61 protein-coding genes and 2 pseudogenes (1 of these 63 running past the window's edge) are annotated in these 57,671 nt (G+C 41.8%); 25 read left to right on the top strand and 38 right to left on the bottom strand.

Going from position 1 to position 57,671, the window contains the following annotated elements; translation table 11 throughout:
* On the top strand, nt 1-802 hold the 3' end of the coding sequence (locus Q9L42_RS20415; protein ID WP_349432799.1) for a Tn3 family transposase. Its footprint begins 2,123 nt before the window's first position; only the last 802 of its 2,925 coding nucleotides appear in the window; its start codon lies off the left edge, out of view; its stop codon occupies nt 800-802.
* Nucleotides 803-928: 126 nt separating this feature from the next.
* Here Q9L42_RS20415 and Q9L42_RS20410 read toward each other — a convergent pair whose 3' ends face one another.
* Both Q9L42_RS20410 and Q9L42_RS20405 read right to left on the bottom strand, forming a co-directional pair.
* Nucleotides 929-1,591, bottom strand: coding sequence for a nitroreductase (locus tag Q9L42_RS20410; protein WP_349432798.1), 663 nt, complete (start codon nt 1,589-1,591; stop codon nt 929-931).
* A 10-nt stretch (nt 1,592-1,601) separates the two neighbouring features.
* The gene (locus tag Q9L42_RS20405; protein WP_349432797.1) at nt 1,602-2,561 is read right to left on the bottom strand and encodes a DUF2380 domain-containing protein; all 960 of its coding nucleotides are present in this window, start codon (nt 2,559-2,561) and stop codon (nt 1,602-1,604) included.
* Nucleotides 2,562-2,830: 269 nt separating this feature from the next.
* On the opposite strand from Q9L42_RS20405, the gene Q9L42_RS20400 reads away from it, so the two are divergent.
* From Q9L42_RS20400 to Q9L42_RS20370, 7 genes are all read left to right on the top strand, one after another.
* The gene (locus Q9L42_RS20400) at nt 2,831-4,207 is read left to right on the top strand and encodes a sensor histidine kinase (RefSeq protein ID WP_349432796.1); all 1,377 of its coding nucleotides are present in this window, start codon (nt 2,831-2,833) and stop codon (nt 4,205-4,207) included.
* Nucleotides 4,204-4,863 carry a response regulator transcription factor gene (locus tag Q9L42_RS20395; RefSeq protein WP_349432795.1) on the top strand — a complete coding sequence of 220 codons (660 nt, stop codon included), beginning with the start codon at nt 4,204-4,206 and terminating at the stop codon, nt 4,861-4,863. Before Q9L42_RS20400 ends, Q9L42_RS20395 begins: the two co-directional genes overlap by 4 nt.
* The gene (locus tag Q9L42_RS20390) at nt 4,835-5,068 is read left to right on the top strand and encodes a hypothetical protein (protein WP_349432794.1); all 234 of its coding nucleotides are present in this window, start codon (nt 4,835-4,837) and stop codon (nt 5,066-5,068) included. The genes Q9L42_RS20395 and Q9L42_RS20390 overlap by 29 nt, the downstream gene beginning before the upstream one ends.
* 68 nt (nt 5,069-5,136) lie before the next feature.
* A complete protein-coding gene (locus Q9L42_RS20385; RefSeq protein WP_349432793.1) occupies nt 5,137-5,781 on the top strand; it encodes a hypothetical protein in 645 nt (214 codons plus the stop codon).
* 12 nt (nt 5,782-5,793) lie between these two features.
* A complete protein-coding gene (locus Q9L42_RS20380; protein ID WP_305910512.1) occupies nt 5,794-6,105 on the top strand; it encodes a hypothetical protein in 312 nt (103 codons plus the stop codon).
* 91 nt (nt 6,106-6,196) lie between these two features.
* The gene (locus Q9L42_RS20375) at nt 6,197-7,264 is read left to right on the top strand and encodes a hypothetical protein (protein ID WP_305910511.1); all 1,068 of its coding nucleotides are present in this window, start codon (nt 6,197-6,199) and stop codon (nt 7,262-7,264) included.
* 74 nt (nt 7,265-7,338) lie between these two features.
* The gene (locus tag Q9L42_RS20370; RefSeq protein WP_349432792.1) at nt 7,339-9,135 is read left to right on the top strand and encodes a phosphoadenosine phosphosulfate reductase family protein; all 1,797 of its coding nucleotides are present in this window, start codon (nt 7,339-7,341) and stop codon (nt 9,133-9,135) included.
* 98 nt (nt 9,136-9,233) lie between these two features.
* On the opposite strand, the gene Q9L42_RS20365 is transcribed toward Q9L42_RS20370, so the two are convergent.
* The 20 genes and pseudogenes from Q9L42_RS20365 to Q9L42_RS20280 all read right to left on the bottom strand — a co-directional run bounded on the left by Q9L42_RS20365 (nt 9,234) and on the right by Q9L42_RS20280 (nt 20,969).
* Nucleotides 9,234-9,884 carry a hypothetical protein gene (locus Q9L42_RS20365; protein ID WP_305910508.1) on the bottom strand — a complete coding sequence of 217 codons (651 nt, stop codon included), beginning with the start codon at nt 9,882-9,884 and terminating at the stop codon, nt 9,234-9,236.
* A 697-nt stretch (nt 9,885-10,581) separates the two neighbouring features.
* Nucleotides 10,582-10,869, bottom strand: a complete 288-nt coding sequence (locus tag Q9L42_RS20360; RefSeq protein ID WP_305910507.1) for a hypothetical protein — start codon at nt 10,867-10,869, stop codon at nt 10,582-10,584.
* Nucleotides 10,870-10,995: 126 nt separating this feature from the next.
* Nucleotides 10,996-11,175, bottom strand: a complete 180-nt coding sequence (locus Q9L42_RS20355; protein ID WP_305910506.1) for a hypothetical protein — start codon at nt 11,173-11,175, stop codon at nt 10,996-10,998.
* Nucleotides 11,176-11,421: 246 nt separating this feature from the next.
* Nucleotides 11,422-11,763, bottom strand: a pseudogene (locus tag Q9L42_RS21605) (zinc ribbon domain-containing protein).
* Nucleotides 11,764-11,833: 70 nt separating this feature from the next.
* Nucleotides 11,834-12,070: a hypothetical protein gene (locus Q9L42_RS20345; RefSeq protein ID WP_305910504.1), complete on the bottom strand. Its 237-nt coding sequence runs from the start codon at nt 12,068-12,070 to the stop codon at nt 11,834-11,836.
* Nucleotides 12,071-12,149: 79 nt separating this feature from the next.
* On the bottom strand, nt 12,150-12,242 hold the full coding sequence (locus tag Q9L42_RS21600) for a helix-turn-helix domain-containing protein (RefSeq protein ID WP_432648913.1): 93 nt from the start codon (nt 12,240-12,242) through the stop codon (nt 12,150-12,152).
* 286 nt (nt 12,243-12,528) lie between these two features.
* Complete coding sequence (locus Q9L42_RS20340; protein ID WP_305910503.1) at nt 12,529-13,443, bottom strand: recombination-associated protein RdgC; 915 nt, start codon at nt 13,441-13,443, stop codon at nt 12,529-12,531.
* Between the two features lie 87 nt (nt 13,444-13,530).
* On the bottom strand, nt 13,531-14,052 hold the full coding sequence (locus Q9L42_RS20335) for a DUF5710 domain-containing protein (RefSeq protein ID WP_305910502.1): 522 nt from the start codon (nt 14,050-14,052) through the stop codon (nt 13,531-13,533).
* A 12-nt stretch (nt 14,053-14,064) separates the two neighbouring features.
* Nucleotides 14,065-14,268, bottom strand: a complete 204-nt coding sequence (locus tag Q9L42_RS20330; RefSeq protein ID WP_305910501.1) for a hypothetical protein — start codon at nt 14,266-14,268, stop codon at nt 14,065-14,067.
* 26 nt (nt 14,269-14,294) lie between these two features.
* Entirely contained in the window at nt 14,295-14,543 is a 249-nt protein-coding gene (locus Q9L42_RS20325; RefSeq protein ID WP_349432790.1) for a hypothetical protein, read from the bottom strand.
* A 51-nt stretch (nt 14,544-14,594) separates the two neighbouring features.
* The gene (locus Q9L42_RS20320) at nt 14,595-14,912 is read right to left on the bottom strand and encodes a MarR family transcriptional regulator (protein ID WP_305910500.1); all 318 of its coding nucleotides are present in this window, start codon (nt 14,910-14,912) and stop codon (nt 14,595-14,597) included.
* A 10-nt stretch (nt 14,913-14,922) separates the two neighbouring features.
* Entirely contained in the window at nt 14,923-15,156 is a 234-nt protein-coding gene (locus Q9L42_RS21595; protein WP_432648912.1) for a DUF7220 family protein, read from the bottom strand.
* A gap of 3 nt (nt 15,157-15,159) precedes the next feature.
* Entirely contained in the window at nt 15,160-16,233 is a 1,074-nt protein-coding gene (locus tag Q9L42_RS20315) for a DUF5131 family protein (protein ID WP_305910499.1), read from the bottom strand.
* A gap of 302 nt (nt 16,234-16,535) precedes the next feature.
* Complete coding sequence (locus Q9L42_RS20310) at nt 16,536-17,393, bottom strand: DUF4326 domain-containing protein (RefSeq protein WP_305910498.1); 858 nt, start codon at nt 17,391-17,393, stop codon at nt 16,536-16,538.
* A gap of 31 nt (nt 17,394-17,424) precedes the next feature.
* Nucleotides 17,425-17,634, bottom strand: coding sequence for a hypothetical protein (locus tag Q9L42_RS20305; protein ID WP_349432789.1), 210 nt, complete (start codon nt 17,632-17,634; stop codon nt 17,425-17,427).
* Between the two features lie 198 nt (nt 17,635-17,832).
* The gene (locus tag Q9L42_RS20300; protein WP_305910496.1) at nt 17,833-18,141 is read right to left on the bottom strand and encodes an HU family DNA-binding protein; all 309 of its coding nucleotides are present in this window, start codon (nt 18,139-18,141) and stop codon (nt 17,833-17,835) included.
* Nucleotides 18,142-18,277: 136 nt separating this feature from the next.
* A complete protein-coding gene (locus tag Q9L42_RS20295) occupies nt 18,278-18,697 on the bottom strand; it encodes a hypothetical protein (RefSeq protein ID WP_349432788.1) in 420 nt (139 codons plus the stop codon).
* Between the two features lie 169 nt (nt 18,698-18,866).
* Entirely contained in the window at nt 18,867-19,754 is an 888-nt protein-coding gene (locus Q9L42_RS20290; protein WP_305910494.1) for a hypothetical protein, read from the bottom strand.
* A gap of 214 nt (nt 19,755-19,968) precedes the next feature.
* Nucleotides 19,969-20,487 (bottom strand): IS630 family transposase, encoded by a 519-nt coding sequence (locus tag Q9L42_RS20285; RefSeq protein ID WP_349432785.1) that lies wholly within the window; start codon nt 20,485-20,487, stop codon nt 19,969-19,971.
* Nucleotides 20,484-20,969 (bottom strand): helix-turn-helix domain-containing protein, encoded by a 486-nt coding sequence (locus Q9L42_RS20280; protein WP_349432786.1) that lies wholly within the window; start codon nt 20,967-20,969, stop codon nt 20,484-20,486. The genes Q9L42_RS20285 and Q9L42_RS20280 overlap by 4 nt, the downstream gene beginning before the upstream one ends.
* 225 nt (nt 20,970-21,194) lie before the next feature.
* Between Q9L42_RS20280 and Q9L42_RS20275 the strand changes: the two genes are divergently transcribed.
* The 3 genes from Q9L42_RS20275 to Q9L42_RS20265 all read left to right on the top strand — a co-directional run bounded on the left by Q9L42_RS20275 (nt 21,195) and on the right by Q9L42_RS20265 (nt 24,107).
* Nucleotides 21,195-21,611, top strand: a complete 417-nt coding sequence (locus Q9L42_RS20275; protein ID WP_349432787.1) for a nuclear transport factor 2 family protein — start codon at nt 21,195-21,197, stop codon at nt 21,609-21,611.
* A 968-nt stretch (nt 21,612-22,579) separates the two neighbouring features.
* Nucleotides 22,580-23,125 carry a hypothetical protein gene (locus Q9L42_RS20270; RefSeq protein ID WP_305910493.1) on the top strand — a complete coding sequence of 182 codons (546 nt, stop codon included), beginning with the start codon at nt 22,580-22,582 and terminating at the stop codon, nt 23,123-23,125.
* A 349-nt stretch (nt 23,126-23,474) separates the two neighbouring features.
* Nucleotides 23,475-24,107, top strand: a complete 633-nt coding sequence (locus tag Q9L42_RS20265) for a hypothetical protein (protein WP_305910492.1) — start codon at nt 23,475-23,477, stop codon at nt 24,105-24,107.
* Between the two features lie 45 nt (nt 24,108-24,152).
* Here the strand turns inward: Q9L42_RS20265 and Q9L42_RS20260 are convergent, their stop codons facing one another.
* Nucleotides 24,153-24,956 carry a hypothetical protein gene (locus Q9L42_RS20260; RefSeq protein ID WP_305910491.1) on the bottom strand — a complete coding sequence of 268 codons (804 nt, stop codon included), beginning with the start codon at nt 24,954-24,956 and terminating at the stop codon, nt 24,153-24,155.
* Nucleotides 24,957-25,288: 332 nt separating this feature from the next.
* Between Q9L42_RS20260 and Q9L42_RS20255 the strand changes: the two genes are divergently transcribed.
* The 5 genes from Q9L42_RS20255 (at nt 25,289) to Q9L42_RS20235 (ending at nt 31,228) form a co-directional block, all read left to right on the top strand.
* Nucleotides 25,289-25,774 carry a helix-turn-helix domain-containing protein gene (locus Q9L42_RS20255; protein ID WP_349432786.1) on the top strand — a complete coding sequence of 162 codons (486 nt, stop codon included), beginning with the start codon at nt 25,289-25,291 and terminating at the stop codon, nt 25,772-25,774.
* On the top strand, nt 25,771-26,289 hold the full coding sequence (locus Q9L42_RS20250; protein WP_349432785.1) for an IS630 family transposase: 519 nt from the start codon (nt 25,771-25,773) through the stop codon (nt 26,287-26,289). The genes Q9L42_RS20255 and Q9L42_RS20250 overlap by 4 nt, the downstream gene beginning before the upstream one ends.
* 492 nt (nt 26,290-26,781) lie before the next feature.
* Nucleotides 26,782-29,751, top strand: coding sequence for a hypothetical protein (locus Q9L42_RS20245; protein WP_349432784.1), 2,970 nt, complete (start codon nt 26,782-26,784; stop codon nt 29,749-29,751).
* Complete coding sequence (locus Q9L42_RS20240; RefSeq protein ID WP_305910487.1) at nt 29,748-30,644, top strand: hypothetical protein; 897 nt, start codon at nt 29,748-29,750, stop codon at nt 30,642-30,644. The genes Q9L42_RS20245 and Q9L42_RS20240 overlap by 4 nt, the downstream gene beginning before the upstream one ends.
* 320 nt (nt 30,645-30,964) lie before the next feature.
* Nucleotides 30,965-31,228: a hypothetical protein gene (locus Q9L42_RS20235; protein WP_349432783.1), complete on the top strand. Its 264-nt coding sequence runs from the start codon at nt 30,965-30,967 to the stop codon at nt 31,226-31,228.
* Nucleotides 31,229-31,302: 74 nt separating this feature from the next.
* Here Q9L42_RS20235 and Q9L42_RS20230 read toward each other — a convergent pair whose 3' ends face one another.
* From Q9L42_RS20230 to Q9L42_RS21585, 8 genes and pseudogenes are all read right to left on the bottom strand, one after another.
* On the bottom strand, nt 31,303-31,506 hold the full coding sequence (locus Q9L42_RS20230; protein WP_349432782.1) for a zinc ribbon domain-containing protein: 204 nt from the start codon (nt 31,504-31,506) through the stop codon (nt 31,303-31,305).
* 55 nt (nt 31,507-31,561) lie between these two features.
* A pseudogene (locus Q9L42_RS20225) lies at nt 31,562-32,202 on the bottom strand (GSU2403 family nucleotidyltransferase fold protein).
* A gap of 81 nt (nt 32,203-32,283) precedes the next feature.
* Nucleotides 32,284-32,850 carry a hypothetical protein gene (locus Q9L42_RS20220; RefSeq protein WP_305910485.1) on the bottom strand — a complete coding sequence of 189 codons (567 nt, stop codon included), beginning with the start codon at nt 32,848-32,850 and terminating at the stop codon, nt 32,284-32,286.
* Nucleotides 32,851-32,974: 124 nt separating this feature from the next.
* Nucleotides 32,975-33,121 carry a helix-turn-helix domain-containing protein gene (locus tag Q9L42_RS21590; protein ID WP_432648908.1) on the bottom strand — a complete coding sequence of 49 codons (147 nt, stop codon included), beginning with the start codon at nt 33,119-33,121 and terminating at the stop codon, nt 32,975-32,977.
* 8 nt (nt 33,122-33,129) lie between these two features.
* Entirely contained in the window at nt 33,130-34,605 is a 1,476-nt protein-coding gene (locus Q9L42_RS20215) for a hypothetical protein (RefSeq protein ID WP_349432781.1), read from the bottom strand.
* Between the two features lie 85 nt (nt 34,606-34,690).
* The gene (locus Q9L42_RS20210) at nt 34,691-34,939 is read right to left on the bottom strand and encodes a hypothetical protein (RefSeq protein ID WP_305910483.1); all 249 of its coding nucleotides are present in this window, start codon (nt 34,937-34,939) and stop codon (nt 34,691-34,693) included.
* 108 nt (nt 34,940-35,047) lie between these two features.
* Nucleotides 35,048-35,998 (bottom strand): RepB family plasmid replication initiator protein, encoded by a 951-nt coding sequence (locus tag Q9L42_RS20205; protein WP_349432780.1) that lies wholly within the window; start codon nt 35,996-35,998, stop codon nt 35,048-35,050.
* 71 nt (nt 35,999-36,069) lie between these two features.
* The gene (locus Q9L42_RS21585) at nt 36,070-36,273 is read right to left on the bottom strand and encodes a hypothetical protein (protein WP_432648911.1); all 204 of its coding nucleotides are present in this window, start codon (nt 36,271-36,273) and stop codon (nt 36,070-36,072) included.
* Between the two features lie 224 nt (nt 36,274-36,497).
* Here Q9L42_RS21585 and Q9L42_RS21580 point away from each other — a divergent pair, with 224 nt between their 5' ends.
* Both Q9L42_RS21580 and Q9L42_RS20200 read left to right on the top strand, forming a co-directional pair.
* The gene (locus Q9L42_RS21580; RefSeq protein ID WP_305910594.1) at nt 36,498-36,767 is read left to right on the top strand and encodes a transposase; all 270 of its coding nucleotides are present in this window, start codon (nt 36,498-36,500) and stop codon (nt 36,765-36,767) included.
* A gap of 374 nt (nt 36,768-37,141) precedes the next feature.
* Entirely contained in the window at nt 37,142-37,891 is a 750-nt protein-coding gene (locus Q9L42_RS20200) for an IS5 family transposase (RefSeq protein ID WP_305906342.1), read from the top strand.
* Between the two features lie 77 nt (nt 37,892-37,968).
* Here the strand turns inward: Q9L42_RS20200 and Q9L42_RS20195 are convergent, their stop codons facing one another.
* The 6 genes from Q9L42_RS20195 to Q9L42_RS20170 all read right to left on the bottom strand — a co-directional run bounded on the left by Q9L42_RS20195 (nt 37,969) and on the right by Q9L42_RS20170 (nt 46,572).
* A complete protein-coding gene (locus Q9L42_RS20195) occupies nt 37,969-38,349 on the bottom strand; it encodes a hypothetical protein (protein ID WP_305910481.1) in 381 nt (126 codons plus the stop codon).
* Nucleotides 38,350-38,467: 118 nt separating this feature from the next.
* The gene (locus tag Q9L42_RS20190) at nt 38,468-39,928 is read right to left on the bottom strand and encodes a hypothetical protein (RefSeq protein WP_305910480.1); all 1,461 of its coding nucleotides are present in this window, start codon (nt 39,926-39,928) and stop codon (nt 38,468-38,470) included.
* Between the two features lie 84 nt (nt 39,929-40,012).
* Nucleotides 40,013-43,498 carry a DNA polymerase III subunit alpha gene (gene dnaE / locus Q9L42_RS20185; protein ID WP_349432779.1) on the bottom strand — a complete coding sequence of 1,162 codons (3,486 nt, stop codon included), beginning with the start codon at nt 43,496-43,498 and terminating at the stop codon, nt 40,013-40,015.
* A gap of 760 nt (nt 43,499-44,258) precedes the next feature.
* Nucleotides 44,259-44,588, bottom strand: a complete 330-nt coding sequence (locus tag Q9L42_RS20180; protein ID WP_305910478.1) for a hypothetical protein — start codon at nt 44,586-44,588, stop codon at nt 44,259-44,261.
* Nucleotides 44,579-45,232 carry an AAA family ATPase gene (locus Q9L42_RS20175; RefSeq protein ID WP_349432778.1) on the bottom strand — a complete coding sequence of 218 codons (654 nt, stop codon included), beginning with the start codon at nt 45,230-45,232 and terminating at the stop codon, nt 44,579-44,581. The genes Q9L42_RS20180 and Q9L42_RS20175 overlap by 10 nt, the downstream gene beginning before the upstream one ends.
* Nucleotides 45,233-45,645: 413 nt before the next feature.
* Entirely contained in the window at nt 45,646-46,572 is a 927-nt protein-coding gene (locus Q9L42_RS20170) for a hypothetical protein (protein ID WP_305910477.1), read from the bottom strand.
* Nucleotides 46,573-46,707: 135 nt separating this feature from the next.
* Here Q9L42_RS20170 and Q9L42_RS20165 point away from each other — a divergent pair, with 135 nt between their 5' ends.
* Genes Q9L42_RS20165 through Q9L42_RS20155 form a run of 3 tightly spaced genes read left to right on the top strand, consistent with a single transcriptional unit; the run spans nt 46,708 to nt 51,215 of the window.
* The gene (locus Q9L42_RS20165) at nt 46,708-48,744 is read left to right on the top strand and encodes an HsdM family class I SAM-dependent methyltransferase (protein ID WP_305910476.1); all 2,037 of its coding nucleotides are present in this window, start codon (nt 46,708-46,710) and stop codon (nt 48,742-48,744) included.
* 59 nt (nt 48,745-48,803) lie between these two features.
* Complete coding sequence (locus tag Q9L42_RS20160) at nt 48,804-49,844, top strand: restriction endonuclease subunit S (protein ID WP_349432867.1); 1,041 nt, start codon at nt 48,804-48,806, stop codon at nt 49,842-49,844.
* A gap of 9 nt (nt 49,845-49,853) precedes the next feature.
* Nucleotides 49,854-51,215: an ISL3 family transposase gene (locus Q9L42_RS20155; RefSeq protein ID WP_305910475.1), complete on the top strand. Its 1,362-nt coding sequence runs from the start codon at nt 49,854-49,856 to the stop codon at nt 51,213-51,215.
* Nucleotides 51,216-51,402: 187 nt separating this feature from the next.
* Here the strand turns inward: Q9L42_RS20155 and Q9L42_RS20150 are convergent, their stop codons facing one another.
* Nucleotides 51,403-52,686: a replication initiation protein gene (locus Q9L42_RS20150; protein ID WP_349432777.1), complete on the bottom strand. Its 1,284-nt coding sequence runs from the start codon at nt 52,684-52,686 to the stop codon at nt 51,403-51,405.
* Nucleotides 52,687-52,896: 210 nt separating this feature from the next.
* Between Q9L42_RS20150 and Q9L42_RS20145 the strand changes: the two genes are divergently transcribed.
* The 4 genes from Q9L42_RS20145 (at nt 52,897) to Q9L42_RS20130 (ending at nt 56,534) form a co-directional block, all read left to right on the top strand.
* Nucleotides 52,897-53,343, top strand: coding sequence for a hypothetical protein (locus Q9L42_RS20145; protein ID WP_305910473.1), 447 nt, complete (start codon nt 52,897-52,899; stop codon nt 53,341-53,343).
* Nucleotides 53,344-54,221: 878 nt separating this feature from the next.
* Nucleotides 54,222-55,103 carry a ParA family protein gene (locus Q9L42_RS20140; RefSeq protein WP_305910472.1) on the top strand — a complete coding sequence of 294 codons (882 nt, stop codon included), beginning with the start codon at nt 54,222-54,224 and terminating at the stop codon, nt 55,101-55,103.
* A 4-nt stretch (nt 55,104-55,107) separates the two neighbouring features.
* Nucleotides 55,108-56,073: a ParB/RepB/Spo0J family partition protein gene (locus Q9L42_RS20135; RefSeq protein ID WP_305910471.1), complete on the top strand. Its 966-nt coding sequence runs from the start codon at nt 55,108-55,110 to the stop codon at nt 56,071-56,073.
* Entirely contained in the window at nt 56,070-56,534 is a 465-nt protein-coding gene (locus Q9L42_RS20130) for a hypothetical protein (protein WP_305910470.1), read from the top strand. The genes Q9L42_RS20135 and Q9L42_RS20130 overlap by 4 nt, the downstream gene beginning before the upstream one ends.
* Nucleotides 56,535-57,671 lie beyond the last annotated feature (1,137 nt).

Here is a 57,671-nt window from a genome sequence, read left to right as displayed (position 1 = left end):
GATCGGAATATATACCCATGTGTCCGACCAATATGCCGTGTACAGCACCAAGGCTATATCCTGTAGCCCCAGAGAAGCGTTGTACGTCTTGGATGGCTTACTGGAAAACAACTCTATCCTGAAAATCCGGGAGCACACGACGGACACCCACGGCTATACCGAAATCGTGTTCGCCTTGTGCTACCTGCTGGGTTATTACTTCATGCCCAGAATTCGCGACCTAAAAGATCAACAGCTCTACAAAGTAGATCGAAACGTTAATCACGGCATCTTCAACCCCTTGCTTAACAAAACAGCCGATATTGATATTGTCGAAGAGCAGTGGGAAGCGATGATCCATGTTGCCCAATCTCTGAAGGAGCGAACGGCTCCGGCGCATGTAATTGTCCAGCGCCTAACCAACAGTTTTCCGGCAGACCGGCTTTCGAGGGCTTTTACCAATCTGGGGCGGATCATTAAAACTGAATATATCCTGCGGTATGTCACGGACAAGCCCCTTCGCCGAACCGTGCAATTACAACTCAACAAAGGGGAATACCGGCATAAGTTGCCACGATGGGTTTTCTTTGCCAACCAAGGTGAATTTACCACCGGTGATTACGAAGAGATCATGAACAAGGCAAGTTGCCTGAGCTTGGTGTCAAATGCGATCTTGTACTGGAATACGTCCAGAATTAGCGATATCGTCGAAGGATTGAGAAACCAAGGGGAACTAGTGGACGACGAAACACTGGCTCATATTTCCCTATTGCCGTACAAGCACGTACTTCCGAACGGAACTTATTTTATTGAAGAAGAGTGAGTGTATATTCTTGATCAAACCTGGCACTTTTTTCAATTCCAAAGCAGCCGCTGGAAATGATGTTTACTGACCGGAAGCAGTCGGCCCTGACGGCCTCGACGGTCGAATGACTAAAGCTAAATACATTTAAAAGAAACGGGAAAACGTGTCAATTTCCTCGCGCGTCGTTCGATAGTTATTTACAGGGGCATGATGATCTTCATAGCCCATTGCCATACCGCAAATGAGAATAACCTTGTCAGGATACCCCAGTGTTTCTTTGATGATCTTCGGATATTCAGCCAATGCCGCTTGCGGGCAAGTTGCCAACCCTTCTTCAATGGCTGCCAGCATGACTGATTGCAAAAACATGCCATAATCCAAAAATGAGCCTGTTGCCATATCGGAATCCATAAAGAAAAGAAGCATGATAGGCGCATCAAATGCCCTGTAATTTGCAACCCATTGCTCTATCTGTTTTTCTTTGTCATCTCGACTGATTTCGAGTGCGGTATAAAGCTGGAGGCCGCAAGCCTTACGTCTTGTCTTATAAGGCTCATGCCATTCACACGGATAATATTGATAATCCATTTTCTCTTTTATGCCGCTTCGATATGCATTTTCCAAACGTTGCTCCAAGAGTGTCTTTTTTTCACCCATAACCACGGCAACTTGCCAAGGCTGGGTATTTACACCGGAAGGAGCCTGTTTGGCGGCATTTAAAATACGTTTTATTTTCTCTACCTCGACAGTTTTGTTTAGAAAAGCACGCGTGGATTTACGCTTTGCTAAAGCTTCCGAGACTTTCATAGACTACCTTTTACTTCTGAGAGTCCTCGGCTAAGTGGGCATCAACGGGATCTTCGAATGCAATGAAAAGGACGCACGGCCCGGAGTCGGTGCATGAAGCCTTGTGCGGAGCTTTAATCGGCCCGTATGCGTAAGTGCCGGGCTTGAGAACTGACGGGCTGTGTCCAGTATATTCGATGCGAAGTTCTCCAGAAACAAGGACCATGCGTTCAGCTGAAGAGTGCCAATGGGTCGGAATAGCGTAGTTCGCCGGCACCTTGAGGAACACGTCCGCGTTGGGTTTGGCAAGGTCGCCGTGAAGGACGGCGATCTCGCACCCTTTTGGAAAGAGTGGTGGGCATGAACCCCACTTGAGCTGTGCATCGCCAAAGGCAAGGGTGTGCGGCTTCTCGGATGGTGCTTCTGCCGCTGCAGAGGTATCGGAGAGACCGACTTTCCTAGACGGTGGCGGCGGCGTATAGATTTTATCTAAATCCTTGTCAATTTTAACGGCAAGATCTTCGACACCTTTTAGCGTTAATTTTTTATCGCCGCCTTTTGTCTCCGAAATGTAATTACCAATTAATTGGCCGTCACTAGCCCTGACTAAATGACCCATAATATATGCGAATAAAAAACTGGGTTTATGCAGTCTGCCAACCAATACATACTCAGCTCCGGCTTTGTTAGCCAGTTCTGCGGCAATATCATTGTGGTCAAAAAGATACCCAAAACCGGCGTTGGCCTCACGTTGAGCATCCAAATCAACAGCAATGATTTTATAGCCCGCTCTTTTTAATTCACCTTCTAGCATAGCCTTTATGCCCGCCGTTCTTTCGATTTCAGCAGGTATTCGAGGCGCCAGAGTTAAATCCTTTAATTCAAAATCCAATATAGCGATGCTGGTTTCAGCAAATACGCCAACACTGAACAGGCATAAAAATAATACGCCAAACAGGTGACGTAATCCTGTATTGTTTCTAGGGTTCATAATAAAAGTACACTGTATCTCGTTGAAAAAAATGTCATCGGTAACACCATTATTATTAATTGTTTCATCATATTCGTTTTATAGTCGTTAGAGTAGCGAGTCAATGTAAGTCCGTAACCTTATATTTGCCCGCAAAAGTCGGGCAATTTGCCCGGCCTTCCTGCGACCCCTATTCCAGTCTCGGAATTCAGGCTTAAAATGATTTAAAAAATGAATAATTTCCGATGCTGAATCGTCGGCAAAGTATCTCACTGAAGCTTGCGCTTACCATGAATCTAAAATTTCACCTCCTCTTACGTATTGTTCTTATTGCTGTCGCTTGCCTGATTGCAACAGCAGCCTATGTGCTTTATCAAGCTGATCAACAAGCAATTCGCGATACACAAGTAACGGCTGAGTCAATCGATAAGCAATTGGAACTTCAATTGATGCGTATCGATGCGGGTTTTGGTCAACCGGAACGTTTCCCTGATTTTAATTTATGGAAAGAGACCAGTCCCGCGTCCGGCATTTGTATCAGTTACTTATCAGCGGATAACAGTCTCAGGCGCAACATTTGCCATGGCGCTAAAATAACGTCACGAAGCTGGCCAATGTGGTTTGAAAGCTTTTACCAATGGGCTTTCCATCCCGGCCTGGAGGTGGTGCGACCAGTAGAATTCAAGGGGCGGATTCATGGTTCTGTTATCGTTGCGCCCAGCGCTGAGATGGAAATAGCAAACGCCTGGCAGAACATCCGTGGCTTAATGGGCTTATCTGCCAGCTCCACTCTGGCCCTTTGCTTGCTGGTTTACTTCGCCTTGAGTCGAGCTTTACATCCGGCACAGATGATCGTTGCAGGCTTGGAGAAAATGGAAAAGGGTGAATTGTCTCTTCGGCTACCCGTTTTCGAGTTAGATGAATGGCAGCGAACCGGAAAGGCCATCAATCAACTGGCGGCAAGTCTGGAACAGCTCCTGTCCGAGCGTAAGAAATTAGCAATAAAGCTGATGAATATTCAGGAGGAAGAGCGCCGTTACCTGGCTCGAGAGCTGCATGATGAGTTTGGTCAATGCCTGGCTGCGATCAATGCGGTCGCTGCTTCCATTTCACAAACCGCAGAAAATGAATGCCCGGAACTGGTTCCGGAAGGGAAAAAAATCAGTCGTATTGTCCATCATATGATGGAATCGATACGTGGATTATTATTGCGCTTACGCCCTTCTGACATTGATGAACTGGGTCTTACAGTCAGTTTAAAAAGCCTGGTGGCTGGCTGGAATGCCAGCAGTGGCGGCAAGACTCATTATAACCTTGCTGTTCATGGCGATCTTGACCGGTTACCCGAACCTATTCCCGTTACTATTTTTCGTATTGTTCAGGAATGTCTGACCAATGTGTCCAAACACTCAGCCGCTAACCATGCGAAAGTAACACTCCGGACAGTCTCCGAGAATAGTTCAATCACAACCATTGAACTCATTATCGAAGATGATGGTAAAGCCAAGAAGCTGCCGTTTGAAGACGGCCCCGGAATTGGCCTGCTCGGTATACGTGAGCGTGTCACCGCACTTGGAGGCCGGTTGACATTAAAAACGGGTAATCCCAGCGGGCTTGCCGTCCATGTTTGGCTTCCGGTTCAGCCGCTTTCAGGGACACAGATATGACAGACTCGAAAAGTATCAGAATTTTGCTGGTTGATGATCATGCGGTTGTGCGTGAAGGCTATCGCTCACTGTTAGAGAAGCAACCAGGAATGGAAGTGGTTGCTGAAGCAGCTGATGGAGCAGAGGCCTATTCATGTTTTAAGGATTGCAACCCTGAGATAGCTGTTATGGATATTTCAATGCCCGGCCAAGGGGGGTTGGAAGCTATTGTTCGTATTAAACAACGATACCCGGATGCGAAGATCCTGGTATTCAGCATGCACCAGAATCCAAGCTTTGCTGTTCAGGCAATCAGGGCAGGTGCGCTAGGTTATGTCACCAAGAGCAGTGCGCCGGATGTTTTGATTCGGGCTATCCATGATGTCTATGCAGGGCGAATCACGTTGAGCACCGACATTGCACAAGCCTTGGCCCTGGAAAAATTAGGCGGCGACAGTATCGCGCTGCAAGAATTAACAGTACGAGAATTCGATATTCTGCGTATGTTAGTCGATGCCCGGTCAACAGCTGATATTGCTCAAACACTCAACATCAGCCCTAAAACCGTATCGAACAGCCATTATATGATCAAGCGAAAACTTGGCGTTACCAGTGATATCGAGTTGACTCGCCTAGCCATTAAGATGAATGTCATTAATCTTTTGGATTTATCTTGAAGAAGAGAAAACAGAATTAGGAACCGGAAAAAGAGTTCTCTTTTTCAAAGTCGGCTTCGTGGCAACAAAGCCCATTTTACCTGGAATTGACTGTCCGCTTACTGCTGGTCCTTTGACGTTTAGGGATTTGATGCCGATGACAGCCATGGGTCGGGACCTGATGGCCAGCCTGTTCGAAATGAATCATTGTCAGCGGCCGCTTTAGAGAAACTTTGCATAGCCGGATTTTGTTGAAACCGTAAGTTTCTGTTCAAATGCTCCCGCTAGTCCGTCATGACCATTGCTCGTCGAGTTAATGGCCTTAATAGAGGTGCATTAAGTGATTTTATTGAGCGGTACGGAATTACCCCAGAAGGAGACGCTCACAGGGCGCTGAATGATGTGGTCCATACTGCAATGCTGCTTGAGGCTATTATTTCACAACATGGTTTGCGTTCTGTACATGCAGAAATTGAGCGCGGTAAAAATAGCGCGATGAGAAGCGGATTTGGCGGAAAATCCAAAAAGAAAGTTTTGATTCGACCGGAAAAAGAAAAAGCTGATCGGCTACTTAAAATCATCAATTTTTTGAATGATCACTCTACTCTGCTTATATCAGAGGAGCGGCTGGCACATAAACTTGGATTAGATGTCTCACAACTGAGTTTCGATTTAGCAGAGTTGTTGTCCACTCAATCGATTAAGCATGATCATTTCAAAAAGCCTGAGGCCCATGACTGGATAATGCATTACCTTGATGAAGCGATTGAGAAAACCGGCGAGAAAAAAAATTCACAGAACGACCAGTATTTATTGAAACCGATTTTCAATTACTTACAAAAATTACCGGATAACCCAGGGATCAGCTACCTAGACCTTCGTGTCGCTTTGATGGAAATGAATCTTCAACAAAGTGAACTGACTTGCTCACCTATTTAAAACTGAAGTTATATGAGTGAAAAATATATTCCTTATTATGTTCAGGTACAAGACGCCGTAAAAAACTTAAAGCCTGAATACAAGATTGTCCGTTTAGAGCTTGATGTTGATAAAGCGTGGGTGTTCATTAAAAGAAAGGAGCGCCAATACTTTGAACAGGAGATTCCGTTAAGGGAATTGGAAAAAGATAGCCAAGAATTGGCTGAACGGATTGTGAGGCTAGTTGAAAATTATTGGACAGGCTGGGGATATAAAAAAGGATTGAGAGACTTGAAATCGCAACCTGAGCTTGATGATGAACCTGACCAAGTAATGCGCGGATAGTTATTCGTAAGTGCTATTTTTCACTTAAATTGCAAATATAAACATGTTGTAATATATAATTATAAAAGTTTTTTTTAAAAGAGGCATTCCTATGACTAAATTGCCGCATCAACTACAAATAGATGCTTCATCGAATAATCGTTTGAACGCCATGCTTGCGATCCTGGGATGGAGTGATGGAACAATACATCAAGTTGCTAATGCAATAGGTGTTGAGCCTGATCAGTTATTACATGGCAAACCCACATCATTTCAAACTGACTCCGCTTATTCGCTAGGATGGCTTTCCGTAAGAACATGTAGTCGTGAGCATGCGATGCTCAATTGCTTTCCCAAACAAAAAGGAAACCTGGAATATTGGCTTGGTGCTATCGCTGGCACGCTGCATCCGACTAAGCAAAACGAAACAGTGATGTCTGAGAAGGCCGGCGATCCAATAGCTCCTTATGATCCGCCTTCGCGATATTTGTCATTCAATCCAAAGCTTTTGAGTATTGAGCGAACCAATCAATCCAAGGTCTCCCTTTCTTATGCCGGCTTAGAAATAGGCGTGTTCGATGATGAAGCAACCCTTTCCGATGACAAGGCTGATAGTGATTGGCAGGAATTCGCAAAAAAACTATTTGAACGAGGTGATTCAAAACATCAAATTAAGCCAGTTGCCTCAACAATCAAAGCGGTGTTTGGAACAAGGGAGCCGCTTTATTACGAAATTCCAGAAGTATTGGACGCTTTTAAGGATTCACTGGTAGCGCGGAATTACCTAGAGCGGGTCATTAATCGAGCAGCCCCTGATACCTTTCATTGGACGGATTATGTGAACGCTTGGAATCTAAAACATAAATATCAATATCAACCGCTTGATTTGTTAAATTTGGAAGATGCCTTAGAAGATATATTGTCTGATGACTCTCTCTGTCTGTATGAATGTGAAATCGGTATTTTTTCACATGAGGACACCAATACGCCGTTTGAAACCATTATGGTGGCTATCGCCGCCGACTCGCCTGAAATGGCTGGCGCCCATGCTGAACATTACGCCGAAGAAAATATTCCTGTGGTTACAGGGGAGATGTTCTCCGCTATAACCTCCCCTAGTGAGTTGCCGACTGAAGATTTTCTAAGCGGGTTTGAGATGGATTCGCGACTTAGCGCCTGATTAGTAAGTCATTAAGTCGTGATGCATTTGTCACTATTAATCGACCTGATACCCAGTAATTCGGAGCGTAAATATTGAATTTTCACAATGAAAAGCACCGCGCCAGCTTTAAGCGAATTGAAGAACTCTTTTTACAAGAAACCCCTGTTTCGGTTGCCTGGTCCGGTGGCAAAGACTCATCGGCTTTGATCGATCTGACCTTAGCTGCTGCTGCATCAGCAAAGAAAAAAGGTGCTGAACCATACATTCTTGTAACTAATGGCGATACCGGTGTCGAAAATCCTGAAATAACGGTATATGCCCGCCAAGAGTCTGAAAAAATCATTGGTTTTTCTGGAAAACACGGAATTCATCTAGATTATTATGTTGCCAGCCCAACGTTGAATGCATCCTGGGCTGTTCGCATTATTGGTGGCCGGGCTCTACCCTCCTTTCCTCAATCAAATCATGATTGCGCGGTTGATTGGAAAGTTTTGCCTATGGCAAGGCTTCGAAAAAAACTGATGAAACAGGTAGGTGATCAAACTAAACAAGAAATAGTGACCTTGGTGGGCACGCGTTATTCGGAGTCAACCGAGCGTTCCATCAAAATGGCCCAGCGAGGGGATAGTCATGAATACCCTGTGCGCAATAAAAACGGCGATCTGGTCTTTTCGGCAATCGCGGACTGGGATACGGATGACGTTTGGGAGTGGATTGGTTTGGTTCGTTCCGGACTACAACCATCTTATTCTGATTTCGAGGATCTGCGAAGAATATATGCGGATAGCGGAGGTACTAGTTGTGCCGTTGTTTCTGATGCAATTACGGAAGGCGCGAAAAAAGCTCGCGGGGATAGCTGTGGCGCTAGAACTGGATGTGTTACTTGTGTTGCTGTAAAAAACGATAAATCTTTAACGGCGATGCTTGAAGGCGATCCTAAACGCTATGGATATATGGCTGGCGCGAATAAACTACGTGAGTTCATCGTCAATACTCAATGGGATTTTGGGCGACGACAATGCATCGGCCGGACCATCGACGATGACGGCATGATTGCCATTCGGCCTGATGTCTATTCACCGGCTATGTGTCTTGAGCTATTACGATACGCATTAAGTATCGATGCCGACGAACGAGAGTCTTCCTATAAAGCCGGGTTAAGCGGTCCGCGGCTTGAATTAGTATCAATCCAGGCTTTGGTCGCGATTGACTGCTTATGGAGCTTGCAAGGAATGCATAAACCTTTTCAAGCGATTAAAGAATATATCGATATCGTTGAAAACGGCATACGCTATGCAGTTCCGGAAATCCCAGAATATCCCAGATCACCAATGCCGGCGAGCCGTTATTTGTATGTCGGCAAATATTGGGATCAACAATATGGGTCAATATTGGGTTTACGTAATCCTATCTTGGAGATGGTTAATGATCCGGATAGTGCCGGCGGCTGTATGGGGACGCGAACCCTGAAAAACGGTAAGATTGTCATGGATGTAGAAACTGAATCCACTTTTGATGTGGATTTGGAAGGCGCCTATCTCGCACTTGAATTCGAGATAGATCGCATGATGGAGATGCACAATAATTCAAAGGATAATGTTGGACTAACCCGCGGTTATCTCTGGTGGGTCCAAATGGGAGTCGTTTCGCTCTCTCCTCAGCAAGTCAATATCCATGATAACATTCTCCAACGGACTTATTTTAAAGAGCGAATGGGTATTGCCGGCCCTAATATCAAGCGAGAGTACTTATTGTCATTAGTTGAACAAACTGAAGAAAACTCATCAGTGAGTGAGGAGCTGGCTCCGGCCGATATTGGCACGACTGAACAAATTGATTTATTTTCGATGCTTGACGAGGAAGAGGATGAGTCACCAGTATTGGCCTGATCGACAATGAGTAGGCTGATCGATTCAATCCGCACGTCGTCGGCGAGTCAATAAGCGTCCGTGTTTATCTTCGACGAAGAAGAATCTAAATTGTCCCTCTAAATTGCTCCGCACGGTCCAACTACGTGAATATCCTTATGCTCGTATATCAATTTTAGATTCTCAAGATCTTCCTGGTCAATGGACCCGGCTAATGCTTTTATGCGTTTTTCCAGCGGCATAACGCGCTCATACCAATAGGTTCCGGTTGTCGTTTGAATCACATCCTTAAGCTGAGAAATTGATTTTTTCTCAATTATTAGATAATCCGGCTGCCAGTCTACGTCAGTATGGCCGCCATCCATTGCATCAAGCCGAGCCGCCTTTTCCTCTAATTGGTAAGTGGTAAAATCGATAAGCCAATATCCGCACTCCAACCAAGCATGATAAGGAATTGCGCGAGGATCGTTGAGCTTCATATAGTCGATAGCTTGAGGAGAATTTTCACGGATTAGCCCATGAACAATGACATCGCTGTTTCCCTCTCCAACACGCCAGGCGGCAAACCCGACACATAATTCGGTTTCGACACCTAGCTCCTTGAGTAAGGCTTGGCACAATCCGGCATGCACATAGCAATCGCCACAAAATTGTGCCGAAGAAGCTATTGCTAACTTTTGCATGGCGGATACAACGTCCGAGAGATCAAGGTCGTTCAATTTCTGAATACTGGCCACAAATCGTTTAGCCTTGTTTTTGGCTTCACCCATAACTATCTAGTATTTTCTAAAAAAGGTATTAAAGCAGAATCGTAGATCAGATGCAGAAAAAAACTACCATCATTGTGCGGTGGAAAAATCATGAGATAATCCGTGCGGAGAGGCTGAGCGACTTCCTGTAATCTCCAATGGGTGGCAATCTGTATCGTTGATAATGCCGACAAGCAACGCGGAAAATTTCATAAGACATTTTATGAGAACATCTTATAAGAACATCACCATTTTTTACTTGTAACATATGAACCCGATAGACCTGCTGGTGTAACAGTGCAGGTGTTTATCCCTGCTGTTGTAAGCTCGCCTTTTTTCCATCCGCTATCCTGGGCGTTAGCGGTTCTGAGTACAGATCTTGATCTTATAAAAGGAACGCCGTTAGAGTCGACATAAGCCCAGCAATATAAATTATAATATGCTCCATTTGTTCCACTAGACGAAAGTGATCGTCCTTCCAATCCTTTATACCCAGCCCAGGCCCTTCCCGATCGATCAACCCCGCCGGTTTGAAAGTTAGGTGTTACACCGAGCGGCGCCATAGTGGTGGAGTCGCCGGCCACCGCGACATCTAGTCCCAGCAAAAAAATATAATAAAAGATAAAATAGAGTTTTTCATAATTGCCTTTAAAATATTATAATTGAATATGATACAACATAGTTTAAAAAATCTCGCCGCTTCATTCAACCTTGTTCATTATATTATTTTTAAAAATAGAATTTTCAGATTTCTTGAAAACCTAGAGATACATTCAGTTTTCCAGTCTAGATCAATTCTTGCTGGTGCAAGTACAGAAAGCGGAATAGGATCATAAACTGGTAATTGTTCGACTATACGCCCCTTTTCCTTTATAAAAGTGCCGTACCCTTTGGCTACCTGGATACTAGCGGTTTGTGTATCTGACTCGATTTCTAGAATTACAAACCGTAAATCTTGAAGGAGATTTGGTTGATTTGACTTTACTGTATCACCAGCTTTAAACATGATTATTTTATAAATGTGGGAACATATTTTGATTATATCAAATTTAAAATAATCATGCTTTTTCGCATAAAAACTTAATCGCGTCGACCTAATGCCGCCAATATAGTATCTTCGAGGTTGCGTGTGTTACTGTGCCCAAGGGTTTTTAAGGGCATCTGAAATCTTAAATTCAGGAAAATCCTTTTCAATTGCATCCCAAGCGCCTTCACGCCATAATCGAAGAAATAAAAGGCCGTCAAAACCTGCTTCATCAAGCGCAAAGTTAATTGCGGCATTAAATTCATTTTCTATCTGTTTGGTGTCCATAAATCTCTTGTTTTATAAAGTTACTTTATTTTTTAAAATTTGGTATCATATGCTTATAGTATTTTTTCTCATTAGCCCTTCCTCCTTGCCTCCTTGTTGTTGATGCGTTAATCCGGAAACTTGTTTTCCGGATTTTTTTTATCTTTCCATCGCTTTCTGCTCACATTGGAATAAACACTTAACGCCTTTAGTAGACTGATCCCTTCAATCCACTCAGGCTCTCACTCACAGGCAGGAACCGTTCGGTTAAGCTGCCTGTGGGTGTGTCGCTAAGCGGCAGGACGCCGCGAATGCAGCAAACGCAGGAGCAGTTTGTCGCCCACATCCGGCTAACCCAGCCGGCAAAATGTTGATGGCAGCATTCTGATCTCGATCCATTTCGAGACCGCAATCACATTTCATAACCCGTTTGTGCAATGGCATGGTGTGCTGTTTTCAGCACGCCGAACAGGTTTTTGTCGAGGGAAACCAGCGATCGATGACCCGGGTCTCTCTCGCATACCATTGCGCTTTGTGCTCAAGGTACGTTTTTAGTTTGTGCAAGCCGACATCGGCGATGGCCCGGGCCAGCCGGCGGTTTTTCAGCATTCCGGCCACATTCAGGACTTCCAGACACAAAATGTTGATGGTGGCTACCGCCGCCCGGTTATGCGGGGCGTTAGCGCTCCGAACAGTCTTTCATCGATCGCTCAAACTCATCGACCGTCATGCCATGCGCCTCACCGCATCCACCGTCCACAGCGTCAATGAATGCGTCATTGTCCAGGTCGCCAGGGCCTGCGCCGTAAACCTCCACGCAGTGGTCATAAATCAGTGCGCGCTGCCGTTGCGCTTCGGAGTTTGCCTTTGCCAGTCTATTGAGTGCTGTTTGCAATTGTCGCCGCGTCAATCTCATTTTATACTCCTATTTAATTCGGACGCTCGTACCTCGCGCCGCTACGCTTGCCCGTTATCCTCCAGAATTGCCCAACGAGTTAATCAAGCCGACAAGCACCATGTTCACGACTCAACTGTTCGATTTGATTGCGAGTCGGGTAAAATCGGAATTTGTACGATCTCTGTTGTATTATGTAACTATTAAATCACATTAACGCATGCAAATTAAGTGTTTACGCGAATTCAATTGGCTCCATGCCTTGAGTGCTCTGGGTTCCGTTAAAAATCGGTCTATTTGAAAGATTTTAACCAGAACACGCAACGTCACCGGCGGGTCGATAAGCATCCGTGCTTATCTTCAAAGAATCAGGTCAGATTGCGATGCGCTCATTAAACGCCTGGTGTCCATGCCGACATGCTGTCGGCATGGTTTTTTTGACCGGCAGGATTACCGGGCTCTGGAATGACACTGAACTTTTATGCTGCAGCCTTAACCATTCCGCCGAATGCCTCGGCAACCGCATCGAGAAGCTCGCTGATCGCGTTTGAAAAAATAGAGAAGTCCGCATCAAATTCTGCCGCGGCATTACCGGCATTATCTTTGGCTTCATAAGCCTGATCTGACAAGGTGTCGAGCAACTTAATTCGTTTTAACTCCAAATGGTCGTTAATTATGAGATCAATCGAGTCCTTCCAGGTAAGTGCAAGCTTGTTCACTTGTTTGCCGGTTTCCAAGTGATTTTCTACCTGCTCTGAGAACAGGTCCAGCCCCTTAATTTTTACGGTGCCACCCTCTTCCGCCATATCTTTAAGATCACAGTCTTCACCAATCATAAAGTTGTTTGGATGTGTTTTGCTCCGCAGCCAATTGGTCATAACGACTTCCGGCGTGTCATTTACCCGCAATGGTGTTACCGGTAAGCTACCCAATGTTTTACGCAAATAACTGATCAGCTCTTCGGCCCGGCTGGCGCTGGAGGCATTCACTACGATGATATTTTTGCGAACATCAATATAGACATGCGTTCGAGATGTTTTGACAAAGGCCTTGGGCAACAATGCCAAGGTAATTTCATCTTTCATCGACTGCTTTTCCTTACGAGATAATTTTCGATTTTCCTTCTCTTCGGTCTCCTCAACTTTTTCTGCTAGCATATCGTTCACTACAGATGTCGGTAGGATTTTTTCATCGGTTCGCAAGGTAAACAAAATATACCCGTTAATAGCGTGGGTCAGCTCGCCAATTTTGCCCAATGGCTTTACCCAGCCTGATGATGATGGCTCGATTGCACCACACTCGCGAAAAGGGTGCTCCGCTAATTTTTCATTAAGGACTTCAGAGGTTACCCCCAAATCCTTGTCAGCTGAAAATGCAACAATATTTTTAAACATTGATTTTTCCTATTTTTTAAATAAATATATTACAACATATATTTTAAAAATGATTAACGACGATAGCCGTTTTTTACACTAAACGCTTCACGCCAAAGATAAAAGATTACAGAACTCTTCAGGTAGCCAATTCGTTAACTGATCAAAGTTGGCTGACTTACTCATAACAAACCATCGTCGAGCACCTCCATCCCAGCAGGCTCCCAGTGCTTTCACAGCCTCTTTTTCTTCAAATGAGACATTCAGATATACTTTTTGACCCAAATATTTTTCTTCTAACTGACGGTACAGTTTTTCATACAGGTTGGGGTGATAACCGGATACGGATTCACCACGACGATCTATCACCTTATTTTGCTCATTGGCTTTTTTTAGTGCGCGTCGAATCGATTGGTACTCTGCCTTGTCGAAATGGATATGCTCTTCTGAAAACAAATCCGCTGACGAATGCAGGCCTGGATCATTGCTTAATATGGCGCCAAAGGTCTTGTCGTTGCAAGCCCCTTCAGCAACAACAAAGACACGGGTATCTACCGATCGCCAGGGAGAGTCAACCAAGTAATGAGTGGCAGACGTTAAGACAATTTGGTTACGAATTTTAGTGGTCATCACAAGCTCCTGTTAAAGTGTGTCGCCTTCCTGAAGTAAGAAGTTGTAAAAAAATTCGTACCACAAACCTTCGTTTCCATCTGGCATATCAAGCGGAAAATGCTTAGGGTTTTTCTTGTGTTCTCTCATCCAAGCTTCTCTAAAAGCCTGTTTTTTCAGTTCGACTTTATTTAAAAAGCGTTCGAGACCGTTTTTAAATTCTTGATTGTCCGTCATTGTTGCCTCACTAGTAAATCGAATCACTATTTATATGATTCGCGATTCGCTACACAATTCGCTGTTGGCGTACCGTCGGCATGAATCCAGATACTCCAGCCATCCACTTTGTCCCATGGTCTATATTGTTTACGTCCTCTCCCCTCTTCACCAGCTCTCATCAATACGAATTTTTCATTATTACGGTATTCATATCGCAATATTTTCCAAAGGCCGCCCCGAGAAGTGACCCATACTTGTCCAGGCACAAAAACTTCGCCTACGTCATACTTCATATCCTCTCCTCTCCAATATTAATTTTTCAGTTTTGCCTTATTTTAAAATAATCATGCTGCAGGCGAGCACAGCATTTCTTGAGCAAACCCAACTGGCCACCAGCGAGTAGATCCGCCCGATGTGGATTTACAAATGGCTTTTTTCTCTGCTTCTAATTTTTTAAGCAATCGACTGCAAGCGTCCGGATGAATACCGGTTCGCTCAGAAATTTCGGGAACAAAAGCGCCTAAATTGGCAGCTGCAGCATCACCATGGGATAAATAGGAGGCTTTTAGCATGGCATGCTTCTCAACGGATTGACGGCAGCACTCTTTTAAAGCCACTAAAATAGATTGTGTTCGAGCATTGGATTTTAAGGTAAGTGTCATCAGGATTTCCTTATAATTTCATTGAAGCTAGCATGGCTTTTCGATTAAAGTAACGGCGAACCAGGTAACTTCGTCCCAGCGACAACATAGTAAACCAGAGGGTGATTGTCATGTTGTCTCGCTGGGGAAGATCAATTTCTTGATAAAAATAAAAGATTGTCAATTGAAACAATAAACTAATAAGGTAACCAATAACCAAATCCGCAAGTGATTCAATAAAACTATCTTTTCGGCTTTCCGTAATAATTTAATTTATTTGGGCGTCCGGATAATTGTCATAGAACTTGCCATCAAGCAAGCGTCCTGCTGATTTTTTTCCAACTCGGCGCATAATTGATGTTGTCCATGCGCTACGAAAGTTAGAACCACCTTGTTTAGAGAGGTCATCATTAAACGGTATAATTGTTCCGTCACTATCCATGTAAAAATCACCAGGCTCTCGATTTCTTGAAAATGATCCGCGACAAACTGGCCCATCAATTTCTGTAAACTCGCCCCACTGTTTAAAAAGAAACGGAATATTCGCCGCGTTGCACTGATCTTTAATCGATCTCACCCAGTCAGGATGCATCGGCCTTGCATTTTCTCCAGACTCCCCTCCGACTACCACCCAATCCAATTTATTCAAAAACTCAACCGGTGAAAGATCATGGGATGCTGATTCAGTAATTCTCATCTCGCCGCGTAAGGCATTGATAAAATATGGGTCACCGTCAATGACGCTGATAGTGGTTAAATCAAGCTGCCCAAGCAAGGGCTCAGCACTAATCCAGCGAACCGCGGCTGGCGTCGACAAGAGTAACGGAATACGCTCATCGGCTGCCTGCTGATTCTCAATGCTGACGCCGAGCCATACATTAGGCAATGGCCAGGAGGTTTCCGGCTTGCTTCGACCTCGAGACATTTTGATTTGTTGGCCGGCTTGCCATATATAACGACCGCCGGCCGCCCGTTTTGTCAGATACTCGCGCATGCGCAGAGGACGCTTGGTGAGTATCTGAAAAACATGTTGATTCGCGATAGCCATGACAGCAAAAACCTGATCGATAAATTCGTCCGGAACCGCCTCATGAAAGAGATCGGACATGCTGTTAACAAAGATCATACGCGGCTTTTGCCAGCGAATAGGCTGATCCAATCTTTCAGGGTGGCACATTACATCTGTAAATTGACGATCGTAGTAAACGGAATTTTGATTCGCGGCCATGCGCACCCAATCTCTTAAGGCATAACAGTTCCGGCATGCTTCGGATACTTTTGAGCATCCTGTTGCTGGATTCCAAGTGGCGTCAGACCATTCAATTTTTGTGTTGTCACTCATATTTTTCTTGACCTTCGTTAAACAATTGGCGGTCCTGTTTGGACTGCTAAGTACTGACTTCCGCATAAGCAAGGCGGCAGGGTTTAACCGTTGAAACTGAATCTCCGTGTGTATTCTTTTGGTTGCGCAGTCTGGCCCATCTACTTTGTTCGCCCTTTGATGCGATGCGCAGCGCGTCAAATCACTGCCGATGTCAATTGCCAACCACTCAAACAATTAACAGGTTTTACTGTATTATCCGAATTAACGGCCATGCTGTCAATAATAATATATATGATACCACATTAATATATAGGCAGCGATCAACCTCCTAAAGTTTGCTTGGGATGATATTCCGGATGCGACTCGATGTGCGTCTTTAGGCGTGCCATGGCATCCGGATTCTTAAGGTTAAAAACCGGGATGCGACAACTATCCGCCAAGGCAATAGCCAATCCAGTCCCGCCGGTCGCTTGGGTTCGAGATTGACGGGTTTCGGCGCCGTCTAAGGTCCAGCACACCACAAAATCACTGGGCGATCGTAAGTTTGCGCCTAACACTTGATGGCAGTTGCGAGCCATAAGACTTTGGACAGATGGCTTTAATCGTTTCCATGCTGGATGAAAATAAGCGGCAAGCCGGTATGCCTCAAGCGAGGGGGAGTCATAAACGCTTTTCTGCTTATTAAAGCCAGGCCATGGCAAGAAGACTTCAGCGTTCGAAGCGCCTTTATTAAACGCGCTGTCAGCGCCGTCGGCGCCACCGCTACGCAGTGTAAAACCTAATTCATCAAGCCGGCCGGCCAATGCTTGCATGAATCGCAGAGTTGGATCTGCTGTGGCCCGGGCACCGATCCCGGCATAAGCCAGATTCCGTTCAGGAGAATCCAGAATTGGCTTAATACGTTCCTGCCATATTCTATCGATAATCTCGCCGTGACAAGGGGATGGCGCGCAATAACACAATAGTTGAGAGTCCTCATGCAGACTTAGCAAGGCACTCATAACAATCGGATTGCGGCTGTCAATTTGCTCGTTTAGCCAGTGTTCATACCTCGCCAATACCGTGTCACGATCGCCGTCCGGTCCTATTTGGTGGGGGTTGCCTAGTTGAGAGCCTCGGCCAATATAAATATCATCAGATGAAATCTTCGGGTAATGTTTTTTATTAAGAACTTTCATTGGATACTGTATTGATTGGATAGATATTGTTTTAACAGCTTAACTCCAATTCATTATCAGGGACATCCATTGAGTCGATATCGGCAGGCACACTAATCGTGTGATCCGGAATATAAACGCAGATCTCGCGGCCCTTTTCATCCAAATGGATCAGCCAGTCTTTTGTAATGGCTACAACCGGCCCGACACCAAAATCAGTTTGCACGGTTACACCGCGTTTTATTTTCACAGTTTTAGACATTTTGAGACACTCCTGATGGTTGGTCGGCTAGAGAGTTCATCTGCTGAAGTATTTGCAGGAAATAGGCTGCTGGATAGCCTTATAAGCAAATGCAGTTTTCAAGGTGTCGAGATTGTTTTGGTTGTTTGTCATTGGACCCCTTATATAAAAAATCAATGACTCACCGAACAAGCAAATCATTGATATTAAAATTAGTGATTAACCGTTTAACGCTTTTTTTAAGGTTTCACTGGGTTTGAATCGACATGAGCGACTGGCAGGAATTGTGATTTCTTCACCTGTGGCTGGATTTCGACCTTGGCGCTCCTCGCGCGCCGTGGGCTCAAAAGTGCCAAATCCATGGATATATGCGCGCTCGCCTTTTCCCAACGTATTGGCAATGGTCTCAAAAACCGCCTGAATGGTTTCATTGATTGCAGATTTTGGTAAGTTGCGAGGCAGGTTCTGTGAGGCCAAAACATTTTGAACGGCTACAACTAAGTCGTCTTTTTTACGGATGTCGCTCATGGAAGAAGCTCCTGTGAAAAAACAAGTGATGAAAAGACTTTTTTAAAAAGCCTGGGTTTAGTTTAAATCAAAACTTAAGCTTTGATAAGCTAAACATAAGTGGACGACAGAAGATCATGTGTCTGCACTACTTGAGTTAGGCGTTAACGGCAGCAATAATATTCTGCAATTGTTCGCAACGATGTTTGGGCATGTAATAATTTTCGCTTTGAGCCTTATGCAGCGTTAATTCAGCGTTCTCTTTTGCATAAGAAACAGCAATACCAATTTCTTTTTCTAGCACACTGGTAAATTCAGCAATGATTCGCTCAAAATCACGGACAAAGTCATCGCAATTCGAATGCAAATAAATATGCCCCGGTAAAGTCATACCATGTTTGTTGGCGATATCATGCAATAATTCTTCGCGATTAGCCTTTGCCAACACAAGCAATCGATTTAACTGGTCGATTTCAACCTTCTTGCCGAAAAGTAAAAATGCGGCTTGATGACAGGCAATACGAAAAAAAGTATTGGATTGAGTAGAATTGACTGAGTGACGTGCTATATCCAGCATAAGAATAAGATGGCTTGAATTAATTACCAATAATTTAATGGTTATAGAATTAGTTAGGACGGCAGGATTGTGCAAGCCAAACCACATAATTTTTCAAGCATTATCCTACCACATTATATGCGAGTATTAAAGCAAGCCCCTCTATTCTAATGTTTACAAAAGACTTCAGTCATATGCCGCGAATGCTGTTACGCACACGATGAGCCTTAATAGAAAATAAATAAGGCATATCCTCATAAGACGTTTTACGCCTCCTTAAGCGTCGAGTTGGACCAGCAGGTAAAGGCCGGATCTCCGGCAATGCTTGATTCGGCGCCGCCGGGTAGAAGATTGGACTATGGGCCATATATTGGGCCGTTTTGACATCTTGATCAGAGAGGTCCTTTATATAGCTTAATGTTACGCGTTGATGAAGACTTTCTGGATAAACCCGAACAAGCATTTCTTTTGGAGAAAGATTCGCCAGTTTTTCTAAATCCATTTGCGCCTCGGCCGCGCGCATACCTTCGCCAGACACCAATTGTTCCAATAATTGCCGGGCCTGATCAATAGTGATTTTAACGGTCTTGGTGTAGCAATTCCAAAAGAAGCTGGCCGCTAAGATATGCTTCTCGGCCGACACCTGAACCAACTGCCTGCATGTTTGGCGACGATTGAACCTAGCATAGCCTAAACGAGTCAGGGCTTCTTTGCTTAATGCCCGCGGGATTTGCTTATAATTTGGAAGTTGATCAGCTTCTAAGCGATCAATCGCCAGTAAAACATTATGAACATTTTTTCGAGCTTGATTAAGTTCGTCCAATGCATCTAAAGCATCGGGCGAACATCCGATCAAACCGATAGTTTGATTCGTTTTACCTGGTTCATCGCCATCATGATACTCCCAATCACATAATAATTGAGCAACTGCTTCACGGGGCTCCTCGGAAAGCTGTTGTAACCAAATAGGATAATCTTGTTCGCCAATAAGACGCTTGCAAAAGACTTCTTGTGATTGTTTTAGGCGATCTAGTGCATTAACCAAATCAACGCCTAACTCACCAATTAATTCCTGCATAACCGACTCCAGAAAAGGGCATAATATCTATTATAATTTAATAGATTCTATTTTCAAATAAAGCATTGTGCTTATAAACCTTGCTGCACCTATTAGCTAAAATACCGGTTATACATGAAAGAAAATTTAATTGTAATACTGCTATGTCTTTTTAAAAGCTATCCAATTGGCTACCTTCTCTTGCGACCATAATTCATTATGAAGTGATAAGTGCCTAGAAAAAAGTAAGATTGTATTCATTGCCAAATCCATTTCTGATTTTACCAATCTCCTCTTCAAGCTCATTTGGCTCCATTTGTTTAAACGGCAACCATTCATATTTCATTTTACGCCATAGCATTTCAATCCGATTCAATTCGGGTGAGTACGGCGGCAAAAAATAAAACTGCATACCTTTTTCTTTCAACAATTGCCAATAAGGTTCTAGTTTTTTACTCGTGTGAATAGAGGCATTGTCTAAAATCACTACGAGCGGTTTTCGAATGCCTTCTATCAGCGCCATCAAAAATGCGAAGAAAAACAATCCGTTTACGCTTCGCCATAGTTTAGCTAACACCAATTTTCCCGATGACAACATAGCACCTATAAGATTTAAGCGTTGCCCCCGTTTTGCGGTGACACAATGCGTTTCCCCTTGTGCTGTCCAGGCTGAACGGTTAGGCGGTTGCGCGGCAAACCCGGCTTCATCCACATAGGCTAGCTCAACCTCTCCCTGTCGAGCCCGTTCGATCAATTGCTCAATGTCCTGTCGGGCTTGTTCGAACCTTTCGGGATCGCGTTTTTTTTTAAACTATACCGTGTGCGTTTCCAAATGAAACCCATTCGTTTCAATTCGTTATGCAAGGTTTTATCACAGATATCCGCTGCGCCGCGTTCTTCCAGTCGGCTCAACAGGGCGCGTGACGTTAAGGCCTCTTGTTCAACCCAGGTTTTTAACAACTGCCGCTCTTCATCCGTTAGTTTATTCGGTGCACCGCTACGTGGTTGGTCCGGTAAACTGCAAAAGCCCTTCTTTTTCCAAAGCCGACGGCGTCTACGGATCGTTTCTTCATGATAGCCCTGTTGTTTGGCAACCTCTGAAACCGTCAGACCTTGACTGAGTAATTTAATGGTCATTGCCCGATCTCGTTCCCGCCAATCATGACCTTTTTTAATAATGTCATCCAACGTTTCACGTTCTGTCTCTGTCAGTTCTATGATCACGCGTATCGGCATATCGTTTAAGTTCTCCGTGACAAAAAGCCATATTCTAACGCAACTAAACTTCTTTCGGAACACTTATCTTTAGAAATTCAACGGCACATATGAAATCAGTATGTGATAGTTTATCGTATGGGGCGAGAATTCTAATTTCGCTTTGCTGCTTGGCGTCAATTGGACGAAAGAATGCAGTCTGCAATTATCTACAAACAACGATAGTTCTAACCGAGAGAGGCTATTATGACGGAAACAAGACCCCCTTTACCGCCGTTTACGCAGGAAACGGCCAGAGAAAAAGTGCAGTTGGCGGAAAATGCCTGGAACACTAAGGATCCGGTAAAAGTAGCTAGCGCTTATACCGTTGACAGTCAATGGCGTAATCGGGCCGAAATCTTTTTAGGTCGAGAAAAAATTATCGAATTCTTGACTCGAAAATGGGACAGGGAACTTGATTATCGCTTAAAAAAAGAATTGTGGTGTTTTGCCGGAAACCGTATTGCAGTGACTTTTCGTTATGAATGGCACGACGATTCAGGGCAATGGTTTAGATCTTACGGTAACGAGTTGTGGGAATTCGCCGATAATGGCCTTATGCAGCGCCGGATTGCCAGCATTAACGACAAGCTCATTAACGAAGCGGATCGTGAAATAAAATAAGTGCCGATTCGATTGAGTCGGCGAGCCGTCTTTATGAGCCTTCCATCTGCGGCTTTATTCAGTTCGCTAAAGCGAATTTAGATTGAACTCAGAAGATCTCAGTACTGATCGGGGCGTCAATATCAGTGTTTAATAGATTGTTATGGAAAGGACGGATGCAGATCTTCGGGCTATATTCGAAGTTTTTATGCGCAGCCCATTATTCCGGTCAATACTGAAACACAGTGTCAAGGGCGGAAATTTATTGCGTTATAGAACAATCAATGTCGAGAGAAATGCCCCGGGTGCTTTATTCGGAAGATTAGAGGTGTTAGGAGGCTAAGGGGTGGTCATTCAAGCTATAAATGAGCTGCCTATAGAACCCAAGATACGATTTGATTTAATGGTGCCGAGGAGAGGACTTGAACCTCCACGGGGTTGCCCCCACTAGCACCTGAAGCCAACTACTTACCCTTAAAACCAAGAAAAAAGCCTGATTTAAAGCTGGTTTATAACTATAGATCAGTCTACTACCTTCTTGTAGTTGTGACAAGATCGTGACATATGAAAAGAAGTACATTTTTTTGCCTCAACTAGCCGCTTACTACAGTAACTAGCCTTAAATGAATGGATACTTTTAGACCTAATGAGAAAACAATGAAACTAAGTTAAATATTGAGTAAGTAATATTACAACTAAATATAAAGCCTATAGTGTAACAACTATGGGCTTTTTTATGCTCTAAATATGGTTAATAGATATGGCAACAAATAATATAAATGAAGATCGTTACAAGTTCAAACATGAAGCTGGAAAGCTACATAAAAATGCAAGAGATAAAAAAAAGGAAATAGATAAGTGATTGGTAATAAGTAGGGTTGTATAAGCCATCATCCATGATAACTGGTTTCCGGCAGTCCATGCCGGAATGACGGAGAACCTAAGACCGTCTGACTTTTTTCTAGGCACTTAAACAACTAATTCAAGATTTGACATTAATAAAGCAAAAATATAATCAAGAAGACAAACAAAGAGCCAGGGTAACCTTGGATGAATTAAATTCTATGATAGAAATCGTTTTGAAAACTGGCGATAGTGGAACTAAAATTATTAAACGATACGCTGAAAAACATGGGAAATCAGACCAATGGCGTAAAGATATAGCAAAACAAAGAGCGACTAAGTTATTTGAGAGTGTTCTTAACGAATATGAAGAACACGAAGTAATATTAGAGCTGAAGAAAAATAAAAGCTATAGCAAAAGAGATATACTTAACAATAACTCAATAACAGGTGCTCTGAGACAACTAGCTAAGCAAGTATCAAATCACAACAATTTAGTCATTAAAAATAGACAAATAGCTCAATTACAAGAAAGGTTAGCCCTTAAAAAATTATTTGTTAATAAACCATTCGATAAGGATAAAGCTCAAGAACTAAGAGATGATGGATTGACGATAAGAGAGATTGCTGACATTATGAACGCGAAAAGATCAACCGTCCATAAACACACAAAGGGAAAATCGAAAGGGTAATATTTATGTGATATTACTGAAAATTTGGCGTTTTTTGTCCACGCGTGGACAGAACGAAAATCCTTCTAGAGACCATCTAGGCCATCAAAAGCCGTCGATGGCATGTTGGGTAACGGGAAAGCAAATTTGTGGCAATGCGGCCCAGCGACGCCTCATAACAGATCACAAATCGGCCTAGTGCTGACTATAAAACTTAAGGCGTAAGGTACTTCCGACAACTTAATTAATAAGCGTATCCGTAGGACGCAGTTAGTTTTTATCTATCAATATTTTGGAAGTTAAGGTAAGTATAAAAGACATAATTTATTTAACTGTTATTATTTAATAAATGATGAATATAAATTTTAAGATGAAAATAATATTATTATTGATAACCATTTCTGGCATATATTTTTCTTATTCATTTGCTGGGGTTTACAAATATGTAGCACCAGATGGAAGCGTTACTTATTCTATGGAAAAGAAAAACTCCAACTATGAGACAATAATAAAGAAAACTGACTACAAGACATTAATAAAAGAAAACAGAAAGAAGAATATAAATAAATATTCAAAGCAGATTGAAAAAGCAGATAAACTAAAATTACCGCTTATTATTACAAAAATAAAAACATCTCAACCTAATATCGTTAACGGGGTTGATGTAGATATTGACTTTCTATCTACAAGTGATTTGCCTCTAAAATATGTTTTATTTGAAGTAATACCCTACAATGCTGTTCAAGATATTGTTTCATCAGAAATAAATGGAAAAACAACGGCTTATTTAAAGGGGACAGGACCTTATTATCGTGGAGATACAAATAGATATAATCATTGGGCTAATACTTGGTATAATCCCACCATTGTGTGTGCTGCTCTTGTAAGTGTAGTAGTTATATTTTTAGATGAGACAAAGAAGGTATATATTAACAATGCGTTAAAAGATTTGTTCTTAAACCAAAAAATATCAATATCTTGTCCGAAGCCTATGGAACGTTAGATACGATTGCTTCGCAAAAAAACTAATATATTTACACTAGATTTATTATTTGTCACTAATAACCTTATATTTTATAGTTTCATTTGTTGAATCTAACACCTCAATTCGTATAGTTTTATATCTTATAATATTATCCTCATCGAGATCATATGAAACTTCGTGAGTAAATGCTTCCCTTATTTTATTTTTATAATACTCTCGATAGAGAAATTTTATAGTGTTATTTGACTTTCCTATATAAGTTAATTCTTGTCTAAATATATCAACGTCTGAATTATCAATCGTTCGTATTGTCTTTCCAACAAAATTAAATACACGGCCCCCTCTGGAAACATCAAACTCGAAATTAGGATGATCCTCTAATTCTACAATTTTATTATAAAAATTTGAGTGATAACGATAGCGTCTTGAGTAAAACAGGTTGTCACCAACTATTTTTTGAGCAGAATTAACAGGCAGATAAACCACCCATTCTTCTCTAATATTTCTTGGAATAATTTTTGACTGTATTAAGTTGATATTTTTATATTTATAAATTGAATAATATGGAGTATCGTTAAAAAAGTTAATCTTTCCGTTAGGGAAAAACAATGATAAATCACCATTTGCCACATATGTATTAACCTTAACTAAATTCTTTATATCGTAGTTATATATATTTTCTATATAAATAACAGTATCTCCAACTGAAGCTTCTTGTTCAGCTCCAAATTTATAACTTTTTCTAACTAAATCGTTATTAGTTAATTTTTCAGCTGTATACTTAACCTTAATATGCTCATGTGTAGCACATCCTTGGGATAAAACCACTATTATGCATAAAATAAAAAGTTTAGGTTTATTTATCATGGTAATTATTTTTTTCAGTAAATATGATGCAAAATTTCTTCACACACGACTCTACATTTAGAGTTTTCCTAAAAACACCAATACTATAACTCTTTGTTAAGTGCCTAGAAAAAAGTCAGACGGTCTTAGGTTCTCCGTCATTCCGGCATGGACTGCCGGAAACCAGTTATCATGGATGATGGCTTATACAACCCTACTTATTACCAATCACTTATTCCTTGAAGCAGAAATTAGCAATTAATTATTTCAGAATTGCTTATTATACTTAAGTGTTCCGAAAGAAGTTTAGTTGCGTTAGAATATGGCTTTTTGTCACGGAGAACTTAAACGATATGCCGATACGCGTGATCATAGAACTGACAGAGACAGAACGTGAAACGTTGGATGACATTATTAAAAAAGGTCATGATTGGCGGGAACGAGATCGGGCAATGACCATTAAATTACTCAGTCAAGGTCTGACGGTTTCAGAGGTTGCCAAACAACAGGGCTATCATGAAGAAACGATCCGTAGACGCCGTCGGCTTTGGAAAAAGAAGGGCTTTTGCAGTTTACCGGACCAACCACGTAGCGGTGCACCGAATAAACTAACGGATGAAGAGCGGCAGTTGTTAAAAACCTGGGTTGAACAAGAGGCCTTAACGTCACGCGCCCTGTTGAGCCGACTGGAAGAACGCGGCGCAGCGGATATCTGTGATAAAACCTTGCATAACGAATTGAAACGAATGGGTTTCATTTGGAAACGCACACGGTATAGTTTAAAAAAAAACGCGATCCCGAAAGGTTCGAACAAGCCCGACAGGACATTGAGCAATTGATCGAACGGGCTCGACAGGGAGAGGTTGAGCTAGCCTATGTGGATGAAGCCGGGTTTGCCGCGCAACCGCCTAACCGTTCAGCCTGGACAGCACAAGGGGAAACGCATTGTGTCACCGCAAAACGGGGGCAACGCTTAAATCTTATAGGTGCTATGTTGTCATCGGGAAAATTGGTGTTAGCTAAACTATGGCGAAGCGTAAACGGATTGTTTTTCTTCGCATTTTTGATGGCGCTGATAGAAGGCATTCGAAAACCGCTCGTAGTGATTTTAGACAATGCCTCTATTCACACGAGTAAAAAACTAGAACCTTATTGGCAATTGTTGAAAGAAAAAGGTATGCAGTTTTATTTTTTGCCGCCGTACTCACCCGAATTGAATCGGATTGAAATGCTATGGCGTAAAATGAAATATGAATGGTTGCCGTTTAAACAAATGGAGCCAAATGAGCTTGAAGAGGAGATTGGTAAAATCAGAAATGGATTTGGCAATGAATACAATCTTACTTTTTTCTAGGCACTTACATCTATTTTCACTTCATTGCAGAACCTTAAGATAAAAAATTGATGAGAATAACCAATTCGATAAATTAGCATACCTTTACATCAATCGATTTGTATTTCCGACGTTATAACCAATAAGCACAACCGGTCTTTTTGTCATTATGTCTCACTTGTAATGGGGGATGGCAGGATTGCCTGCTCTTTTCATACGGCTGAGCGAGGCGCCGGTTTTCCCATTGAGGCCCAATCAGGCTCTATTATTTAATAATAGAAATTAAGCTCCCAGTACACAACTTGTAAAACTAGAACCCGATGCGATTTTCTTTTTCTGTATTCATATTAAATATATATTACCACATATTTTCTTTAAGACTTACCGTTTTTGTAATTTTTAACCAACCACGCTATTGCAAGATAACTGCTTAATAATTTAGATTTTTTCCAAATTTCCATTGACCAGGCTTTTTCTAAAATGTATATTTTTTTTATTTTTCTTTAAATTGCGATGAGCAACAAGTTATCTCTGGACAAAAAATCATCACTTGATATTCAAAAATATCTTGCGCTGCCATTGGATCAATTGCCGATCCCTAAAAAATTTCGGATGGTGGTGCGAAAAATTCGTAATATCAACTATGAAACCGGTGTCTACCCGCGCGAACCAATTGTCAATAATCTGATTAATCTTGATGAGGCTCTTTTTGAAAAATCGCCAGGAATCGGCAAAAAATCAGTTAATCTTTTTCGTGAATTGAAGCAGAACCTGCCGAAATACCTAAACGAGTGGTACGAATTTAATAAGAATTCCCTAGATCAGCAGATGTCCTCGAACGTTCTCCCGGAGCAAACGGCGCGCGCCACTAGCCCAATGCTCATTTCTGCTAATCCAGACATGGAGAAGTTAAAGAAACAGATCGCCGGCACTCATTCTGTGTCCGAACGCCAACGTATCTACATGAAGCAACAGGAAATGGAGGCCTCCCTTCTTAATAATACCGGGCACGTTAAAATCAAGGATCTCGATCAGCATTTATTCTTTCGCTTACAACAATTTGTTGAAAGCCTGAGTCTTCATGAAAAACTTTTGTTTAATATGTATTGGGGGCTGACAACGACCACCGCATCTAAAGATAGTTATGCGTTTCGCTATTGCTTTGACCTTGAAAGTGTCAACGCCCTAATTCAACGATTGAACCAGCGTTTAGTAGAGTTACACGATAGCGAAGAAACCATAGACTGGAGCGATTATATTACTCCTTATTTTTCTGCAAACCTTATTTCCTCTCTCCCTCAGACAGCAGCTCTTTTTATTCTTAAATCTCGCTTGCCTTATCTGATTGAGTTAATCTGCCAGCACATGCCTGGGACACTTGCCGATAAACACGATGTTATCCCTCACCCAGGTTGGTTAACACCTTTTCTATGTTGGAATAAATTACCTGTCAATATTGCTCAACTCAACGCCTATTTGGTTTTGAATTACGATTTGACACCCATTTTTGCCAATCATCTTGCAAAAAAATTGTGCGACCATTATTTGATAATCAATGATTTTTCTATAGTCTCGGCAAACACACTCCCCCCTATTGCAATTGCTAACCTATTGCAAAATTATCCAAGCGGCCTTGAGTGGGAAGAGCTTGTTTCACATTATAATCGAACCTACCCAAACCTTCCTCCGCTGAATAAAGAGAGTGTGCCCAAGGATATACTATCCAGCCAAGCAGTGTATTCTAGTGGGCTTTCACAATACAAACACATTAAGTTCAGCCCGTTTGGTCCTTTGGAAGTTATACCTTTAATGGAGCAAATACAGGAATACTGCGAATACAATAGTATTACAGAAATCTCATTACATAAATGCTGGGAGGCTTTAAAAGACAGATTGTCGAAACTCGATTTTTATCAGTTTCGCTATCTTCTCAATTGCTTTGGCCTGCGATATGGTCTTCTTTGTCGGCGCGATGATGGTGCAACCTTTTTACAATATCAACACGAAGCGGCCTTTGCCGCTTTTTTCAAGCGAGCGGCACCTAGTCGCTCTAGCAAACAAATGTTTGCTTACACAGGAATAACCGAACAATGCATTTTAACGGCATTACAAAAACAAGAAACGGCCATTAACTACAAGTCATTAACCGATTTAACCGGTTTATCTATTGCTGAAGCGAAGCAAGGCGTTAAAAAATTAATCACTGAAGGCCAGGTCATTTTCAATTATGGGCAAAACGGTTTTATGCTCAGTGAAAAACTATTTGCTGACATCGATATCTCTCTTGCTGAAGAGCAAATTCAACAACTTTTTTCTGCAACCCATAAACAGCTTCATGTGTCTGGCGTTAAGTGGGAGCTCGATTCATTCTTTAACATTTCGCGGCACTTGTCCTTTTACAAATCATTAATGACTTACCTCGCCAATATTAACCATTGGCATATTCAAGGAGATTTTCTTTCTAGTCGACCGATTACAGAAGATTTAAGTACGCCTAAATCAAATATGATTCTCGACGTAGCAGGCTTTGAAGAATTAACCCTGGAACAGCATATGCTGATGATTCATTCGCAAGTATTTTCCGACCATTTTACGCAACTCAAACAGCTCCCTGTAAGCCGATTTCAGCGTATTTCGCTTAGCGCCATGCGATTTAAGCAGTTGAAGAAATTGATGGACTACTTAACACAAGGATTTAAGCTATTTCGTCACACCCTACATGGCCATCAGCGCGCTATCTTCGATAATTATTGGTTTTATGAAAATGATGCCGCGCGCAATACGACTTCCGCCGAGCGCCTGGACAAGATTGCTGCTCGTTACCTCGTATCAACCGCTACAATAAAAGTCATTGAAAAAGAATTTAACGCCTTATTCCTTACTTTTTTGGATATCGATTGGAACAGCATAACAATGTTGCTGCAGAAAGATTTAACCAAAACTGCTAAGCAATTTCAGTTATTACCGGATCACCTGATTTTTAATCATTTGCTTGCTTTAACTGGCTTGAGTGCCCAACAGAAACATCGCCTTAATTCACTATTGGCTTTAGATTCGGCTAAGCCTCTTAAGGCTGCAAAAAAAGTTACCGGAAAGACGAGTAAAAAAGCATCTCAATTAGAGGCCTCATCGGAGATGCCGACCAAAGACAGTGATATGGCGCCGCCAGAAAAAGCGACGGCCAAGAAAAAGAAAACGGCAGCCAAACCTAAAAAGCGAGGCCGGCCGCTTCGCGAAGAAGACGCTAATTCACCTGAGGCATTATTCGCCTTAATAGAAGACGATCTTAAATCATCCGCCACGCTTGAAGATAGCATATTGATTCTACTGGAAAAGGCCAGCAAAGCATTAAACGTAAATGATGTTTACCTTGTCCTTCAGAACCAAGGCGATCGACAAGAATGCTTCGACGCTCTAAATAGGCTGGTCGACATAAATAAGATTACCGTCAACAAGCAATACCTGTACTCTTTGAAATCATGATGAAGCCCAATATTGATAATCGCACCAGCAATTCGGAATATATTCGCGACTTGCTTGAAAATACCGGACTGAACTTTGATAAAATCGCAAAAAAACTCGGAAAAACAACATTAAGCATACAGCAATGGCCTGAGCAAACCAACTTATCCAAAAGTAAAGACTACTATCCATTGCAATATTGCGTGGAAAGCTTAGCTAGTCGCGGACAAAGCTCCTTTGGGCTCATCCCTGATGCTTCTCAAAAAAATCAAAGTGAATCATATTTGACGACTTTGCTTCTACGAAGCAGTTTGTCCCTCGAGGAGGCAGGTAAATTAATCGGACGAACAAAAGAACAGTTGATTAACAATTTCACTAAAGCAAAACATTTTGACTACACCCTTCAGTTTATGTTGGAGTGTTTAGTTGCTCATCGCATTTATAGTGGCGGCATTGTATCGTTAACAAAATCCGAATCAAAACTCGGAGCCTCTTGTTTTCAATTAGAAGAAAAGTGCTTAAGTGTTTCCTTTGAGCGACCTGGTACCAAAAAGCATGAGATTTATGAATTACCCGGGGATTTCAGATCTGAACCTTTTCAGGTACTGGTCAATCTTGCCAATTATGCCGTCTGTCTATTTAACGCCCAAGAGCAACTAGCAACTTTTCTTGATGCTGCAAAAATCAGCCGCCAAAGCGCATGCGGTATTCTTGGATTTGTACCGACGGATAATGAGCTAAATTGGAATCTCAGGCACTTGCCGAGGGAAATCAATGCGGAACCTGATGAGCTCATAGGCTATTTCACCCGAGCAGACCTCAAGAAGTTTAAAAACAACGGCACTCTTTCAACCAACCTAGCATTGCTCAGTGAAAAAATGGCTAAATGCTGGACTAGCGCCATTGCCGAATAAGGTTAGTCCACAGGCAGCTTAACCGAACGGTTTCTGCCTGGTCGCAATGAAGCATGCAGACACTTGAGTGTGAGCCTGAGCCTGAGTGGATTGAAGGGATCAATCTACTCAGGCGTTAAGTGTTTATTCCAATGCTCTCCTTTTGATCCAGATATATGGTTTAGTTTACAAATTCGATTGAATTTTTCAAAAATTATAAATTGTTTTAATATGGTATCATTCTTATATTAAGATGAATGTGTGTTTTGATCGATCGCATCTTTAGAGCAAAACATGCGGCACAATTAAAATTTGCTTCAATTTTATACGAGAAAAATTAGATGACAGATCAAACCAACCAACCTTCGATCGATAAAATCCCGGAAGGACCGCTTTGCTATTCATTTGAGCCCGATCCTCATAATGAGGGGAAAACAATAATCGTCCATTGCCCTTTTTTGGAAAAGCGAGAAGTCCAACCTGAGAACTTAAGCGGATATTGTCATTTTTTAAATGACGGAAACAACGAAGAAGATAGCAAGCTATTAATATACAATGGATTGAAAGAGTGTTGCGTTAATTGCGTGGAAAGCAGTCAGAGTTAGCCTTCGTTTCATCAAGAGCTTGACATCCTCCTCGCCCTAAAAGGACGAGGATTCCCGTGTGTTCACTTCACAGACTAGCCCCCCCGACGGGTATTGTCGGCGCTAAGCCGGCTAACACCCCTGTGCCCTCGGGTTAATACGTTTTTTGCGCCAACGACATCGGCATGATGCCAGTAACCGCAGCTGGCGCATTGGAAATCAGCTTGGGTTCGACGGTTTTCCCGGGCGGCATGACCACAGCGCGGATATTGCTGGCTGGTGTGCCGCGGGTCGACCAATTGATAAAAAGTTTGATAGACCCATCTTCTTCTTTGACATCAAACGTGACATAGCTTAGGGAGTAAAAAAAACATCAGGCAAATCATCATCAATAGGTTGACTAACATCCCGGATAACCTCGGCCGGAAAAGCCTTTAAATCTGACGGTTGAAAGGGGTATTGAGGCAATTTCTGAATAACAAGCTTTGCCACAGAAATAGCCTGTAGTCGATCCCGCTCTTTTTTGATCGGATCCCGATCCAATTGCTGGCTAAGCCAATATTTATGCAGTGCGAAAGCCCGCGGATCCGGCGCAATCAATGTAGTCGGATAACCATCATACCCGATTACCACTTGCGAGAATTTAGGACTCGAAACCAACCATTTCAGTGATTGAATTTCAGAGGCTCGAATCTCATCATTCTCAGACATTCTGTCTGTTTCTTCGACCCAAAAATTAGGAGCCGCCTTGACCAAATCAACAAAAAATCCATCTTTATTGACCGCCCGATAGCTGTAATCCTTTCATGGTTGCCGGCAAACACCAGTTTTTTTCTGGCATCCCAAAGAAAATCGATATCGCTCGTTGCAGTAATCTCAGAGTGAAACCAACCGCCTGCGGCGGCCTCGTAGGCGAATAAGGAATGCGTGCCAATGACGGATAAAGATTCGAGCTTGCTCTGGCGTAAATTCCTTAAAATATTGCATTTATACAAAAAAATTAGATTTTAATTAAAATTAGTATAACAGTTTTATTTTCAATCAGTTATTATTCATTTCAACAAAAGTCAACCTTATTAACACAAGGGCGTCATGAACTGGTTATCCTCATCATTAGGCTCATCAAGCTGATTTTCCAAATCAACATAGTCAGACGGAATTAATTCTTTGCTGGCCATAACAATGGCCTTGCTAAGCATATCCGTTAATTCGAACAAATTGGCAATCCGCTCACCGGGTTCCAAGGAAAAATATATCCCTCCATATTGAATGGCTGACTCACCGCCTTTCTTATCAGAATTGAACAGGCTTCCGACGATCTCACCCGGCACATTAATCACCAATTGTATTCGCCGCCCGCGGCCGCCGTTCAATTCAATATCGATCTTTCGCTCATCCGGGCGAAATTTAAACTGGTGAATCGCCTCATATTTACCAAGAACCGCCCAAAAATCCAGCCGATAGGTATTATTTTGCGAGTCCCAATGTAGAGGCGACCTCCCTTCAATGATATTACGGCCGATTGCCGCCTCAATGTTTCGCTTAACCGAGTCCGCCTCCGGACTGAGCAACGCCGGCATTGAAAAAGTCGACTTCGCATTCAGTGAATATCGTACAGATTTATTATTCTCTGTTGCGCTCATTGTTTATTCCATCATCATACTTGTTTCGCCATCAGGTTCGTCATCGTGGTCAACCTCTTCTGCAGGCTCGGGTGATATTAGTAATTGCGCGACCGCCCTACCCTGTTCAGTTATGCGCCAGTGATTATACGCATTTGCACTGGACCGGCAGTTCTCGACCAAACCGAAACGCCCTTTGCTGGTGTCGAAGACATTGTTGCAACGGTACGCTGGAGACTTCTTGTTCAGCGTCAGGGTAAAATCGATATTTATACGCGCGATTCTTCTCCAATTACTGATTCAACCCATTGCCGGGCTGTCTTGATAAAACAATTCCGGACTGTACAACGCTGTTTGATTTAATATGTCGTTGAGATGCCGGATTAGAATTTCTTTTTTATAAAGCCCTTTGTTCATCGATTGTTGATGTATGCACTCCAAAACCTCTTCATTTTTTTTATTGTCTAGGATTTCGATATGCTCACCGTCAATTCGGTAATCCATTCGCAGGTTGTTATAGCTGTAATTCAAATCGAAGATGCATTCACTCGAGTCGATATCGGTGTTACGGATTCGTATCGATGGTAGGTCATCGTACTGACTTAAATAATCCGCCAAATCAGCCAATTGTTTTGTTGAAAAAACTGTTTCTGTTTCCAGTTGATCCCCGTTCATTAAATGAATTGACTGACCTTTAATTTGCAAGGTCAGTCCTTTGTTTTTTGCCATGCCCTCCAGGGTGCGATCAACGGAATGATAAAAGGTCGCGATCCATTTATTTGTTGCCTCCTCCAGCGAAATATTGCTTTGTTGATCCCACTTATAGGCTTTGGCAAAAGTTTCTGCATGCGACAATACCGATGTACGAGCCTCTTGCATTAACGCTGTTAATTCAGGGCTGGGAATGCCTCGCATATAAATCGTCATTCGATTTACTTGATGCCACAACTCACCCATTGCGAAGGATGCGTTTCCGACACCGAATTTTGGGTGATCATTTAGCGCATTATTTAGGTCTTGTTTCAGACGATCAAATGCTTGATCCTGGGTCGCTGTCTTATTTTTGTAAACAGTCGTTTTGACACCAGAATTGAGGCTAATAAATGAGCCCAATGTCCCAACATATTCACGGCCTTCCGAGGGGCTTTCTTCCACAGGATCTATGAAATGCAAGCAGTTCAGATCGGTGTCGTAATGACAAACCATCACGTCCGGATCCGGAGAATATTTATCCGGCGGCAATAAAACAACTTTTTCGCTGTTCGCACACACGAATCTGGCCATCAAATCTTTTTCATTCGATTCAGGCATAGCGCTTATTGCATCCAGAAAATAACGAGCCATCACTTCTTCATCGCGATACCCGTTAAATCCAATTAAAAGATTTCGCTGGCCAAACGTCACATAGGTGCCAATCGAATCCGGATTAATAATCGGTTCCACCGGGGGCTTGGCGATAATCCGGTCTCGAGCATATTTATCGATAAAACCCTGTAAACTTAATCGTTCAACCGATTGTCTATTCACCTTTTCTATACTCAACATCTGAGTGAATTCGCTATAACGATAACGATAATCCTCCCCGTAAAAGCCAGGCTCCATTAGCTTGACTGAGTCGATATAATCATTTTCCAGAAAAAAATTGCCAGCAATTCCCTTGTTCTGTGAAGACTGAATAGCTTGAATAAACTTGTCGACCATCAATTCGGGTTCGCCATTATAATTACTCAAAAAAGTCAGGCCGGATTGCTCAAAATGAACGATTGCATATCCCATATTCAACACTCAGAAAAATAAAAAACAATATTGGGTATCATATATACTTGAAAAATCCATTTCAAACAAGTAAGTGCTTTTTTCTCTAGGATTCGATTATCGGCGCCATCTCCTTGAGCAAAATACAATTCCTTTTAGCCCAGCCACAGAAATGGATCGCATCAAGAAATTTTGCAACAATCCTTTTTCCATTAATATCAAATGCAATGCCAGCAATTGCTAAAGACCAGCATATATCCTTGTATTGTTTTTTGTTTTCAGGATGAAACTCTTTAACTAGTCCTTCGCTACCACTCGACTCAGCAATATCGACCAGGCTTAATCTGCTCTCCATATTCTTTCCCTTAAATTCATATATTACAAACATTACCACATTTTTAGACCGCCTAAGACAACTTTTTTGTTGCGAGATGCTGCAATTTAGCACCTGATATCTTATTTTTTAATCGACACCAAAATCACTTTTTAGCTGTGCATGATCGGGCTCAACCACATAGCCAAGTGCGATATCATCTCGTAATTCTTGCATCCAACCATAGTCATTATTTGACACAGGCTTTTTTGAGCTTTTTCTATCAATTTTCCGATCATGATTAAACGAATAACTTTTATCTTGCTCTGAGTCGCTATGCTTTTGGCCTATAAAATCCTCTGTATTGTCAACTCTTAAAGGTTTTCTATTTTCTTTGAATTCAAATCGAATCAATATTCCAACTACTTTTCGCCCGCTTTTTAGTGTTGTATATGAGGCATTAAAATTTGAGTGTTCATTAATTTGCTCTATTGCTGGTTTAATAACACGATTGTTTAAGTTCCCAAACAAACTATGTTTGCCATCGGTCTGCATTTTTTCTCTGAGATCACAGAGAGTCAACTCAACTTCCTTTTTGTTTCTAAATTGATGCTGGGCCAGTATCTCATATAACCGAATCGCATATGTTGATGTCATGCCCGCCACGTATTTTAAGCTGTATTTCGTAAATTCTCGCTTGAGCTGGCTCAGGTAAGGAACAATTAAGGGCGCAAATCCGATGGAAACTTTTTTTTCATCGTTGCTATAGGCAATATAGCTGATCCAGCGTGTTTTAAATTTTCCGTCATAAATCTTGATTTTTTCCTTGAACGAATCGGGAATCGATTTCGCATCGATCACAATGAATCGATCAAACAACCTCTCTACAACTTCTCTTAAGTCGTAATAGGCTCTTTTTGGAGTAATGTTAAACAGCTGGGCATACTCACCAACGGAAATTGAGAAATGCATTTGCTCGTCTATCGGTTGATCGGACTGAATTTTCCCAATGCAGCTTAAGATTAGTCGTTGCTCATTCAGCGTAAGCCGATAACTTGCGTTAATGACGTTGTTGTCTTTGTAAATAGTTAAGTCTGACATGGTGTTATTAATTATATTTATTAACATAATGATACCACATGCATCAAGAACAGCTAAGCAACATCTCTTTTTTAGATCGGATTTGTAATAGCTGTACCGGAAACGTAATAGTTTGTACCGGAAACGTAATAGTTTGTACCGGAAACGTAATAGTTTGTACCGGAAACGTAATAGTTTGTACCGGAAACGTAATAGTTTGTACCGGAAACGTAATAGTTTGGACCGGAAACGTAATAGTTTGGACCGGAAACGTAATATTTAAGCTTGTAACTTATTGTTTTTTATTCGAAAAATAACCTTGAAAACAAGAGTAAACACAGTAAACAAGGGTAAATACGCGCTTTGCGCCAATTCAATTGAATTAGAAGTCAGGTAAATGTTCCGTATCGGAAATGTAATAGCTCCAATAATTTTTACCTCATTCAATCTTGCCGAAATAGTTGTGATAAGTGTCGACATTGCGTGCCTTCCGCTCATCTAGTTTTTTCTAACCGCTGGGATCGATGTCGGCATCAAGGATGTGGCGGTGACCAGCGACGGGTTTTTCACCGGCGCACCGAGGTACAGCTACCGCTATCACCGCAAGCTCAAGCGAGCCCAGCGTAAGTTGGCCTGCATGCAAAAAGGCTCTAACCATTGGCGCCGACAACGGCTCAAGGTGGCGAGATTGCATGAAAAAATCGCCAATAGTCGCCAGGACTTTTTGCGCAAACGCAGAAAATCTTGGAAACGGAGCGTGAGCGAAGTGAAGATTTTTAGTCCCCGATAGTCGTAGGGCCGGTTGTTTTGTCGGAATCGTAGCGATAGCGAAGGTGGAGACAAAATAAAAGGCTTCCCGACACGGCGTCAAGTCACTTGTGGAAGTGCGACGGAGCCCGCATCGAGTTTACGATGATGTGGCGGAGTGGCACGGACGCAGGACGAATCGGGGCCGCCGAAGGCAATAGTTGCCACGTAATTTTTGCCGCTTGATTGGGCTAGTATGCCCAAAACAAGCTTTTGCAAAAATAGTGGCGCGCTTGCTAACCACCTGGCTGATTCAGAGCTATGACATTAGGGGCTGTTGCCGTTTTGTAACTTACCCTTGAATTTCAATAATTCCGCCTCATAACTTGTTTATTTTGAGCCAAAAACAAGCAAACTATGCCGCGACAAATGTTTACGGATGAACACTGGGGAAAATTGAAGATGATTATGTTGAAAATGGGGATATATGACAAACCCTTTCTTCGGCAAACAACCGAAGGGATTTTTTATCGTTTGCGCGTAGGTTGTCCCTGGCGAGATCTACCCAGTGCCTTTGGTAACTGGAATGCTGTTTATAAACGCTTCAATGAATGGTCTCGTAAAGAAAAACTGATGGGTATTTTTAACGAACTGATAGTTGAGCCTGACTTGGAATGGGAATTTATTGATGGAAGTATTGTGAAAGCTCATCAGCATAGTAGCGGTGCGGCCTATGGGCAAGAATCGGCGATTGGTAAATCTGTTGCGGGTAATACAACCAAAATTCATATGGCTGTTGATGCCTGTGGTCTTCCCATCCACTTTACAGTGACGGGTGGCGAAGTTCATGATTGTAAAGAAGCGCCAACCTTGGTCGCTGAACTGCCTAAAGCTGACTATATCGTTGCTGACAAAGGCTATGACAGTGAACCACTACGTGTTCAGATTCAAGACAAAGGAACTGTTCCTGTCATTCCAAGAAAAAAGAATTCAAACGTAGGGAATGATGATATGGATTGGTGTCTCTACAAATATCGTCACCTCGTTGAAAATGTGTTTGCAAGACTGAAACATTTCAGAGCTATTGCTACACGATATGACAAGCTCAAACGAAATTTTGAAGCTTCTGTGGCCTTGGCTTGCGCTTTTTTATGGTTACCTATGTGAAACGGCAACAGCCCCTAGTGGATTGAAGGGATCAATCTACTAAGGCGTTAAGTGTTTTTTCCAAGTATTATAATATATCAAAAAGATGGTCCGGCATTATTTTCGAAAGCTTCATCAGACTCACCGATTAACGCTCTAGCTTCGATAATCAATTGGCTTAGAGTTGAAACAGCATTATCATTTTCCATTATGAACCCATCCCCTTCTTCATCAAGATCCGGTCGCTCTTCTCCGTCATAATTCATTCTTGCGACGCGCTCTATGAATTTTTTCCCCGTTTCCGACTGCTCGCCTGGATTACCATTATCAGGAGCCTGATATCTCTGGATTACTTGCTCCAATGTCTCCTCAATAATGCCTTGCTGTACTATTGCGGGAAGACCCTTTGTTTTATCGTTTAATACTAACAGCACATTTACCAATTCTGAGAATTTAATGTTTATTATTTGATCTTTCATGAAGCCACCTTTCAATCACTTATCAAGTATTCTATGAATAAATATTGAGTATCTTATGTTAATTAAATGAGTACTCATAAAGTATACATGAAATACTCCTTTGTTACTCATATTTTAATTAGGACATCGACATTTCCGACTCGAAAAACCGGTCTGGATTACAATTAGCTTCACGTTTTAACATTGTCGAAATATGGTTCCTGAGCGCTGGTTCATAGAACTTTCCATGCCCAATGTGTTTATTGGCCATGGCTAGCGCTTCGCAGTTATATTCAGTACGACTTAATTTGATCTCTCCATCCTCTTCATCATAATCGAACAAGAACTTATGACCTCTCATTTCGATCTCAACTTGCTGTTTATCAGAATTGATTGAGGAGAGAAAAACCCTTGGAATGCTGCCAAATTGGCGTAAATAATGGGCTAATCCGGCCATGTTTTCTTTTGTGAAATAAAGGTTTTCATTTTGCTCTGTATCGGCTATCAATCGAATTGCATTATCCTCAATCGTTATGCCAAAACCTTTTTCAAGAGACATTTGTTCAAGCGCTTCATTAATTGTTGGATAGTGAATCTGATTCCACTTGTCCACCTCTTCCTGGGTAATTGGGGTCGGATCATTAATCGGCACAAAATAAGCATGCGCGAAATCAACCGAGTGGCTGAGAACTTTTTCTCGTATCTCATTCACCGCCTCAATGAATTGAGCGTCTGGTTTTTCAGCAGCATGGATAAGGACCTCATTCACACGATTCCATAACCCTCTCATCTTAAAAACAGAGTCTTCAATTGGAAGATTGATATATGCGTTTTCCACGTCATTCGCTTCATCCTTGATGAGTCGAAGTGCTTTACGCATTGATACAATTTTTCCGTTGTATTGCGTCGTGTTAATGGCCAGGTTTTTGTTTATAAAATCACCTATGCGACCCAAAAATGTTTTTCCTTTATCTTGCCCTTCTTTTGCGGGCTCCATGTAATTTATATAATCCAGGTCCGAATCATAGCGACAGGAAATGGCATTAGAATTTTTTTGATGCTTTCCTGACGCAATGAATACAGAGTTTTCAATGTTAGCTTCAACAAACCTCTTAAAAAAGCCTTTGTCGTTTTCCGAATCTAAGGCGTTCAAAAAGTGTTGTGCCACCTCTCTCTCATTGCTTTCGCCTTTAACTCCGAATAACACATCATGATCATCAATCTCGTAATAAGCCCCAATTTCGTTTTGATTTATTTCTGGTTCCGCAGGAAGTACGATCAAACGTGGTTCGACTGAGAAATTATTAATGAAGTCCTGAAGACTTAATTCAGTATTGGACCCATTAAGGGTGTTTTCAATTCCTATCATCCCTTCAGATTCATCATAACGATAGACAATTTCGTTTTGGTCTCCGTCGTCCATACCATATTTGACAAATAACCAACCGTCATTTTCCAAAAAGAAATTTCCACTCATCCCTCTATTATAAGATGAGCCGGCGGCCTTAATGAAACAATCTGCAATCACATCTGGCTCCCACACATGATCACTGGCGAGCGCTACATTACTTTGCTTAAAATAAATGACCGATTTACTCATTTTAATCACCTGATAAATTTTATTTATTTGGTATGCTATATAGTTATTATTTATTTTTCAAACAACTAAGTTCTCTTTGCGGCCTCACTGATTTAAAAAGGCATCAAATTCATCCTCTTTTGATTGAAGCTTATTCTTCAGCTCATTATCTGGTCGCACATTCCAATTTGATCCAAGTTGAACCTTGCATTTGGCCTTATTATTTTGGTATTCAACAACCACTGGGCAGTTGCCGCCTATATGAGGCTCCAGCAAGTCCTTTAACTCTGTAATCAATTGATTCATTCTGTTGTTGGTATGCCAGCGTACCACTAATGATTTCGTTATCTGGAGACGAACTTCCTCTAAGTCAGAGATTTGATTGGCAATAGCACGGGGCCGGCCAGAATAGTCATCCAGACTGAGCTCGCTATTGAACACCAATACATTTCCCTCTACTAACTGATCCATATAATGATCATAGGTGTGACCAAAACACGTTATCTCAGCCCGCCCGGTCTTGTCGTCGATCGTTACAAACGCCATTGTTTGCCCCCCTCGTGTTTGTTTAGTCCTGATCTCCATCACCTGGCCAGCAAGCACAACCTTTTTCTTGTCGTTTTTTAACGATTGAGCTTCTTCCAACAACTCGCCTAACGGCAAATCTCTCGCTTGATCGATTTCAGCCAAGAATTGATCAATAGGATGCCCTGTGAGATATAGGCCAAGAACACTTTTCTCTTGATTCAGACGGACTCTATGCTCCCATGGTTTAACATTGTTAATATAGCCCGGCTTTTCTTCGAATTCATTCTCAGGCCTAACAGAAAAACCAAACATATCGTTTTGTCCTGAATTGACAATTTTCCTATGTTGCTCAGCAAGTTTAAGCGCGTTGGGAATTTCCTCAAAATGTGCCGCTCTATTGGAATCAAATACATCTAGAGCACCTGCTCTGCAAAGCGCTTCCATTACGCGTTTATTAACTTTTCGGGTATCAACACGCTTTACCAAATCATATAAGTCCTTGAAATCACCACCGCTCATGCGTTGCGCCAGCAATTCTTCCACTGCGGCCTCCCCCACACCTTTCAAGGCGCCAATCCCATAAACAATTTCCCCATAATTGTTTACGCTGAACATGATTTCCGATAAATTGATATTTGGCGGCACTACCTTTAATTGCATCCTATGGCATTCTTCCAATGTAAATACAACCTTATCGGTATTATCCATATCGGACGATAAAACCGCCGCCATAAATTCTGCCGGGTAATGCTTTTTTAACCAGGCTGTTTGATAGGCGATCAATGCATAAGCTGCCGAGTGACTTTTGTTGAAACCGTAACCTGCAAACTTTTCCATTAAGTCAAAGGTGTGTGTTGCGATATCATCAGGGATCCCGTTTTTGATAGCGCCTTCTGTAAACACGGTGCGTTGTTTAGCCATTTCCTCCGGCTTTTTCTTTCCCATTGCTCGACGTAGCAGATCGGCGCCACCAAGTGTGTAACCTGCCATTTTTCGAGCAATTTCCATAACCTGCTCTTGATATAAAATTACGCCATTTGTTGGTTTTAGGATTGGCTCAAGCAATGGATGGGAGTATTCTGCCTTTGCTCCATGCTTTACCCGAATGTAGTCGTCGACCATGCCGGCTTCAAGCGGCCCAGGCCTGAATAATGCAACCAAAGCGATAATATCATCAAAACAATCCGGCTTTAGCTTTTTGATAAGCTCCTTCATGCCTCGCGATTCCAGCTGAAAGACCGCGGTCGTTTCTGCATTCTGTAACAGCTGAAAAACCGATTCATCATCTTTTGGAATAACCGAAATATCAACCGGTTGTTCCTTCTTTTTTTCCTGCTTATTGTTAATCGTTTGCAAGGCCCAATCGATTATCGTTAGTGTCCGCAAGCCTAAAAAATCAAACTTCACTAGGCCAACTGCCTCAATATCATCTTTGTCGTATTGAGTAACCAAATTGTTGCCTTCATCATCGCAATACAATGGGGCAAAATCGGTCAATTTGGTTGGCGCAATGACCACGCCTCCGGCATGTTTCCCAGCATTTCGCACGGTACCTTCCAAAGCCATCGCCATGTCTATCAAAGTTTTAACTTCGTTTTCGTTCTGATAACGCTTTCCTAATTCATCGCTTTCCTTGAGAGCTCGTTCTAGTGTTATCCCTACCTCAAACGGGATCAATTTGGCTATTTGATCAACAAAACTGTAATTCAATCCCTGAACCCGGCCAACGTCACGGATTACAGCTTTAGCGGCCATCGATCCATAAGTAATGATTTGAGACACTTTCTCCCGGCCATAGTGCTGAGCCACATAATCGATTACCTCGTCACGCCTCTCCATACAGAAATCAACATCAAAATCAGGCATGGAGACCCGTTCTGGATTCAAAAACCGCTCGAATAGCAAATCAAATTCAATCGGATCCAGATCAGTAATTTTTAATGAATAAGCGACCAATGACCCAGCACCTGAACCCCTACCGGGACCCACTGGGATATGATTATTTTTTGCCCACAGAATGAAGTCTGCCACAATCATAAAATAACCTGGGAAACCCATTTGATTAATGACATCAAGCTCCATCTGGAGTCGTTCTTCATAAACACGGGTATTCTCCTCGATCGTGCCCTGCCCTATCGGCGGATGCAGACGCAACCGATCAGCCAAGCCCTTTCGCGCTTCATTTTCAAAATGTTCGGATAATGAGACTCCTTTAGGTACCGGAAAGTCAGGTAAGAAGTTTTTCCCTAATGTGACATCTAAGGTGCATCGGCGAGCGATCTCAACAGTATTTTCAATTGCTGATGGGATATCGGCGAACAACTCCACCATTTCATCTGCAGTTCGAAGATATTGTTGTGACGTGTAATTATTTTCTCGATAAGGATTTGACAGCACATCCTTTTGATTGATACAAACCCTGGCTTCGTGGTTCTCAAAATCTGTTTTGTTTAAGAATCTGACATCATTCGTTGCAACAACTGGCAAATTATAATTTTGTGCCACTTTGCAAGCTTGATCAATGTAATGCTCTTCCCCTGGTTTTCCAATGCGTTGCAGCTCCAAATAAAATCGGTCCGGAAACAAATCAGTCCATCTAGCAATTAATTGATCAACCGATGCTTCATCTTTTTTTGCTAACGCTCTTGCTATTTCTCCATCCATAGCGCCAGATAAAGCAATCAAATGATCCGTTTGGCCTTCTAGCCACTCTTTACGAATCATGGGTAATCCATTAATTTGGTTTTCTTGATAGGCTTTAGATAATAACTCTGAGAGCTTAATATAACCCTCATTGTTTTGCGCCAGCAGTGTAATTCGATAAGGAGCATCTCGATTATTTTCATCAAAGATAAAAACGTCCGAGCCTATAACGGGCTTAATTCCTTCATTCATAGCCAACCTGTAAAACTTAACTAATGAGAACAGGTTGTTGTGCTCAGTTAGCGCAATGGCTTGCATCCCCGTTTCGGACGCTCTTTTGATCAGCGGCTTAATTTTAATTAAACCATCCACCATCGAATAGTCGGTATGTAGGCGTAAATGAACGAATTGACTAGACATGCAACACTCCAAATTATTTATTTTATATAGATTACCAAATTATAATACTTTCGAGCAATTACAGCCTTGCTTTTGATTTGCAAGGTATGCCAAAAATAAATAATAATTAGAAATGTTGTAAGTTTGGTTTTATAAATGGATATTTCTGAGCGAAGTGAACAGTTTAGTGGGGGGTAATACAGAAGTCGTTTCAGTAAATGAAAAAGGTCATCGAATTAGCCCTTTTCATGGAGTAACCCACGCCTTTGCAACACTTGGAGTTGCGGCCTCATTAGCTGAAAAAGCTTGGAAACGGAGCGTGAGCGAAGTGAAGATTTTTAGTCCCCGATAGCGTAGGGCCGGTTGTTTTGTCGGAATCGTAGCAATAGCGAAGGTGGAGACAAAATAAAAGGCTTCCCGACACGGCGCCAAGTCATTTGTGGAAGTGCGACGGAGCCCGCATCGAGTTTACAATGATGTGGCGGAGTGGCACGGACGCAGGACGAATCGGGGCCGCCGAAGGCAATAGTTGCCACGTAATTTTTGCCGCTTGATTGGGCTAGTGTGCCCAAAACAAGCTTTTGCAAAAATAGTGGCGCGCTTGAGCGATGGGAGTGAGCACACCCAAAATATCGCAGACAGCAAAAACCAATGACAAGACTGTATTTTCGCTAATCCCTAGAAGTGAAGCGGTTTATCTAAAATTATTGGACTCAAAAATTAGAATCGCTAGTGAATATTCAATTCATATTGGCACCCCCCCTTAATTCAAGGCCGTGAATCACTGATCCAAAACATCATTCAGCAAGCCATCGGCTTTGGGGACATTTTTACCAAAGTGCCGAATCATGAACCGGAGAACTCCAAGGCGATCAAGGCCGGATTTGTCTTGAAGGTGATCAAGTACGGATAATTCATAGTCATTAAGTCGCATGTTGACCGGGAAATATCGCGTTGCACTTGGGCGTAAATCAATTTCATTCCCTGCGTGCCTTGGTACACCTTTTATCTTTTTACCGGGAACAGGATCTGCCGCGGCTGCGATCTGCTTTTCTTTTTCGCTTAACTCAGGCGTTTTTTTGTCGGCTGTTTTTATTCGTTTTAATGCCACGATAAAACCTCTTGTGTGAGTTTCTTAATTTCGCGATTAGCCGATGCGCCACTTGAGCCCGTTCTGCGCATTTCTGTTACCGCCCTGCCCTCTGCTAACGAATTCTGATAAATCATTCTGTGTTTGATAACCGAGTTCATTAATGAAACATCCGGAAAATCGGTAAAAATATCTTGAGCCTCTTTAAAATCCGTCGCACGAAAATTGGTCGAAGTTTGTGTTAGCAACGCGTGGGCTTCTAATGATGGATTCACATCCCTAATTTCTTCCAGGACCCCTTGTACATGTTCGAGCGTTAGCAAATCAAATTGAGTGGCCCTAAATGGTAGTATCACTGCGTCAGCGGCAAACATTCCTGTTCGCATTTCCCTTGAGTCTCGGCCGGCAGTATCGATAATGACATAGTCATACAGCTCGCTCATTTCAATTGCCGTACCTTTGATGTTGTCAAACTTTTGAATGCATCTAATAGGCATCAACGTGCTATCTTCTTCACGATAATCCGCCCAATGAGTCGCCGAACTTTGTCTGTCGGCATCAATTAATATTGCTTTTTTCCCCATGTTGACAAGCTGCGCAACCAAATTGATCGCTACTGTGGTTTTGCCGGTTCCACCCTTTTGTCCGCCGATAAGAAATATCACTGTTACCTCACATAACTCAAATACTCTATGAATATGGATTGGGTACTCATTATATATGATATACACATCCAATTGTTTACCTGCCGCTTCATAATAGCACCTAGCCCTGAAGCTGTTAACATATGTTGAGTATTTCTATAGTTTAGCTTGAGTCTTCATAGAGTACTAACCGAACATTCAATGAGTACTTATTGAATACTCATTGAATATGCAGTATTATATGCATACTCAATGAGTACTTATTTTATCCTCAGCTTAATCTGTTCGGAAGAGCAATAACATGACAACAACGACTGATCATTTAAACGATGCCTTGGATGAAAGTCGCCCGGATTCTAAAATAAATACTCTAATCAAACAGGTTGAATACTCAATATGTACCCATTCTCCCTAAATGGTAAGCCTATAACTTATTAAGTAGGTGAACAGGTAAATATTTGACTTGCAATTTCTTCCCAATCAAGTCCGAATCGAACTTTATTTTTCGGATCAAGGTCAATCATAAACATGCAATCCCATGCTTTCTGCAAGTTTTCTGATAAGGGAGATTCAGGAAGTTTAGCCAAACGTTTTTCTATTTCTTCATCTGAGAAACTGGTTTTATTGCGCAGTCGTTGTCGTAGTTTCTCCAGCTTCATTTGGCGTTCAGCAGGTCTTCTTGCTCTTATTAAATGCTCTACTAGAGATTCATAAGCAAGTATCGCGAATGGCTCAATATAAAAGTTAGCAGAAATCATTTCTCTCGAAGCGCTTTCTACAATATCGGAAAGCATTAGATCATCATCTCTAAAACATCGATAGAATTCTTGCATTCCATGCAAAAGATCGCTTTCATTAACTTCTTCGTCGGAGCCAACTAAAGCAACGGCTGGGGCTCGCGGTCCTTTTGTTAATACTTGGACTGCAGCAAGTCCTAGGCATGCCGCCACGACAAAAATCAAGTTACATTTTGTTGCTTCATTTAAATCCTGAAGCGGTTTTGTGAGTTCTTCCCATGCGATGAACTCCTCTATGCTTTTGCTTGATGGCATTATACCTATCGGGCCACCGTGAGCCTCAATGTGAAGCACTGGAATAAATCCCGTTTGTTGAGCCTTATAAGCCGCTCGCTTAATAGAGCGTAAGACTTCTGCTTTTGTATCGCATCTATTGTAGATCGACCATCCCTGTCGTTGCTTTCCCATCCAACAATGCAATTCATAGCCAGTCCTTCTCTCTTCAGGAGATAACCATTCAATAATCCAAACATTCGTGGATTGTACGGTTGCAGAGTATGGAGGCTTTGGCAGGCTGTCAATCAAGGCTTGCTCTTGCGGAGTTAAATCTAAGAAAAAATTCATTAATAAATTTTGGGTTCCCGGAATGGTCGAGGAAATTCTATCATGAAAGGAAGTTGACATTTATTGCAAAAACGGAATGGATAGTGGAATGCGCCATGCTATAATTTATACACAAAACGGAATGGAGCGTGGAATATGGCAAAATCAATCGAACCCAATATTGCAGACCTGGCGAACGGATGGCTTAAATCTTACGAACTGGATTACAAGTTAGAGCAAGAATCGTTAAATGCTGAAATTGACAAAGCCCTGTCTGATTACTTTACCAAAAACGGCGGCTCAGGTGCCAATCGCCCCGATGCAAAGCTCTTATTGCAAGACAAAAATCTGGATTACTTTCCTATACTTATTGAGTACAAAGGCTACAAAGATAAGCTTGTCAAACTCGATGCGGCCGGAAAGGTCGAAAACAGAACGGCTAAAAACGAATCTCATTTTAAAAACATCAATTCATTTGCTGTTAATGGCGCAGTGCATTACGCCAATGCCTTGCTACACCACACCAGTTATACCGACATTATTGCCATTGGGATGACGGGCTATAAAGATGAGTCTAACACTATCCAGCACGAGATCGGCGTTTATTACGTTTCAAAATCCAATTTTGGCGTCGGTCAAAAAGTCGGCGATTTTACCGATTTTTCTTTTTTGTCACCGACACATTTTGATGCGTTTATAGAGCAGGTTAAAACCTTAACTCTGTCGCAAGCAGAACTCGACAAACTCAAAGAACAACGCGAAAAAGAAATCGATGCGAGCCTGGTAAGGCTGAATAACGATATTTATCAGAATGAAAAAGGCTTAGGGGAAAACGACCGCGTTTATCTGGTTGCCGCCTCGATAATTGCGACACTAGGAGTTCCTGGCAAGGTCGCTCCGCTTGAAAAAGCGGATTTAAAGTCCTCAACCGAGGAAGGTAATACGGATGGCGATATTATCGTCCGCAAGATAAAAGCCTTTTTGAATGAAAAGGACATCCCGAAAGAAAAGCGCGATTTAATTCTTAGAACACTTCAGAACACGCTGACCACCACTAATATTAACAAAGTCACCCATGGCGAAAGCCAGTTAAAACGGGTTTTTGTCAAAGTCGTTGATGATTTGGGCATCTACTACAAAATCGGCTTGACCACCGACTTTACCGGCAAGCTCTTCAATGAAATGTATGGCTGGCTGGGCTTTTCCCAGGACAAACTCAATGATGTCGTGCTCACGCCATCCTATATCGCCACCCTTTTGGCAAAGCTGGCTCGGGTCAATAAAGATTCCTATGTCTGGGACTTTGCCACAGGTTCCGCTGGCCTGCTCGTTGCTGCAATGAACGAAATGTTGAACGATGCTAAAAACAGCATTGCTTCGCCTGAAGATCTTGCCCAAAAAGAGGCGAAGATAAAAGCTGAACAGTTGCTCGGCCTAGAGGTATTATCCAGCGTGTATATGCTAGCCATTCTCAATATGATCTTAATGGGTGATGGCAGCTCCAACATTCTAAACAAGGACTCTTTACAGGATTTTGACGGCAAGTATGACTTTGGCAAAGCGAATGCAAAGTTTCCGGCCGATGCCTTTATACTCAATCCACCCTATTCCGCCCAGGGTAACGGCATGAATTTTGTCAAAAAAGCACTTAAACTAATGGATAAAGGCTATGCCGCCATTATTATTCAAGGCTCTGCAGGCTCAGGCAAGGCGAAAACCATCAACCAGAAAATTCTGAAGAAAAATACGCTATTGGCCAGCATTAAAATGCCGATAGACCTGTTTATTGGCAAATCCAGCGTACAAACACATATCTATGTGTTTAAGGTCAATGAAGCGCACCATCCAGATGAAAGGGTTAAATTTATCGACTTTTCAAACGATGGCTACACGCGCACTAACCGGAAAAAAGCCAGTAACAACCTCAAAGATACCGATCGAGCGAAAGCGCGATATGAAGAGCTGGTTAGCCTGGTGCGCTTTGGTAAATCCAAGCTCAACATTTTTACCGAATCAGAATATTACGAAAACACCATTGATCCGAACAATGGCGCCGACTGGAATCAGTCCATCCCTATCGATACCAAACCGACCTTGCAGGATTTCAAAAAAACGGTGGGTGATTATTTGGCCTGGGAAGTTTCCAACCTGCTCAAACGACAAGCGGGTGAAGGTGAAAAGTCGGGAAAGTAGAATCCCCACTTAACGAAAAACTAAAAAATGTTGAGTGGGGTGAATTCAGCTACCAAACGATCTTCAATAACATTGCTCAAGGCAGAAGACTTAAAAAAGACGACCAGCTTCCCGGAGAGATTCCGTTTGTCATGGCGGGGACTACCAATACGGGAGTCGTTAATTACATTTCAAACCCTGTAGCAAGTTTCCCCAAAAACTCAATTACCATTGATATTTTTGGCAATACGTTTTATCGGGATTATGCGTTCGGCGCTGGCGATGATACTGGGGTGTATTGGAGTGATGAGGAAAATTATTCAAAAGAAGCGATGCTGTTTTTCTCAATATCCATGCAAAAATCTTTATCGGGGAAATTTTCTTATGGAAATAAATTGAGAAGTTCACAAAGCTTGGATTTCACGATGAAGCTTCCCATTAACAATGGCGGAATTGACTTTGATTTCATGGAAAGTTTTATAGCGGAGCTGGAAGCAGAGCGTTTAGAGGAGCTGGAAGCCTATCTGTCTGTGGCTGGTCTCAAAGACACCACATTAACCCCTGATGAACAACAGGCTTTGAATGATTTTGAAAACGGGAAATTCAGTTGGGGTGAATTCAGCTACCAAACAATCTTCAATAACATTGCTCAAGGCAGAAGACTTAAAAAAGACGACCAGCTTCCCGGAGAGATTCCGTTTGTCATGGCGGGGACTACCAATACGGGAGTCGTTAATTACATTTCAAACCCTGTAGCAAGTTTTCCTAACAATTCGATAACGATAGATATTTTTGGAAATGCTTTTTACCGGAATTATAGTTTTGGTGCTGGAGACGATACAGGGGTTTATTGGAGCGACCAAAAAAATTATTCAAAAGAAGCAATGCTATTTTTTACGACATCAATGGAGAAATCCTTGTTCGGAAAATTCTCTTATGGAAAGAAACTGAGAAGCTCGCAAAGTTTGGCTTTTACAATGAAGCTCCCCGCTCAAAACAAAAAGCCAGCGTTAGTTTCAATGGAAACCTTTATTTCCGCAATACAAAAAATGGTGATCAAAGGTGTTGTGGAGTATGCGGATAAAAAGATGGCCGCAACGAAATACGTTGTTCAAAACTAGGAAGCCATCATGCATGATCTTCTTAACCTGTCAAACTTTAGCGTTTTGATGGCATCGGATCATGAGCGTTTTTTAGAAATCGGCGTTGAAAATAAACTGAAACCTCAAGCCTGCCCGTACTGCCTGTTTCAGAAACTCTACTCGCACGATAAAACCGAGCAAATGTTTTTTGATACGCCCATGCAGGGTAAACCATTAGTTCTAAAAATCCAGCGGTTACGTTATAAGTGTCGTTCTTGTGGTAAAACTTTTCGTGAGCCACTGCCGGATATTGACGATAAACGGTTAATGACCGCTCGGCTCAAAGACTACATCCAGAAACGCGCTATGCGTGATACATTTGCCGTGGTTGCACGGGAAACCGGCCTGGACGAAAAAACAATTCGCCATGTATTTGATGATTATGCTCGCCACATGGCGGAAACGATGCCGTTTCAAACCCCTAGGGTTTTAGGTATTGATGAATTGAAATTAGTGGGCAATTACCGCTGCATTCTGACCAATATCGAAAAGAATTCTGTATTTGATCTTTTACCGTCAAGAAAGAAATCGGATGTTTCCCTGTATTTTAAGAACATCAAAGCACCTGACACCATTGAAATCGTTGTGATGGATATGTGGGAACCTTATCGGGATTCCGTTTATTCTGAGTTACCTGGGCGCCTAGTTGTCATCGATAAACTTCATGTGGTCAGGATGGCGAACGAGGCCATTGAAAAGGCAAGAAAAGCGATACGGTTGACGTTGGACAAAAAAGATCGATTGAAACTGAAAAATGAGCGGTTTGTCTTGTTAAAACGTCAACGGGATTTGTCCAACGAAGAAGCGGAAAAACTTGAGTATTGGTCGAATTTATTCCCGGAAATAGGGGCTATTTATAAAACCAAGGAAGCTTTTTTTGATATTTTTGATCAAGATTGTGATTCAAAAACAGCGAAAGGGGCGTTGCTGGCCTGGGAGCCCAATATCCCGGTTGAATCTAAGGCGCATTTTGAACCGCTTATAACAACTCTGTATAACTGGTTTCCGGAGATCCTTAACGGTTTTGATTATCAAGTCACCAATGCTTATACTGAGTCCATCAATCGATTAGCAAGAGATATACAACGTATGGGAAGAGGATATAGTTTAGATGTGGTGCGAGCAAAAATGCTCTATGACAAAGAAGCCAATCAACCGGCCAAAACAGCGATTCGCAAAAAGAAACGGGGCAAAGACAAAGCGGATGACGTTTTTACTAGAACAAATCGAGTAATGGAGTCTACTCAACAAGCTGTTCGACATAAGACCATTATAGAAGAAAAAACAATCTACTTTGGGCCGCACATTCCCACGTTATGCGACCTCTTTGAACAAGGGCATTTCGACTGATTTCCACAAATCACAATAAATTTTTATTGGTGGATTCCTCGGGCTATTCCGGATACCCACTTGAGTAAAGCGATTCGCTCAATCCTCTCAGTCTCTCACTCAAGTGTCTGCATCCTTCATTGCGACCAGACAGGAACCTTTGGGTTAAGCTGTATGTAAAATTTCTCACCCACTATTTATACCTGGATTAAAATAGCGCATGGACCAAATGATTTCTAACCTCGGCCCGCATAGCTACGGGTATTTTGACATCCGCTTTTTGCGTTTGTAGAAACACCAGGTAACGCTCCTCCGTTAGTTTTGGCCAACGCATAGTTTGAGATTTATTCTTGAAGTCCGGGTCATTAAATAACTGGGACAAACTATCCATAATTGCTTCGTCCTCATGCTCCTCAATAATTTTGTGAAGAATCTCTTTTTGTGAAGATTCTGCCTTCTTATGAGATTGTGTTGGCATAACCGGCTTTGTACTCGGCGCTCTTTGTAACATGCTGTCAGCATAATCTTTTTTAACTGCATTAACATAATAGCCGCCAGTAATGGGCTCACCGCCTTCCATCTCACGACGCTGCTTAATGTCATCTACATATTGAATATTTTCAACAATCTGTCGAACTGGATAGTTTTTTATAAGCTGAATGACCTTGCTATTACGTTCACCAAGACGCTCTTCCAACATTAAAAATGCATTTGTAATCTCAGGTGTGATTTCCATATCATCAAGCTGATGCAATGAAACAACCCTTTCTTCACCTGGTTTCAAAGAAATATTGAAGACTAACCCAGAAACTCGCTTACTTTCTTTAATCGTCTTGCTGAGTTCAACATTCAGCTCAGTGTATTCATTTATTTCCTTCAAGCTCGGTTTGATGACTGCTCGATTGAAGACTTTATATTCTTCGTAGCTTGGGGGGAGCACGAAAAAGTCCTTTAGCCGATTAAGGTTTAACGTATAACTTCCACTACCGCTGCTTTTAATCAATTCAGAAAAAATTTCGTACAACGGCAAAGAATACTTGGTATTAAAGTTATTCTGAACAGAAATATTTATGTAAGCGTAAATCGATGGGTTTTTGAGTAACTCGTTAAGCTGTGGCGGAAATGAATAGCGAATGTGATTCGTATTAGAAAAAGCAATATCTGCTAAAAGCCTTGTAAAACCACGCCACTTTTCTTGGTTCTTCCGATCATTTCCGAAGGCATTGAAGGTTACCGGGATTTCAGCCAATTCCGTTAATAGCTTGATAAAGTGTTTTCGATTATTAGATGTGTATCCGAGCTCCTCAAGCATTAGCTTAAGACTCATCTCATAGATATCGCCTTGAGCAAAGCCGTTTTTTTGTGCGTAAGCCAACAAGATATTGTAAGCCTGGCGATGCCTCAAGTTTAGTTTGCCTTTGACGTAAATTGCCGCGCTATGTTTGGCAAACTTCTCTGGCATTTGCCATTCAGTGTTTTTTATCAAATTCATTAAGAATCGGTATCAGAGTCTATATAAAGGAGTCTATTCAGTCACCTAACATGCTAGTACTTATAATTTAATACTACAAGGCGAAACAGTCAAAAGATTTTACATAGACTCATCAAGACAGCAAATAGCATAAAGTGATTAATTCTAAGTGATTGAAATCAATTGACTTAGCTACAATAAGTCATAGCTATCTTTATCCTGTTTAATTTCTTGAGTGGTAAGAAATATAATTTTTTTCACTTAACATTTCCTCCTCTTTTACTAACGAACCAGCGAGTATGCTTATCAATTCTTTTCACCTTTGGGCGCCAAATCGCATATCATCAGTTGCTTTCCAGTGCAGGTTTTATCAATTTCTTTCACCTTAAATACAAAAGCGCCATCGGATCACGCCATTTCAGGCCCGATCTTTTATCAATTCTTTTCACCTTTGGGCGCCAAATCGCATATCACCAGTTGCTTTCCAGTGCAGGTTTTATCAATTTCTTTCACCTTAAATACAAAAGCGCCATCGGATCACGCCATTTCATGCCCGATCTTTTATCAATTCTTTTCACCTTTGGGCGCCAAATCGCATACCACCAGTTGCTTCCCAGTGCAGGTTTTATCAATTTCTTTCACCTCAAATACAAAGCACCTTCGGTGTGCGCCTTATGATCCAGAGAAATCAATTGTTTTCACCCCTGTAACAAATGTTTTCACCGGTGCATCATTTTTTTACACTTTTCGTATCAATTTTTTTCACGTTTAACAATTTTTTTCACGTTTGACTTATCAATTTTTTTCACCTTTATCAATTTCTTTCACCTTAAGTCATAAAAAATACTTATAAATCAGCTACATACACCGTTCTTTAAATATATATTATTCTTTAAAAAATATTTATTATTTATATTGTTTGTCTATTTGATTGTGATTAACGCATTAAAGCGGTCCTCATAAGTAGTTCAGTTAAATTCTGATCAAGCCAACTTTCGTCTAACCGTCATTGTAGTTACATTCGCAGAAAATCTTGGAAACGGAGCGTGAGCGAAGTGAAGATTTTTAGTCCCCGATAGCCGTAGGGCCGGTTGTTTTGTCGGAATCGTAGCGATAGCGAAGGTGGAGACAAAATAAAAGGCTTCCCGACACGGCGTCAAGTCATTTGTGGGAGTGCGACGGAGCCCGCATCGAGTTTACGATGATGTGGCGGAGTGGCACGGACGCAGGACGAATCGGGGCCGCCGAAGGCAATAGTTGCCACGTAATTTTTGCCGCTTGATTGGGCTGGGATACCCAAAACAAGCTTTCGCAAAAATAGTGGTGCGTTTGGCCTTTTCGACTTGAAAAATAACGCTAAAAAAAGATGTAATTTAATGCGTCATTTTTTATCACCTCCAAAAAGTTGTTTGTTTCAATACGCAATTTGATTGATGAATTTTAGTAACTCTTACAAATCCATCTTACAATGATCTATTATTATAATTATTGACTTTTAAAATTTAATATTACAAAATTGATACACAAGCTTCATTTCTACTTCAAGACTTTTCTCTATGTCACAGAAAAAACACGCAAGAACACTAACTATTGCCAACAATAAAGGCGGGACAGGCAAAAGCTTTACTACCATGCTTCTTGCTGACTATGCTGCCCGACAAAAGATGAAAGTATTGGTTATTGATCTTGATCCACAAACCAACCTTTCCCGACGTTTTGTCGAAATGGATTACATCAATACTGATAAAACTTATGAATTTGTGCCCCCTATCCATCCTGAGTGGGATCCAAATGATTCTGAATGGACCTCAGGACGAAGTTCCGCGGCCGACATATGGATTAGTGACTTTCCCGTGGTCTATCCAACAAAGCGACACGAATCCATCGAAATATTACCAGGTCATTCAGCTGACTTACAGAAAGTCGAGATGGTTACGCAATCAGATGTATTTACCAAAGTCCTAAACCGACTTTATAAGTTTGTTCGTCTCGAAGGTGTTATTGACGCCTATGATCTAATCTTAATTGATACTCGTCCTTCAAAGGGCCCTTTGACTTCGGCTGCACTTTTCTCTTCTTCTAATGTTGTTATCCCGTCTGAAATGGAGGTCCCCAGTATTGAAGGATTGCTCAGTATGTTTGGCTTAGTACAGTCATTAAATGGATCTCGTCCAAAAAATGATCAGCTGAAGATATCCGGGATATTGCCAAATAAATTTAGGAAGCAAACAATTATACATAAAGAGCATCTTCACGAGCTTTCTCGCGATCCTAAGCTGAAGTCTTATATCTTGCCGTATTATCTGTCTGATCGGGTCGGTTATAAAGAAAGTATGATCGTTGAAGCTGATTCTATTTTTGATTTACCTCCTAAAAATCCATTACGACTTGAAGCAACCAAAGTGTGTAAAGAGATTTTTAAGCGCGTTTTTGGATAAGCAAATGGCTGCAAAAAAACTTCGAATCAAAGACGACAACATTTTTGGAATGATCAGTGACGAGGCTTCGCGTACCCAGCCGGGCGGCGAAGGTTCTCTAATGTATATTTCGGTCGATTCTGTAGTCCTTGATCAACATAATGCCCGTTTCATCGGAAAAGTCAGTGTTAACGAGATCATAGCGCATGCACGCAATGAAATTGACCTTGAAAAATCTTCTGACTCAGAAAAAGCACAATTTTTTATCAGTATCAAAGAGCTGGCTGCATCGATCAAGGATGACGGCCTTTACCATCCTATCATTGTTTTTGTTAATGATGACGACAAGTATGAAGTTCGTGCTGGTGAACGACGTTATCTTGCTCATTTATTACTTCAAGAAACTCAAATTCGTGCATTTGTCAGACCAAGACAATCCGATCAATTCAAAGATAGAGCGACTTCCTTAATTGAAAATTTACAAAGAGAAGAACTGTCTCCAGGTGAAATTATTAAAGCTATACATGATCTTGACGAGTTTCATCAAAAGATTCATGAAACCCCTATTACAGCTGAAAAACTTGAAAAAACGATTAAAAAATCACGTCGTACTTGTTTTTTATATCTTCAAATCGCCAGAGCCGATAAAGAGATCTATCAAGCTGTTATCAATAATCAAGTTAGCTTAGCTCAGGCTCGTGAAGCAGTTATTAGCGGGTTTCTCCCAGAATTAGCTTCCAAGCAGTCTGAGCCTTCTGAGGATGAGGAAACGGTCTCTGCTGAGCCAGTACCAGAGTCTAAGCGTAACAGTCCCAAAAAAGCCTCAATTTTTCTTGGCCGAATGAAGGTTAACCAATTTTCGGCGATTAAAAAAATCATGGAAACGGTTAATCAGTCTATGGACTTGGAATTGCCATCAGATCTTGATTGGACTAATCCAGCAGAGGTTGAGCAAGCTTGGCATAATATGATTAAACTGTTATCCAAATGAAAAAGCGTATTGATACATCTTCCTTAGACGGTGTAATTGAACTTCCTGAGCCACCACAAAAAAAGGATTGCACGCGTGTTACATTTAAGTTGCCGAAAGCGTCAACCAAGGCAATGCAAGAACAAATGATACTCAATGATTATGGCTTTCGTGAAAAAACGAAATGGATTATCGAAGCCTTGGAATTATTTCTAGATAATGAGCGAACTCCGTATCGTAAGCAAATGATTATTGATTGCGAAGGCCTTCGTAACAAAGATTCTCAACATACCATCTTATTGCCCAATGATTTATGGCGTCGCGCATGGCATGAATCAATTAGTGCAGCCTTATTCGGAGCAAATCATGAACCTCCGGACTATATCGATCCATCTGTACCACTTGTTATCATGGCCGCTGTTATTAGACGCATAACTGTTGAGAGGCTTGAATTTTGTACGTTTTCGGACAGCGCAACATAGCAATTATGTACTCACCGAGTACTCAATGAATACACTTGCTGGTATCAACATTTCGACGTCCGGGGGAAGAACCTATCCCTTCCCTGGTCACAACCGCGTCCTTGATGTTGACATCGATCCTCATCGCCCTATTGGTTTTTTCTAGCGACTGGATTGCCGGAATCTAGTTATCATGGATGATGACTTACACAACTGAATATGTAGTCAATTGCTTACACTATATGTTGTATTATACATACATTAAATAACCTCAACTCATCCAAATTAGAGGGTTGTTTTAAATAAATTGGTGTCCATTTTTAATGGAATTAATGAGTGTAATCATTACACTCGCCTGGCTAATTATGCCGTTTGTCGAAATTTAAGGGCGGCATCCTCGCTAGTGTAATCATTACACTTATTTATCAAAGAGTATTGCTCGATAAATTTCATTTGGTAATTTACCCCCCCCCCGATCTAACCATTACACTCATCGATTGATACACTCTGCAAGTAGCAAATATATGGTTGCAGAAGCTAGTCAGTGTAATGATTACACTGACCGACAAAAGCTTTCTGGTTTAAGAATTTGATCGATCAATAAACGGGAGTGTAACCATTACACTGACGGTCTGAAGGTACAGAATCGCAATTTTTTAATGAGTGTAATCATTACACTCATCGATTGATACACTCTGATGGTTTCAGCCGTTAGTCAGTGTAATGATTACACTGACCGACAAAAGCTTTCTGGTTTAAGAATTTGATCGATCAATAAACGGGAGTGTAACCATTACACTGACGGTCTGAAGGCGCAAAATGCTTGGCAAAATAGGAATTAGGATCGCAGTTTTTCAATGAGTGTAATCATTACACTCATCGATTGATACACTCTGCGAATAGAAGCTATATGGTTTCAGCCGTTAGTCAGTGTAATGATTACACTCAGCTATAAAGGCTTTACCTTAGGAATTCGATCGACCAATAGACGCGAGTGTAACCATTACACTGACGGTCTGAAGGTACAGAATCGCAATTTTTTAATGAGTGTAATCATTACACTCATCGATTGATACACTCTGATGGTTTCAGCCGTTAGTCAGTGTAATGATTACACTGACCGACAAAAGCTTTCTGGTTTAAGAATTTGATCGACCA

This window comes from Methylomarinum sp. Ch1-1, assembly GCF_030717995.2.
Classification (GTDB): domain Bacteria; phylum Pseudomonadota; class Gammaproteobacteria; order Methylococcales; family Methylomonadaceae; genus Methylomarinum; species Methylomarinum roseum.
The sequence above is the reverse complement of the archived record's forward strand: the minus strand, read 5'-3'. Positions and strand labels throughout refer to the sequence as shown.

What these genes read in the sequence shown, in the direction of transcription:
- Q9L42_RS20395 (WP_349432795.1), top strand. Translation starts at nt 4,204, where the DNA reads ATGACAGACTCGAAAAGTATCAGAATTTTGCTGGTTGATGATCATGCG.
- Q9L42_RS20195 (WP_305910481.1), bottom strand. Translation starts at nt 38,349, where the DNA reads ATGAAAGATCAAATAATAAACATTAAATTCTCAGAATTGGTAAATGTG.
- Q9L42_RS20255 (WP_349432786.1), top strand. Translation starts at nt 25,289, where the DNA reads ATGCCGATACGCGTGATCATAGAACTGACAGAGACAGAACGTGAAACG.
- Q9L42_RS20275 (WP_349432787.1), top strand. Translation starts at nt 21,195, where the DNA reads ATGACGGAAACAAGACCCCCTTTACCGCCGTTTACGCAGGAAACGGCC.
- Q9L42_RS20315 (WP_305910499.1), bottom strand. Translation starts at nt 16,233, where the DNA reads ATGAGTGACAACACAAAAATTGAATGGTCTGACGCCACTTGGAATCCA.
- Q9L42_RS20300 (WP_305910496.1), bottom strand. Translation starts at nt 18,141, where the DNA reads ATGAGCGACATCCGTAAAAAAGACGACTTAGTTGTAGCCGTTCAAAAT.
- Q9L42_RS20280 (WP_349432786.1), bottom strand. Translation starts at nt 20,969, where the DNA reads ATGCCGATACGCGTGATCATAGAACTGACAGAGACAGAACGTGAAACG.
- dnaE (WP_349432779.1), bottom strand. Translation starts at nt 43,498, where the DNA reads ATGTCTAGTCAATTCGTTCATTTACGCCTACATACCGACTATTCGATG.
- Q9L42_RS20295 (WP_349432788.1), bottom strand. Translation starts at nt 18,697, where the DNA reads ATGCTGGATATAGCACGTCACTCAGTCAATTCTACTCAATCCAATACT.
- Q9L42_RS20215 (WP_349432781.1), bottom strand. Translation starts at nt 34,605, where the DNA reads ATGGGATATGCAATCGTTCATTTTGAGCAATCCGGCCTGACTTTTTTG.
- Q9L42_RS20205 (WP_349432780.1), bottom strand. Translation starts at nt 35,998, where the DNA reads ATGTCAGACTTAACTATTTACAAAGACAACAACGTCATTAACGCAAGT.
- Q9L42_RS20245 (WP_349432784.1), top strand. Translation starts at nt 26,782, where the DNA reads ATGAGCAACAAGTTATCTCTGGACAAAAAATCATCACTTGATATTCAA.
- Q9L42_RS20290 (WP_305910494.1), bottom strand. Translation starts at nt 19,754, where the DNA reads ATGCAGGAATTAATTGGTGAGTTAGGCGTTGATTTGGTTAATGCACTA.
- Q9L42_RS20375 (WP_305910511.1), top strand. Translation starts at nt 6,197, where the DNA reads ATGACTAAATTGCCGCATCAACTACAAATAGATGCTTCATCGAATAAT.
- Q9L42_RS20210 (WP_305910483.1), bottom strand. Translation starts at nt 34,939, where the DNA reads ATGGAGAGCAGATTAAGCCTGGTCGATATTGCTGAGTCGAGTGGTAGC.
- Q9L42_RS20165 (WP_305910476.1), top strand. Translation starts at nt 46,708, where the DNA reads ATGGCAAAATCAATCGAACCCAATATTGCAGACCTGGCGAACGGATGG.
- Q9L42_RS20155 (WP_305910475.1), top strand. Translation starts at nt 49,854, where the DNA reads ATGCATGATCTTCTTAACCTGTCAAACTTTAGCGTTTTGATGGCATCG.
- Q9L42_RS20390 (WP_349432794.1), top strand. Translation starts at nt 4,835, where the DNA reads ATGTCATTAATCTTTTGGATTTATCTTGAAGAAGAGAAAACAGAATTA.
- Q9L42_RS20385 (WP_349432793.1), top strand. Translation starts at nt 5,137, where the DNA reads ATGACCATTGCTCGTCGAGTTAATGGCCTTAATAGAGGTGCATTAAGT.
- Q9L42_RS20240 (WP_305910487.1), top strand. Translation starts at nt 29,748, where the DNA reads ATGATGAAGCCCAATATTGATAATCGCACCAGCAATTCGGAATATATT.
- Q9L42_RS20380 (WP_305910512.1), top strand. Translation starts at nt 5,794, where the DNA reads ATGAGTGAAAAATATATTCCTTATTATGTTCAGGTACAAGACGCCGTA.
- Q9L42_RS20410 (WP_349432798.1), bottom strand. Translation starts at nt 1,591, where the DNA reads ATGAAAGTCTCGGAAGCTTTAGCAAAGCGTAAATCCACGCGTGCTTTT.
- Q9L42_RS20360 (WP_305910507.1), bottom strand. Translation starts at nt 10,869, where the DNA reads ATGTTTAAAGCTGGTGATACAGTAAAGTCAAATCAACCAAATCTCCTT.
- Q9L42_RS20200 (WP_305906342.1), top strand. Translation starts at nt 37,142, where the DNA reads ATGCCGCGACAAATGTTTACGGATGAACACTGGGGAAAATTGAAGATG.
- Q9L42_RS20150 (WP_349432777.1), bottom strand. Translation starts at nt 52,686, where the DNA reads ATGAATTTGATAAAAAACACTGAATGGCAAATGCCAGAGAAGTTTGCC.
- Q9L42_RS20345 (WP_305910504.1), bottom strand. Translation starts at nt 12,070, where the DNA reads ATGAGATTGACGCGGCGACAATTGCAAACAGCACTCAATAGACTGGCA.
- Q9L42_RS20135 (WP_305910471.1), top strand. Translation starts at nt 55,108, where the DNA reads ATGGCTGCAAAAAAACTTCGAATCAAAGACGACAACATTTTTGGAATG.
- Q9L42_RS20325 (WP_349432790.1), bottom strand. Translation starts at nt 14,543, where the DNA reads ATGAAGTATGACGTAGGCGAAGTTTTTGTGCCTGGACAAGTATGGGTC.
- Q9L42_RS20305 (WP_349432789.1), bottom strand. Translation starts at nt 17,634, where the DNA reads ATGTCTAAAACTGTGAAAATAAAACGCGGTGTAACCGTGCAAACTGAT.
- Q9L42_RS20265 (WP_305910492.1), top strand. Translation starts at nt 23,475, where the DNA reads ATGAAAATAATATTATTATTGATAACCATTTCTGGCATATATTTTTCT.
- Q9L42_RS20340 (WP_305910503.1), bottom strand. Translation starts at nt 13,443, where the DNA reads ATGTTTAAAAATATTGTTGCATTTTCAGCTGACAAGGATTTGGGGGTA.
- Q9L42_RS20400 (WP_349432796.1), top strand. Translation starts at nt 2,831, where the DNA reads ATGAATCTAAAATTTCACCTCCTCTTACGTATTGTTCTTATTGCTGTC.
- Q9L42_RS20130 (WP_305910470.1), top strand. Translation starts at nt 56,070, where the DNA reads ATGAAAAAGCGTATTGATACATCTTCCTTAGACGGTGTAATTGAACTT.
- Q9L42_RS20220 (WP_305910485.1), bottom strand. Translation starts at nt 32,850, where the DNA reads ATGAGCGCAACAGAGAATAATAAATCTGTACGATATTCACTGAATGCG.
- Q9L42_RS20260 (WP_305910491.1), bottom strand. Translation starts at nt 24,956, where the DNA reads ATGATAAATAAACCTAAACTTTTTATTTTATGCATAATAGTGGTTTTA.
- Q9L42_RS20365 (WP_305910508.1), bottom strand. Translation starts at nt 9,884, where the DNA reads ATGGGTGAAGCCAAAAACAAGGCTAAACGATTTGTGGCCAGTATTCAG.
- Q9L42_RS20405 (WP_349432797.1), bottom strand. Translation starts at nt 2,561, where the DNA reads ATGAACCCTAGAAACAATACAGGATTACGTCACCTGTTTGGCGTATTA.
- Q9L42_RS20235 (WP_349432783.1), top strand. Translation starts at nt 30,965, where the DNA reads ATGACAGATCAAACCAACCAACCTTCGATCGATAAAATCCCGGAAGGA.
- Q9L42_RS20335 (WP_305910502.1), bottom strand. Translation starts at nt 14,052, where the DNA reads ATGACCACTAAAATTCGTAACCAAATTGTCTTAACGTCTGCCACTCAT.
- Q9L42_RS20140 (WP_305910472.1), top strand. Translation starts at nt 54,222, where the DNA reads ATGTCACAGAAAAAACACGCAAGAACACTAACTATTGCCAACAATAAA.
- Q9L42_RS20310 (WP_305910498.1), bottom strand. Translation starts at nt 17,393, where the DNA reads ATGAAAGTTCTTAATAAAAAACATTACCCGAAGATTTCATCTGATGAT.
- Q9L42_RS20190 (WP_305910480.1), bottom strand. Translation starts at nt 39,928, where the DNA reads ATGAGTAAATCGGTCATTTATTTTAAGCAAAGTAATGTAGCGCTCGCC.
- Q9L42_RS20320 (WP_305910500.1), bottom strand. Translation starts at nt 14,912, where the DNA reads ATGACACTTACCTTAAAATCCAATGCTCGAACACAATCTATTTTAGTG.
- Q9L42_RS20170 (WP_305910477.1), bottom strand. Translation starts at nt 46,572, where the DNA reads ATGAATTTTTTCTTAGATTTAACTCCGCAAGAGCAAGCCTTGATTGAC.
- Q9L42_RS20355 (WP_305910506.1), bottom strand. Translation starts at nt 11,175, where the DNA reads ATGGACACCAAACAGATAGAAAATGAATTTAATGCCGCAATTAACTTT.
- Q9L42_RS20330 (WP_305910501.1), bottom strand. Translation starts at nt 14,268, where the DNA reads ATGACGGACAATCAAGAATTTAAAAACGGTCTCGAACGCTTTTTAAAT.